This window comes from Streptomyces composti (genome assembly GCF_012034205.1).
Lineage (GTDB): Bacteria > Actinomycetota > Actinomycetes > Streptomycetales > Streptomycetaceae > Streptomyces > Streptomyces composti.
Genome location: NZ_JAATEM010000040.1, coordinates 1 through 53224, shown reverse-complemented (window position 1 = coordinate 53224; position 53224 = coordinate 1). Strand labels below are relative to the sequence as shown.

General features: G+C 70.5%; 65 protein-coding genes (1 of these 65 cut by a window edge). 18 read left to right on the top strand and 47 right to left on the bottom strand.

Going from position 1 to position 53224, the window contains the following annotated elements:
* Both HCJ93_RS26690 and mobF read right to left on the bottom strand, forming a co-directional pair.
* Nucleotides 1–257, bottom strand: partial view of a hypothetical protein gene (locus HCJ93_RS26690; protein WP_167998380.1) — the 5' portion only. Its footprint begins 67 nt before the window's first position; 257 of the gene's 324 nt are visible here — the first part of the coding sequence; the start codon lies at nt 255–257; the stop codon falls past the left edge of the window.
* Complete coding sequence (gene mobF, locus HCJ93_RS26685) at nt 254–2059, bottom strand: MobF family relaxase (protein ID WP_240967892.1); 1806 nt, start codon at nt 2057–2059, stop codon at nt 254–256. The genes HCJ93_RS26690 and mobF overlap by 4 nt, the downstream gene beginning before the upstream one ends.
* Nucleotides 2060–2218: 159 nt before the next feature.
* Between mobF and HCJ93_RS26680 the strand changes: the two genes are divergently transcribed.
* The gene (locus HCJ93_RS26680) at nt 2219–2413 is read left to right on the top strand and encodes a hypothetical protein (RefSeq protein ID WP_167998379.1); all 195 of its coding nucleotides are present in this window, start codon (nt 2219–2221) and stop codon (nt 2411–2413) included.
* 46 nt (nt 2414–2459) lie between these two features.
* Here HCJ93_RS26680 and HCJ93_RS26675 read toward each other — a convergent pair whose 3' ends face one another.
* The 21 genes from HCJ93_RS26675 to HCJ93_RS26575 form a co-directional block, all read right to left on the bottom strand.
* The gene (locus HCJ93_RS26675; RefSeq protein ID WP_167998378.1) at nt 2460–5282 is read right to left on the bottom strand and encodes a P-loop NTPase fold protein; all 2823 of its coding nucleotides are present in this window, start codon (nt 5280–5282) and stop codon (nt 2460–2462) included.
* Nucleotides 5283–5482: 200 nt separating this feature from the next.
* On the bottom strand, nt 5483–6418 hold the full coding sequence (locus HCJ93_RS26670) for a ParB/RepB/Spo0J family partition protein (protein WP_167998377.1): 936 nt from the start codon (nt 6416–6418) through the stop codon (nt 5483–5485).
* The gene (locus HCJ93_RS26665; protein ID WP_167998376.1) at nt 6415–7620 is read right to left on the bottom strand and encodes a ParA family protein; all 1206 of its coding nucleotides are present in this window, start codon (nt 7618–7620) and stop codon (nt 6415–6417) included. Before HCJ93_RS26665 ends, HCJ93_RS26670 begins: the two co-directional genes overlap by 4 nt.
* A 306-nt stretch (nt 7621–7926) precedes the next feature.
* Nucleotides 7927–8640: a hypothetical protein gene (locus HCJ93_RS26660; protein ID WP_167998375.1), complete on the bottom strand. Its 714-nt coding sequence runs from the start codon at nt 8638–8640 to the stop codon at nt 7927–7929.
* A 107-nt stretch (nt 8641–8747) separates the two neighbouring features.
* Nucleotides 8748–8987 (bottom strand): hypothetical protein, encoded by a 240-nt coding sequence (locus HCJ93_RS26655; protein ID WP_167998374.1) that lies wholly within the window; start codon nt 8985–8987, stop codon nt 8748–8750.
* Between the two features lie 74 nt (nt 8988–9061).
* Nucleotides 9062–9235, bottom strand: coding sequence for a DUF8839 family protein (locus tag HCJ93_RS26650; RefSeq protein ID WP_167998373.1), 174 nt, complete (start codon nt 9233–9235; stop codon nt 9062–9064).
* A gap of 29 nt (nt 9236–9264) precedes the next feature.
* Nucleotides 9265–10008 carry a hypothetical protein gene (locus HCJ93_RS26645; RefSeq protein WP_206317992.1) on the bottom strand — a complete coding sequence of 248 codons (744 nt, stop codon included), beginning with the start codon at nt 10006–10008 and terminating at the stop codon, nt 9265–9267.
* Nucleotides 10008–10904, bottom strand: coding sequence for an Lsr2 family DNA-binding protein (locus tag HCJ93_RS26640; protein ID WP_167998372.1), 897 nt, complete (start codon nt 10902–10904; stop codon nt 10008–10010). The genes HCJ93_RS26645 and HCJ93_RS26640 overlap by 1 nt, the downstream gene beginning before the upstream one ends.
* Before the next feature lie 13 nt (nt 10905–10917).
* Entirely contained in the window at nt 10918–11091 is a 174-nt protein-coding gene (locus HCJ93_RS26635; RefSeq protein WP_167998371.1) for a hypothetical protein, read from the bottom strand.
* A gap of 21 nt (nt 11092–11112) precedes the next feature.
* Nucleotides 11113–11391 carry a hypothetical protein gene (locus HCJ93_RS26630; RefSeq protein WP_167998370.1) on the bottom strand — a complete coding sequence of 93 codons (279 nt, stop codon included), beginning with the start codon at nt 11389–11391 and terminating at the stop codon, nt 11113–11115.
* The gene (locus HCJ93_RS26625) at nt 11388–11831 is read right to left on the bottom strand and encodes an ASCH domain-containing protein (protein WP_167998369.1); all 444 of its coding nucleotides are present in this window, start codon (nt 11829–11831) and stop codon (nt 11388–11390) included. Before HCJ93_RS26625 ends, HCJ93_RS26630 begins: the two co-directional genes overlap by 4 nt.
* Nucleotides 11832–12029: 198 nt before the next feature.
* Nucleotides 12030–12332 carry a hypothetical protein gene (locus HCJ93_RS26620; RefSeq protein WP_167998368.1) on the bottom strand — a complete coding sequence of 101 codons (303 nt, stop codon included), beginning with the start codon at nt 12330–12332 and terminating at the stop codon, nt 12030–12032.
* 96 nt (nt 12333–12428) lie between these two features.
* A complete protein-coding gene (locus HCJ93_RS26615) occupies nt 12429–13274 on the bottom strand; it encodes a hypothetical protein (RefSeq protein WP_167998367.1) in 846 nt (281 codons plus the stop codon).
* 91 nt (nt 13275–13365) lie between these two features.
* Nucleotides 13366–14340, bottom strand: a complete 975-nt coding sequence (locus HCJ93_RS26610; protein WP_167998366.1) for an ATP-binding protein — start codon at nt 14338–14340, stop codon at nt 13366–13368.
* A 95-nt stretch (nt 14341–14435) separates the two neighbouring features.
* The gene (locus tag HCJ93_RS26605) at nt 14436–14603 is read right to left on the bottom strand and encodes a pRL2-8 (protein WP_167998365.1); all 168 of its coding nucleotides are present in this window, start codon (nt 14601–14603) and stop codon (nt 14436–14438) included.
* Nucleotide 14604: 1 nt separating this feature from the next.
* A complete protein-coding gene (locus tag HCJ93_RS26600; protein ID WP_309141513.1) occupies nt 14605–14943 on the bottom strand; it encodes a hypothetical protein in 339 nt (112 codons plus the stop codon).
* Between the two features lie 8 nt (nt 14944–14951).
* Complete coding sequence (locus HCJ93_RS26595; RefSeq protein WP_167998364.1) at nt 14952–15416, bottom strand: Pycsar system effector family protein; 465 nt, start codon at nt 15414–15416, stop codon at nt 14952–14954.
* Nucleotides 15417–15498: 82 nt separating this feature from the next.
* Entirely contained in the window at nt 15499–15786 is a 288-nt protein-coding gene (locus HCJ93_RS26590; protein ID WP_309141512.1) for a hypothetical protein, read from the bottom strand.
* A gap of 1 nt (nt 15787) precedes the next feature.
* The gene (locus HCJ93_RS26585; RefSeq protein WP_167998363.1) at nt 15788–16345 is read right to left on the bottom strand and encodes a hypothetical protein; all 558 of its coding nucleotides are present in this window, start codon (nt 16343–16345) and stop codon (nt 15788–15790) included.
* 31 nt (nt 16346–16376) lie between these two features.
* Nucleotides 16377–16796 (bottom strand): RRQRL motif-containing zinc-binding protein, encoded by a 420-nt coding sequence (locus tag HCJ93_RS26580; protein ID WP_309141511.1) that lies wholly within the window; start codon nt 16794–16796, stop codon nt 16377–16379.
* A gap of 296 nt (nt 16797–17092) precedes the next feature.
* Nucleotides 17093–17857 (bottom strand): hypothetical protein, encoded by a 765-nt coding sequence (locus HCJ93_RS26575; RefSeq protein WP_167998361.1) that lies wholly within the window; start codon nt 17855–17857, stop codon nt 17093–17095.
* A gap of 94 nt (nt 17858–17951) precedes the next feature.
* Here HCJ93_RS26575 and HCJ93_RS26570 point away from each other — a divergent pair, with 94 nt between their 5' ends.
* The gene (locus HCJ93_RS26570) at nt 17952–18170 is read left to right on the top strand and encodes a hypothetical protein (RefSeq protein WP_167998360.1); all 219 of its coding nucleotides are present in this window, start codon (nt 17952–17954) and stop codon (nt 18168–18170) included.
* 81 nt (nt 18171–18251) lie between these two features.
* Here the strand turns inward: HCJ93_RS26570 and HCJ93_RS26565 are convergent, their stop codons facing one another.
* From HCJ93_RS26565 to HCJ93_RS26485, 17 genes are all read right to left on the bottom strand, one after another.
* Nucleotides 18252–18749, bottom strand: a complete 498-nt coding sequence (locus HCJ93_RS26565) for a hypothetical protein (protein WP_167998359.1) — start codon at nt 18747–18749, stop codon at nt 18252–18254.
* Between the two features lie 84 nt (nt 18750–18833).
* Nucleotides 18834–19040, bottom strand: a complete 207-nt coding sequence (locus HCJ93_RS26560) for a hypothetical protein (RefSeq protein WP_167998358.1) — start codon at nt 19038–19040, stop codon at nt 18834–18836.
* Nucleotides 19041–19084: 44 nt separating this feature from the next.
* A complete protein-coding gene (locus HCJ93_RS26555) occupies nt 19085–19273 on the bottom strand; it encodes a hypothetical protein (RefSeq protein WP_167998357.1) in 189 nt (62 codons plus the stop codon).
* Nucleotides 19274–19317: 44 nt separating this feature from the next.
* Nucleotides 19318–21618, bottom strand: a complete 2301-nt coding sequence (locus HCJ93_RS26550) for a winged helix-turn-helix domain-containing protein (protein ID WP_167998356.1) — start codon at nt 21616–21618, stop codon at nt 19318–19320.
* Nucleotides 21619–21704: 86 nt separating this feature from the next.
* Nucleotides 21705–22133: a conjugal transfer protein TraB gene (locus tag HCJ93_RS26545; protein WP_167998355.1), complete on the bottom strand. Its 429-nt coding sequence runs from the start codon at nt 22131–22133 to the stop codon at nt 21705–21707.
* Between the two features lie 11 nt (nt 22134–22144).
* Nucleotides 22145–24628: a hypothetical protein gene (locus HCJ93_RS26540; RefSeq protein WP_167998354.1), complete on the bottom strand. Its 2484-nt coding sequence runs from the start codon at nt 24626–24628 to the stop codon at nt 22145–22147.
* A 123-nt stretch (nt 24629–24751) separates the two neighbouring features.
* Nucleotides 24752–24955 carry a hypothetical protein gene (locus tag HCJ93_RS26535; RefSeq protein ID WP_167998353.1) on the bottom strand — a complete coding sequence of 68 codons (204 nt, stop codon included), beginning with the start codon at nt 24953–24955 and terminating at the stop codon, nt 24752–24754.
* Nucleotides 24952–25500, bottom strand: a complete 549-nt coding sequence (locus tag HCJ93_RS26530) for a TraA-like protein (protein WP_167998352.1) — start codon at nt 25498–25500, stop codon at nt 24952–24954. The genes HCJ93_RS26535 and HCJ93_RS26530 overlap by 4 nt, the downstream gene beginning before the upstream one ends.
* Nucleotides 25501–25636: 136 nt before the next feature.
* Complete coding sequence (locus HCJ93_RS26525; protein ID WP_167998351.1) at nt 25637–25798, bottom strand: hypothetical protein; 162 nt, start codon at nt 25796–25798, stop codon at nt 25637–25639.
* Nucleotides 25799–25829: 31 nt separating this feature from the next.
* The gene (locus HCJ93_RS26520) at nt 25830–27698 is read right to left on the bottom strand and encodes a DUF2637 domain-containing protein (protein ID WP_167998350.1); all 1869 of its coding nucleotides are present in this window, start codon (nt 27696–27698) and stop codon (nt 25830–25832) included.
* A gap of 241 nt (nt 27699–27939) precedes the next feature.
* Complete coding sequence (locus HCJ93_RS26515) at nt 27940–28299, bottom strand: hypothetical protein (RefSeq protein ID WP_240967890.1); 360 nt, start codon at nt 28297–28299, stop codon at nt 27940–27942.
* 101 nt (nt 28300–28400) lie between these two features.
* Nucleotides 28401–28718 (bottom strand): WhiB family transcriptional regulator, encoded by a 318-nt coding sequence (locus HCJ93_RS26510; protein WP_167998349.1) that lies wholly within the window; start codon nt 28716–28718, stop codon nt 28401–28403.
* A 139-nt stretch (nt 28719–28857) separates the two neighbouring features.
* Nucleotides 28858–29037 carry a hypothetical protein gene (locus tag HCJ93_RS26505; protein ID WP_167998348.1) on the bottom strand — a complete coding sequence of 60 codons (180 nt, stop codon included), beginning with the start codon at nt 29035–29037 and terminating at the stop codon, nt 28858–28860.
* A gap of 295 nt (nt 29038–29332) precedes the next feature.
* Nucleotides 29333–29716, bottom strand: a complete 384-nt coding sequence (locus HCJ93_RS29735; protein WP_240967888.1) for a hypothetical protein — start codon at nt 29714–29716, stop codon at nt 29333–29335.
* A gap of 147 nt (nt 29717–29863) precedes the next feature.
* Nucleotides 29864–30277: a hypothetical protein gene (locus HCJ93_RS26495; protein ID WP_240967887.1), complete on the bottom strand. Its 414-nt coding sequence runs from the start codon at nt 30275–30277 to the stop codon at nt 29864–29866.
* A gap of 149 nt (nt 30278–30426) precedes the next feature.
* Nucleotides 30427–30585 carry a hypothetical protein gene (locus HCJ93_RS26490; protein ID WP_167998330.1) on the bottom strand — a complete coding sequence of 53 codons (159 nt, stop codon included), beginning with the start codon at nt 30583–30585 and terminating at the stop codon, nt 30427–30429.
* 121 nt (nt 30586–30706) lie between these two features.
* Nucleotides 30707–31309, bottom strand: a complete 603-nt coding sequence (locus HCJ93_RS26485; protein ID WP_167998347.1) for a hypothetical protein — start codon at nt 31307–31309, stop codon at nt 30707–30709.
* A 366-nt stretch (nt 31310–31675) separates the two neighbouring features.
* On the opposite strand from HCJ93_RS26485, the gene HCJ93_RS26480 reads away from it, so the two are divergent.
* From HCJ93_RS26480 to HCJ93_RS26450, 7 genes are all read left to right on the top strand, one after another.
* Nucleotides 31676–32431, top strand: coding sequence for a GntR family transcriptional regulator (locus tag HCJ93_RS26480; RefSeq protein WP_031066187.1), 756 nt, complete (start codon nt 31676–31678; stop codon nt 32429–32431).
* 207 nt (nt 32432–32638) lie between these two features.
* Nucleotides 32639–33808 (top strand): helix-turn-helix domain-containing protein, encoded by a 1170-nt coding sequence (locus HCJ93_RS26475; RefSeq protein WP_167998346.1) that lies wholly within the window; start codon nt 32639–32641, stop codon nt 33806–33808.
* Nucleotides 33805–34395 carry a cysteine hydrolase family protein gene (locus tag HCJ93_RS26470; RefSeq protein ID WP_167998345.1) on the top strand — a complete coding sequence of 197 codons (591 nt, stop codon included), beginning with the start codon at nt 33805–33807 and terminating at the stop codon, nt 34393–34395. The genes HCJ93_RS26475 and HCJ93_RS26470 overlap by 4 nt, the downstream gene beginning before the upstream one ends.
* Entirely contained in the window at nt 34392–35300 is a 909-nt protein-coding gene (locus tag HCJ93_RS26465; RefSeq protein WP_167998344.1) for an NAD(P)/FAD-dependent oxidoreductase, read from the top strand. Before HCJ93_RS26470 ends, HCJ93_RS26465 begins: the two co-directional genes overlap by 4 nt.
* Nucleotides 35301–35401: 101 nt before the next feature.
* Nucleotides 35402–35698 (top strand): helix-turn-helix transcriptional regulator, encoded by a 297-nt coding sequence (locus tag HCJ93_RS26460; RefSeq protein WP_167998343.1) that lies wholly within the window; start codon nt 35402–35404, stop codon nt 35696–35698.
* A 781-nt stretch (nt 35699–36479) separates the two neighbouring features.
* The gene (locus HCJ93_RS26455; protein ID WP_167998342.1) at nt 36480–37985 is read left to right on the top strand and encodes a serine/threonine-protein kinase; all 1506 of its coding nucleotides are present in this window, start codon (nt 36480–36482) and stop codon (nt 37983–37985) included.
* A 9-nt stretch (nt 37986–37994) separates the two neighbouring features.
* A complete protein-coding gene (locus HCJ93_RS26450; protein ID WP_167998341.1) occupies nt 37995–38873 on the top strand; it encodes a DciA family protein in 879 nt (292 codons plus the stop codon).
* Nucleotides 38874–38883: 10 nt separating this feature from the next.
* Here HCJ93_RS26450 and HCJ93_RS26445 read toward each other — a convergent pair whose 3' ends face one another.
* Together HCJ93_RS26445 and HCJ93_RS29730 are read right to left on the bottom strand one after the other, a co-directional pair.
* Nucleotides 38884–39555 (bottom strand): hypothetical protein, encoded by a 672-nt coding sequence (locus HCJ93_RS26445; protein WP_167998340.1) that lies wholly within the window; start codon nt 39553–39555, stop codon nt 38884–38886.
* Between the two features lie 208 nt (nt 39556–39763).
* A complete protein-coding gene (locus HCJ93_RS29730) occupies nt 39764–40282 on the bottom strand; it encodes a hypothetical protein (RefSeq protein ID WP_240967885.1) in 519 nt (172 codons plus the stop codon).
* A gap of 39 nt (nt 40283–40321) precedes the next feature.
* On the opposite strand from HCJ93_RS29730, the gene HCJ93_RS29725 reads away from it, so the two are divergent.
* The 3 genes from HCJ93_RS29725 (at nt 40322) to tpg (HCJ93_RS26430) (ending at nt 43846) form a co-directional block, all read left to right on the top strand.
* On the top strand, nt 40322–40744 hold the full coding sequence (locus HCJ93_RS29725) for a hypothetical protein (RefSeq protein WP_240967884.1): 423 nt from the start codon (nt 40322–40324) through the stop codon (nt 40742–40744).
* A gap of 183 nt (nt 40745–40927) precedes the next feature.
* Nucleotides 40928–43276 (top strand): telomere-associated protein Tap, encoded by a 2349-nt coding sequence (tap, locus tag HCJ93_RS26435; protein ID WP_167998339.1) that lies wholly within the window; start codon nt 40928–40930, stop codon nt 43274–43276.
* A gap of 12 nt (nt 43277–43288) precedes the next feature.
* Nucleotides 43289–43846, top strand: a complete 558-nt coding sequence (tpg, locus tag HCJ93_RS26430) for a telomere-protecting terminal protein Tpg (RefSeq protein ID WP_167998338.1) — start codon at nt 43289–43291, stop codon at nt 43844–43846.
* Nucleotides 43847–43970: 124 nt separating this feature from the next.
* On the opposite strand, the gene HCJ93_RS26425 is transcribed toward tpg (HCJ93_RS26430), so the two are convergent.
* Nucleotides 43971–45224: an endonuclease domain-containing protein gene (locus HCJ93_RS26425; protein ID WP_167998337.1), complete on the bottom strand. Its 1254-nt coding sequence runs from the start codon at nt 45222–45224 to the stop codon at nt 43971–43973.
* Between the two features lie 111 nt (nt 45225–45335).
* Here HCJ93_RS26425 and HCJ93_RS26420 point away from each other — a divergent pair, with 111 nt between their 5' ends.
* Nucleotides 45336–45896: a hypothetical protein gene (locus tag HCJ93_RS26420; protein ID WP_309141510.1), complete on the top strand. Its 561-nt coding sequence runs from the start codon at nt 45336–45338 to the stop codon at nt 45894–45896.
* 8 nt (nt 45897–45904) lie between these two features.
* On the opposite strand, the gene HCJ93_RS26415 is transcribed toward HCJ93_RS26420, so the two are convergent.
* Both HCJ93_RS26415 and HCJ93_RS26410 read right to left on the bottom strand, forming a co-directional pair.
* A complete protein-coding gene (locus HCJ93_RS26415; protein WP_309141509.1) occupies nt 45905–46387 on the bottom strand; it encodes a DUF6233 domain-containing protein in 483 nt (160 codons plus the stop codon).
* 37 nt (nt 46388–46424) lie between these two features.
* Complete coding sequence (locus HCJ93_RS26410; protein WP_167998336.1) at nt 46425–46784, bottom strand: DUF8825 domain-containing protein; 360 nt, start codon at nt 46782–46784, stop codon at nt 46425–46427.
* 99 nt (nt 46785–46883) lie between these two features.
* Between HCJ93_RS26410 and tpg (HCJ93_RS26405) the strand changes: the two genes are divergently transcribed.
* The 5 genes from tpg (HCJ93_RS26405) to HCJ93_RS26385 all read left to right on the top strand — a co-directional run bounded on the left by tpg (HCJ93_RS26405) (nt 46884) and on the right by HCJ93_RS26385 (nt 49811).
* A complete protein-coding gene (gene tpg / locus HCJ93_RS26405) occupies nt 46884–47477 on the top strand; it encodes a telomere-protecting terminal protein Tpg (protein ID WP_167998335.1) in 594 nt (197 codons plus the stop codon).
* A 104-nt stretch (nt 47478–47581) separates the two neighbouring features.
* The gene (locus HCJ93_RS26400) at nt 47582–48370 is read left to right on the top strand and encodes a hypothetical protein (protein WP_167998384.1); all 789 of its coding nucleotides are present in this window, start codon (nt 47582–47584) and stop codon (nt 48368–48370) included.
* Complete coding sequence (locus HCJ93_RS26395; RefSeq protein ID WP_167998334.1) at nt 48367–48630, top strand: hypothetical protein; 264 nt, start codon at nt 48367–48369, stop codon at nt 48628–48630. Before HCJ93_RS26400 ends, HCJ93_RS26395 begins: the two co-directional genes overlap by 4 nt.
* 675 nt (nt 48631–49305) lie before the next feature.
* On the top strand, nt 49306–49539 hold the full coding sequence (locus HCJ93_RS26390; protein WP_069776379.1) for a hypothetical protein: 234 nt from the start codon (nt 49306–49308) through the stop codon (nt 49537–49539).
* Nucleotides 49539–49811 carry a hypothetical protein gene (locus HCJ93_RS26385; protein ID WP_167998333.1) on the top strand — a complete coding sequence of 91 codons (273 nt, stop codon included), beginning with the start codon at nt 49539–49541 and terminating at the stop codon, nt 49809–49811. Before HCJ93_RS26390 ends, HCJ93_RS26385 begins: the two co-directional genes overlap by 1 nt.
* 1253 nt (nt 49812–51064) lie before the next feature.
* Here the strand turns inward: HCJ93_RS26385 and HCJ93_RS26380 are convergent.
* Both HCJ93_RS26380 and HCJ93_RS26375 read right to left on the bottom strand, forming a co-directional pair.
* A complete protein-coding gene (locus tag HCJ93_RS26380) occupies nt 51065–51511 on the bottom strand; it encodes a helix-turn-helix domain-containing protein (RefSeq protein WP_167998332.1) in 447 nt (148 codons plus the stop codon).
* Entirely contained in the window at nt 51508–52212 is a 705-nt protein-coding gene (locus HCJ93_RS26375) for a hypothetical protein (RefSeq protein WP_167998331.1), read from the bottom strand. The genes HCJ93_RS26380 and HCJ93_RS26375 overlap by 4 nt, the downstream gene beginning before the upstream one ends.
* Nucleotides 52213–53224 lie beyond the last annotated feature (1012 nt).

Here is a 53224-nt window from a genome sequence, read left to right as displayed (position 1 = left end):
TTGCCGATCCGGCCTTGCCGGGCGCGGGGCCGGCGGGACTGCCCGGCGGCGAGGCGGCGGCGTCCGGCGTCCTGGAGGCGCCGCCGTTGCTTGCGCAGCTCCCGCTTTTTCTCCGCCTTCGACTTCGGTTTCCGGGGCCGCTTCCAGATCGGCTCCCACGCCGGGGGCCCATCGAGGACGGCGGCCATCTTCTGAGAGGCTGCGCGGGCGCGAGCGAGGGCGTCCTCGAGGCTGGGCTGTTCTTCCGGGGTACTCACCCGACTCCTCCTGTGGTCCGGCCCGGTGCGTGCTGAGTGCCGGGCTGCTGAGTGTGCGACGGTGCCGCCGTCGGGGCGGGCTGCGGTCGGGGGCCGTGGGTGACGGCGCGCTCCCGCATACCGTCCTGGAGCTTGGCGACGGCGGCCTCGAGCGTCCGGCGGGTCTGCTCCATCGTGGCGATGTCGGTCTTCTGCTCCGGGACGTGGCCGGCCTTCCGGTCCGGGCGGACCAGCCGCGGGCGGGACTTCGGGGCGGCGGGCACGGCGACGGTGTGCGGCCGGGCCCGGGAGCCCAGGCGGTCCGCGCGGCGTACCGCTTGGACCCGGGCGGTCAGCGCGCCGGCGGCGAGGCGGGCCCGCTCGTACGGGGGCGCGGACCGGTTGCGGGTCAGTGGACGCAGCACGGCCTGGTCCTCGGTGTCGTACGGGTACAGGGCGCGCAGGTCGGCGGTCATCATCCGCCGGCTCGCCGGGCGGGTGTAGTCGTCGACGACCGTCTGCACGATCTGTTCGTCCAGGCCCGGCTGGTGGGGTCGGCCGCGCAGGACGTAGGAGAGGTGGCGGCGGGCTTCGGCGAGCAGGTGGTGGCGCTTGAAGGCGCCGCGCATCACGTACACCACGGCGACGACGTCGACGGCGGCCAGCGCGATGTCGACCACCGGCCGCACCCGCGCCCACACCGCCGCGGCCGCCGCCCGCGCCCGCTCCGCCAGCCGGTCGACGGTGTCGGCGCCGTAGGCCCGGATCGCTGAGGCCCGCCATCGCTTGCGCAGCTCGGTCAGCGACAGCAGCTCCGTGCGCTTGGGCGGGCGCGTCTGGTCGGCGGCCTGGCAGGCCAGCGCGTAGGAGGCCTGCTCCCCCGGCGGGTGCCCCTGCCGTTCCTCGTACTTGGCGGTGAGGACGGGCAGCGCATCCTCGATCTGCTGGCGGCGGGTCGACTGCCAGCCGATGAGCCGCTGGTCGATGCCCGCGATCTCCATGACTGGCCGACGGCCGGGCGTCACCACACGGGGCTCCCACGCCCACCCGAGCCGCGCGGACACCTCCTCCATGAAGTACAGGAGGTAGAGGGTGTCGGCCGCGACGATGTGGGTCATCAGCGAGTCCGCCGACAGGTTCCCCCACTTCCCGTCGTGCGGCCGCCGAGCGCGGATCGACACGACTGCGTGCGCGTGGAGCAGCGGCCTCGATTCCGTGGCCCTGGACTCGTAGTGCCGGAAGACCGCGACGATCAGCCCATCCTTGACCCGGGCCCGCTGCTTGCCGCCGGCCTTCCAGCGGATCTCCGCGACCGACTCCTCCAGCCACGCCAGGGTCTTGTCGCGGGCGATGTCGTCGCACAGCTCCAGCACCAGGCGGTGCCGGTCGTCCATCAGGGCCCACGCGAGGTGGGCCGTCGGCGGGGGCCGGAACGTCAGGTCGAAGGCGAGCCAGGGGGTGCGCTCCTTGGCCTTGTCGGTCTTCGGTGAGCGGTTGTGCTCGATGGGCCTGCCGAGCACGGTCGCCCGCCGGGCCTGCTCCGGGCTCTTGCCCTGCGCCAGGAGCTTGCGCTCGATCCGGTCGGCGTCCGGGTGCCGGCCCTCCCCCAGGAGGAGTTCGGCCTGCCGCTCGGTCACCACGTCCCCAGCCGTCAGGCCGAGCGCGGCCAGGCCCCGGCCCTTCCACACGCCGGGCGGGACACCGGCTTCGTCCTGGGCGGCGCGCAGCGGCGTGCCCGCAGGGCGGTGGCCGTCGCCGACCATCACGCCACGGAAGAGGTAGCGCCACCCGTTCCCCGGGCGAACTGGCGACATGCTGATCATCGGCCCATGGAACCCCGGCCCTGACCTGCGTAAAAGCGTGATCCGGGGTGCTTCCCGCCGGGCGGGAGGCCATCACCAAGTCTTTACCGGAGCGCCCGCCAGGCGGTCCGTCTGCTCAGCCCGAGACGGTAAGCCGCCGGTGTGTGCACTCTCCCGCCCATGACTATCACCAGGTACGGAGAGCCCTGTCCCCTCTGCCGCACGCCGCTACTCCTGGACGTGCTCCAGGTGCGCTCCGCGCAGTCCGACTTCCCCACCGCCGAGCGCGTCACCGGGCACCGATGCCCCAGCTGCCAGACGACGCGGCCCGAGCAGTGGACGGAGGCGATGCGGAGCCTCTACGGCGACGCGTGACGGTGCCGTGCGAATACTGCGCGCGCAGCGTCGAACGTATCCGAGCTCATTCGATGACCGGGCGTCTGTGGCGGGGGCAATCCACGGCTTGTGGCGGAACGCGACCGCCGGGGGTCGGTCCGAGGGGCAACGACCATGCCTTGCGGACGGTGTCGATCAGAGGTCGGGCGCTGTAGGGCGATATGCCGAGTTCCTGACGTGCGTCGGCCAGTCGTTCAGGGTCGCCGTCCGGGCCCTGCTCAGCCGCCAGTTGTGTGCGGCGCTCAAGTCCTTCGGTGCTGAAGATGTCGAGCAGGGTGAGCGAGAAGTAGGCGTACGTGGAGGCCTCATCGATGAGCTGGCGTGCCTCACTGCTGAGGTCCGGATCGGCTGGCACATGCGGTGGGTCGCCGGCGTCCACGGGGCGTGATCGGGGGCCTTCGCTGTAGAAGGCGAACTGCTCGAGAGTCTGCAGCATGTCGGCTTCTACGCACGGGCAGGGGTCGCGCAGATAGCCGCAGAGGGTGCGGAAGGAAGCGAGGACGCTGCTGGTGTCGTGGGTCCACTGCTGTTTACTCAGCAGGGTCCTGAAGCCAGCGAACGTTTCGGCGAGTTCTTCCAGGATGAGGTGGCGGGAGATGTGAGTGAGCTCGTACGACTGCGTCTTGTCCTGTATCTCGCGGAGCTGCAGCCCGTAGCGGAGCAGGTCGCGCAGGACGCCGCCCGACAGGGCGTGGGCGAGCATGACGTGCGGGCCTTTCAGCCTTTGGGAGCGCTTGGCGAGGATGGCGCGTGATTCTTTGAGGGTGCTGGGCTGAACGTGGATGACGTCGTCCAGGGAGCTGTCGGTGACGTCTCGGTGTGGCAGGCCCCGGCGGACAAAGGCGGCCCCTACGTCTTCGGCCACCGAGATCAGGTAGTGGACCAAGGGAACTCCGAGGATCGCCTTTATCTCTCGGAGGAACGCCAGGGCTTCGGTATCCGCACCAAGGCGGTCCACTTCGTCGATGGCGATCAAGACGGTCTTTCCGTCTCCGACTTTCTCAGCGGCGATGTACTTGAGCAGTTCGCGGAACTCTTCCACCAGTTCCGGGTAGTTCGGGGGGACTGTGGAGACGGACGTGGTGTGGTTGGTGCCCAGGCTCAGGATCTGGGCAGCGCCGCCGGTGGTCAGGCCGTGGGTGGCCTGCTGGATCGTCTGGAGGCGGTAGAGGTGGGTGCGGCACCGGGTGACCAGTTCGGGTTCTTCCGGCTGCGGGTGCCAGTCTCCTGCCTTCGACACCAGAACTCCGGCGATGATGCCTGCGAGCCGCAGCGGGTTCTCGGGGTCCGCCAGAAGGGTGTGCGTCTGCGGGTTGTCGATGAGATATAGCAGCAGGTACGTCCCTGCAGCGGCGGCCAAGGGGCGGAAGATTTTCTCCAGGGAGACGTGCCACCTCCCGAGGGGGAACTCGACACCGGAATCGCGAGCCAGGCGCAAGAGCCACCACACGGCCATCAGCGCCCCGGTGTAGGCGACGGTCTGGTACAGGGCCTCGGGCTGGGTGCGGTGGAGGTGCAGGGCCTGCTGGCGGATCTGTTCGTCCAGGAGCACTGTGGCGGCGGATGCCCAGGCTAGGAGCAGCCCGATGCGCCTGATGCCACGCATCCACAGCCGTCCCAGCATGCGCGGCAGCCAGGCAGCGTGCCGCGCCTGCCACCAGGCGATCCCGCCGAAGGTGATGGTTACGCTCGCGACGACTGCGTGGCCCTGCCAGATCGCGATTACGTCGTCGCGGATCGCATCGGTGTGCGTGCGCACGAAGTCGGAGACGGACGTGGCGTACTGCTCATACAGGGAGCGCACCGAGGCAGACAGGCCCAGCACCAGCAGGGCGGCGGCGGGCACCGCGAAGGAACTCCACCGTCCCAGCCGCTTGGCCTGGAACCTCACACGCCGCAACAGCTTGCGCACGGGTGACAACTGCGCGAACTCGGGCGGGTCATACCCCTGGTCGCGCATGTACTTCTCGCACAGCTGCACGGACAGCGACAGCAGGAAGTCGTGCGGGGTATAGGTGGCCGGCGCCTGGACGATCACACCGAAGCCGGCCTTCTTGACGCACTGCTCCAGCAGCGTCGTCTTACCCGCACCCCGCGGACCGCAGACCGCGATGGTGCCGTCCTCGAGATGCGTGAGTTTGCGCTCCAGTTGCCGCCGGGCCCCGTTCTCAACGACGTAGCCCGGTGCTCGGGGCGCGCGCAGGCCCCACTCGTAGTCATCCGGGATGAAGAGGGAGTCGGGGTCGTCACCCAGCAGGTGGCGGACCAGATCGGCAACCACCGGGCCGGTGCCTCGTTCCTGCAGGTCTTCACCCCAGCGGGCGGCGCACACCCCTACCTCGAAGCGCTGTACCAGCCAGGCGACGCCCAGCGCGGCAGCGACCAGGCACTGTCTGAGGTTGAACCACGCCGTCGAGCCGCGCCAGAACAGCGTGAACATCACGGCTGCAGCTGCCAGAACCGCTATGAGCAGAGCGAACGGTCCGCCGAAGATCAGCACTGCCAGGGCCCCGAGCACGATCAGGGAACAGACCACCCGCCAGTTCCACTGCGTCTCGCGCGCTGCCCTCTCGTGCTCGTCCTGGATTTCATCCAGTTTCTCGACCGCTTCGTCAAAGGGGAGAGACGGGCAGCGGATGGTGGCGTAGCGGTGGTAGGTGACCGTCCTCATCCGCTCCAGAACAGCGTCCCGGGTCACACCTTCCCGTTTGTCGAGAAGCCGCGCCGTCTCGGGATCGTCAAGCGCGGCCAGCACGCACCGGTGGTAGATGCCGTCCTTGTCACTCCCGCTCAGGAAGTCGAGCGCCCTCGCCCCCCATAACTCCACCCAGGCCTGTAGCCGCAGCATCCGCCCACCCTTCCCCCGAGTGCAGAACCTGCGGATGCTAACCCCGAGGCCAGCACGGCGGAGAGCGTTCTCCCGAAGGTGGCGCAGTTTGTGCGTACTGAGCGAAGGGGGGGTGCTTACGACGTAAGCACCCCCCTTCGGTTCTGGGTGTCGGGCCGCCGGCCCATCGCGGGTGCTTACGGCGTAAGCACCCGCGAGGATCACCCCTTGAGCAGCTCGATCAGTTTCTCCACCTGCTGCGGCGTCAGGCGGCTGCGGAGATCTTGCGCCAGGGCCTGCAGTTCGCTGTCTGAATCGACCGTGGCTTGTGCGGGCTGCTCCTTTGCCGTTTCAGCGGTCTGCCGAGCTGGGCCGTTTGTGCGGGGCGGCGGGGGGAGCTCGGTCTTCTTCGTCCGCTCCCGCTTCTTGGCAGCGCGCTGGTTCATCGCCTCTTCGGCGGCGCTGTGCTGCTGCTGTTCAGGCAGTTGTCCGACTGTGCGGGCAACATCCAGGGGAATCGTCTTCTCGGAGACGGCCTGCTTGAGCTCGGGGGTCAGGTTGAGAAGGGCAAGTCTCTGGGTGACCCATCCGCTGGACTTGCCGAGCGATCGGGCGACCGCCCGCTGAGAGCCGTGCACTTCGACCAGGCGCTGCAAGGCTCGTGCTTCGTCGAGGGGCTCGAGGTCCTCGTGTTGGACGGCCGCGGTGAGCGCGGTCTCCAGAAGGGTGTCGGCGTCTCCGGCGAGGGAGTCGTCGATGTGGACTGGGACGTCATCAAGGCCTGCGAGCTTGGCGCCGGCGAGGCGACGGTTGCCGTCGACTACGACGTAGTGCGCCGTCGTGAGGTCGGAGGCGTGCTCGGGATGGGCTGCAAGGAAGGCGTCCCGGGTGACGACGGTGAGGGGCTGGATGATGCCTTTGCCTGTGAGGCTGTCCGCCATTTCCTCTATGGCTGCGAGGGTGGCCCGCGGGTTGTACGGGTTGGGGGCCAGCTGGTCGACGGGAACACGCGGGGTTTCGTTGTGGGCTGCGGTAGGGCCTGCAGGCGGCGCCGGGGCTTGGCCAGCGAAGGCGGCGAAGCTGGCGGCGCGGCTGCTCATGGGCTGGGCTACGGCGTCGAAGGTGGCAGATCCGCCGAGAGCGTCGGCTTTGCTCATGTCAGTCTCCGGGCGATCTCGCGCATGTGGTGGGCCTGGTCGGAGTCGGGGGCGTAGGCGAGCAGTGCTCTCTGGAGCCGCACGGCTTCGCGTTGTTCCTTCAGGTCGCCGATGACTGCGAGGACAGGGGGTGTGCCGAGGCTCTTCCACTTGTCCAGGGAGGAGGTAGCGATGAAGCCGCGGCGCGAGTCGTACTTGTTGACCACGAGACCGAGCTGATCGACCTCGATGTCGTAATCGCCGGTGAGGGATACGACTTGGCTGATGAGCATGCCGTAGGCCTGGGCGGAGGTGTCCTCGGCTTCGACAGGGATGACCAGACCGGAGGAGCCGGGCTTTTCACCGTCGCGGCGTCGGCCGTAGTAGATGGCGGCGTCCATGGCCAGTCCGAGGCTGGGCGGCGAGTCGATGACGATGGCGTCGAAGTGCTCTTCCAGTGGTGCCAAAGCCCGTTCGAGCGCTGCATGCCGGGGGCCGCGGAACATGGTGAGGCCGGAGTCGAGCAGGAAGGCGTCGAATGCTGCGGGCAGGATGCGCAGCCGGTCGCCGAAACGTGCTTCGTCTATGACGACGGTGAGGTCGATCAGAGGCGTACGTGCCTGTTCCCTGTTGAGCATGTGGGTGATGAGGCTTTCCGCACCGGCGGGAATGGCCTTGAGACCCAGTTGATGGGAGAGGTGCCCTTGGGGGTCGTAGTCGACCATGAGGACGCGAAGTCCGAGCCGTGCGGCGGCTTGGGCGAGCTCAGCGGCATCGTTCGTCTTGCCCGGCAGCGCGTGGGGGTCTTCCGCGAGCGCCTGGGCGAGGCCGGCGGCGACGGCGGTCTTCCCGACCCCGCCTTTCTGGTTGCAGACGATGATGCGCCGCGTCGGCGCGGTCTCGTCGTCTGCAGGGTTCTGCTCAAGCCATAGAGCAACGGCTTGGGCGAGGCCTTGGATGTAGGAGACGCCGCGGGTGACGCAGTCCCCCTTGAAGGCGTCGTAGAGGCCTTCTGGTAGCCAGGTTCCGAACGACTCGGCTCCTGACGTGTCGACTGCGGGGAGCGGCTCCTGATGGGCGCGCCATGCCTGGATGCCGTCGGTGACGGCGTCCTGGAGGTCGGTACTGAGCTGCGCTGCCCGGACTTTGAGGGCTTGTCGGAGGGAGGCGGGCAGCTTTGATACGAGCTTCTCCCGCTCACCTCCTGATGTTGGAGATGCCATGCGCGGCAGCATACTGCCGCCGGTGATTGAAATATGTCAGGCAGATCACGTCTTTCACTCGTCTTGACGTTAGTTCCTGCATGTTGGGGTGCTTACGGCGTAAGCACCCCAACATGCAGGGGCGACTCGGAGTCACCGCCGAAGACCCCTAAAAACCACAAAAGGCCCGTACCCTTGCGCGTTCCGCGGGAGGTACGGGCCTTCGTCGTGCTCAGTCGTATGCGTCAGGGTGCCCTGTTGGCGGGTTCAACGGAGGGTTGGGGCGCCGGGGCGGCCGGACCGGGGAGTCGACGCCCGCCCCGGGCGTCATGCGGTGGCGGGGATGCTGGTGTCGGCGGCTGCCGTCTGGGCTGCGCTGGCTTCGCGTTCGGCGTGGCGCTGCTGGAGTTGGTCGATGGCGGTGTGGTCGGTCAGGGCCGTGGTGATCAGGTCGCGCTGGTACTCCATGCCAGCGAGGACACCTGCGTGGTAGCGGCACTGGTCCTGGGCCTCGAGGCAGGCCGGGCAGTCTTCCCAAGACACGTCGTACGGCGCGGTCTCCGGCCCCGGCCGCTCCGGGTCCGGCCGGCGGCCGACGGGAGAGTCGGGGCTGGGGGTGAACAGGTCCTCCTGCCAAGTGGGCGGCAGTTCACGCAGGTAGCCGGCCAAGGCGGCCGCGATCGGCTTGTAGTGCTCGAACAGCGACGCCCAGATCCTGCGTGCCTCAGTGTCCGGGTCGAACCGCGGGGGCAGCTCATGGGCCTCACGGGCGTAGGCGCGTGCCTTCTCGCGGCGCTCTTCCCAGTGGCTGGTGTCGATGCCGGCCTCCACGGCCGCGCCCAGGATCTGGGTGTCGTGGAGGAACTCCGGCGCTAACAGCGACGCGGCGAGGGTTTCGGCTGCGGCGGGGTCGCGGCGGGCGAGCGCGCCCACCGCCTGGTCGGTGAGGAAAGCCCAGCGGCGAGCCCAGAAGTCCGCGTTGCTGTACGCGGTGGCGAGCATCCGGGTGCGCAGGCGGGTGAGGTGAGTGGTGCCGGTCATGAAGAGGGGTGCTCCTTTGTGCGGTTGGTGTCGGCGGGGCGGCCGGAGTCGGTGTCGACGGCCGCCCCGCAGGCATGAGGGGCGTCCCGGCCGGGCCGGGCACGGGGTCAGCGCGTGGCGAGGGCGGCGCGGTGCTCCTGGCGGTGCTCGGTGGCCGCGGGCTCGGCGAGCTGCTTGACGTGGTGGGGCGTGCCGACGTCGCCGTGCTCGGAGCAGACGACGGCGTACGCGGTGCGGCCGGTGCAGCCGGAGGCGGGGTCGCGCGGCTTGCCCGAGGGCTTCACCTTGTGGTCGCAGGTGGTGTTGTCGGCGTGCCGGGGTTCCACGTGGATGGTGATGCTGGCCATGGCTCTCCTGTGGGGACGCAGGGAGCGCCGTGCCCTGCTGGTGGGGCGGGGCACGGCGCTCGGGGTTGAGGTGGTTAGGGGGCGTCGGTGACCACGAGGAACTGGTCCGTTGCCAGGTCCATCACGACCTGGGCGTCCGTGCCCTGGGCGCGCTGGGCGGCGGCGTATTCTTCCGCCGGCCAGGAGCCGCGGGGGCCTCCGGCGGGGAACCGCTCGAGGACGGTGCGCTGGGGCTTGGTGGGCTTCAAGGTCGCTTCCCTTCGGATGTGGCTGGCGGTCACGGGTCGGTGTCCTCGGGCGCGGGGACATCGCCGAACATGTCGTCCATCGCGCGGGTGACGGCGGGCCGGTGCTCGGGCCGGGTCGCGTTGAGGACCGCGTTGGTGAGGCCGATCAGGTCGATGTCCTCGAACAGCTCGGTCAGGTCCGCGATGGTCTCCGGGTCCAGGACGACGCCGTCGGGGCGTTCGCTGTCCAGGTAGCAGCTCATGGCGTCGATGTAGTCGGCGAGCCGGTGGGCTATGTCCGGGGTGATGTCGAAGCTGTGGCAGTGCTCCAGGCCCGAACCGAGGGCCTCGGTCGGGCTGATGTGGATGCGGATGCTCTGCCCGGGGCCGGGGGCGGCCTGTCCGAAGCCGGTGAGGGCTTCGGCGAGAGCCGCGATGGCACTGTTGCGGTCCGCGTCTGTTGCGGTCGCGGTGTCTGCGTCATCCCCATCCGCGTCCAGCAGCGGCGCTTCCCAGAGCACTTCAAGGCTTTCGGCGTGCAGCCGGATGACCCCGTCGGCGGTGTCCGGGAGCGTGAGGTGGCCGATGACGCGTAGCAGGTCGCCGGGCTGCCGCTCGGTGAGCATGGCGTGTGCGATTTCCGGCTCCATGGTGGTGCAGGGAATGACCGCTTCTTCCATCAGGTGGTCGGTACCGGCGGAGCAGTTCAGCCGCCAGGAGACGGTGCCTTCACGGTCGCCGGGTTCGGGTTCGGCGGCCAGGTAGCCGTCCAGCGCGAGCGGTATGGCGTCCATCAGCTCGCCTCCGCCAGAGCGTTGGTGCGGTGGGCGGCGTCGTAGGCGTCCAGGACGGCCTTGGCCGGGTTGCCCTTGTCAGCGACCTGGTAGCCGTTGGCGCGCGCCCACGTGCGGATCGCGGCCAGCTCCTCCTTGCTGCGCTTGCCGGTCTGGCCCGCTGGGGCCGGGGCGGGAGCCAGGGGCGTGACGTCCTGGGCGGCCGTAGCGGGACGGCCGCCGGCCTTCACCGCACGCAGCTGCGCCTGCGCGGCCTCGAGTTCGGCCTTGGCCTTCGCGACGCGCTGCTCTGCCTCCCGCTGGGCGGCGTCGGTGGCGCGGCGCTCGGTCAGCTCGGTGAGATCACTGCGAACGCGGGCGGCCCGGTTGCGGATGCTGGCGGCGGGATGGCTCTCCGCCCACGCGAGCAGGGCCTCGATCCCGTCGGCGTCCATCGTGCTGTCGGGCGCCGCGGCGGCCGTCTCCGGGGTGCCGGTGTTGTCCTCCGTGTCCGCGTCGGTGGCGGGCAGTCCGGCGTTCTGGGCGGCTTCGGCGATTTTGGCGTGCTGGAGGGCGTCGGCGAGTTCGTCCTCCGACAGACCGAGCGTGCTGCGAACATGTTCGGGGCTGTCGCCGTTGTTCAGCATGGAGACGGCGGTGGCGGTGAAGGCGTTGACGGTTTCGGCGGGCATCGTCTCTCCGGTCGTCGGGGTGTCGGGGGTGGTGAAGTGGGGGAGCAGAGTGACGAGGTCGTCCTCGTTGCAGGGCAGACCGAGCGCGCCCAGCAGGTCGGCGAGGTCGTCCTTGTCGCGGGCGTGGTGGGCGACCACCAGGGCCGCGGCAGCGTTCTGGGCGCTGTCCAGTGCGGTGAGTTCGAGGTCCTCGGCTGCGAGGGCCTCTTTCATGTCGGTGAACATGACCGGCGCCCTCCTACGCGGCCCTGGTGCGGGGCTTGCGCTGCGCGATGTCCAGCAGCTCGCGGTTGCGCTTCTGCTGGGCGGGCGTGAGCGGCCGGGCCTTCGCGCCGTGGCGGTGCCACAGCGGATGAGCGGGCGGCTCGGGGTAGGCGAGGGCGTGGTCGACGTCGCGATTGGTGCTGCTCAAGGGGGCCTCCAGGTGGAGGGGTCAGGCGTGGTCGTCGTCGCGCCGGCGTTTGGACTGGACGTCGGAGGCGAACCTGCCGAGGCGGGCCTCAACGGGGTTCGCGGCGATCCAGTCCTCAGCGCACGCCTTGTGCACGGGCTCCCCGTAGTGGGAGCGCATGGGCGTGGGCTTGTCGCACAGCACGCAGGGGCGGTCCTGCCAGCGGTCGAAGTGCTGACTGTCGCGCCATTCGAGGAGAGCGCCGGGAGTCGGGACCAGGCCCGGCTCGAACAGGGGCCGCTTGCCTCGCGGGCGGGTCACGGCCGGAAGTCGGGCAGCTGCTGGAACACCTGCGTCAGCAGGTCCGGCTTCGGCTTCCAGGCCGGAAGCGCGCCCGTGGCGGGCACGGGCAGGGCGAGCTCCTGGACGTCGGCGAGGACCAGGTGGTGCGCGCCGCGCTCCGCCCAGGGGCTGGTGCACTTCTCGGGGCCCTGGTCCAGGTGACAGCCGGTGAGGCGGGCGACGCCGATGACCGCACCGAGGTGCAGTTCGCGGCCGCGGATCGCGGTGGCGACCAGCGGGTCGCGCAGCACGGCGGGCTCCGGCTTCTTCTTTCCGGCGTGGATGAGGACGCAGCCTTGCCACGGCCAGTGCACGGGCCTGTTCTCCGGGTTCTTCCCGGCGAGGATGCAGGTCGCCCAGGGCTGGCGGATCGTGATGCCGCGGATCCAGTCGCCTTCGGGCAGGGTGGCCAGGCTCATGCGGCTCGCCCCCACACCGCCGTGCCCGGGCGGCCAGCCCGCCAGCCGTTGGTCAAAAGGAGGGTGCGCTGGCCGATCCGGCCCTGAACGCGTAGGACGAAGTCCATACTGAGGATCTCCCTCTCGTCTTGTGCGGGATGGGATGGGCCCGGGACGGACGGTTGGTTTGGACGCCTTGTCGTCCGTCCCGGGGCGTAGCTACAGCGCGAAGTCGCTGCGGCTGGTCCAGCTGACGGGGTTGTGCCAGAGGCCGGCCTTCGCGGCGGGCCACTCCATCTGCCAGCCGGGCCGAAGCCCGCGCGCCGTCCAGCTGTCCGGCTGCCTGCTGGGGATCTCGAGTCCGGCCCTGTGCGCGGCGAGGGCGGCGTCGTACACCTCATGCGCGCGGCGCAGGGCCGCGGCCGGCGAGTCGGCGACGCCGGTGAAGACGTGCACGCCGTGCCGGTCCGGGTCGGTGCTGTCGTGTATGGGGACGTCGACCTCGTACATCCGCAGGCGCATGACGTCCAGCTCCTCTCGTCTACTCGGTGGTGAGGGACCACCGCGACCGCCCCGGCCTCCGTCGAACAGGGAGACCGGGGCGGCACGGAGCGTCCGTCAGGCGCGGTAGACGGGCGGGCGGACTCCGGCACGGAGCTCGCGGATGATCGAGCAGGGGCCCTTGGTGGCGCAGTACGCGTCGTCGGTTTCCGGAAGGGCGTTGCCCGTGGTGCCCCACATTTCGCGGGCGACCGCGTTCACGACGCGCAGCATCTCGCCGTTGTTGGGGCGGCAGGCGCTGTTGGTGTCGCCGACGCCGTGCCGGTGGGCGCTGATGATGTGCTGGCGGGCCTGGCGGGCGGCCCAGCGGCGGCTGTCGGGGCCGGTGTTCTCGTGGACGTGCCCGCAGTCGTGGAACGTGTCCATGTGGCAGCCGGTGCAGTGGTAGGTGACCAGCTGCTCCGACTTGCCGCCGGGACTCCACGTGCCTTCGAACTCGAAGACGATGACCTCAGCGCCCGGGATCTCGGTGTGCGCGAAGGCGGTGACCAGGCCGACGCCGTCCGCGATCGCGCCGCGCTGTGCCTGGTTCCAGAAGACGCGGGGGATGAAGTCGTCCCAGCCCTTGCCGTGGGGCCACTGGGCGTACAGGACGCCCTGCGAGGCGTCGAAGGTCGCCTTGCCGTCGACGTTCTCGCGCTTGTACTGCTCGATCTGCTCGATCGATCCAAAGTACGTCGCGCTGAACTCCTCGGACTCCAGGAAGATCAGCCCGTACCCCTCGGGGCGGGTGTTGTGGCCGTTGTCCCGCAGCATCTCGACCATGTCCTCGTAGCCGGGGTTTCCGGGGGCGATGGTGCCGACGAGGGGCAGCCGGTAGTAGTCGCAGCTCGTGACGTGGGCCGGGTTGGTCTCGCTGACGTTGTGCGGGGCGCCGTACGTGTTCGTGATCGTGATGCTCATGCGTGGGTGTCCTTCCCGGGTAACTGCGGGCGCCCGGTGCGGCCGGGTCGCGGCGGGTTCTGGTTGTTCGGCGAAGCGTCGGCGGCACGACTCACGCGCGGACCGCGTCCGCGTACTGCGCTTGAAGGTCCGCGCGGCCCTCGGGGTCGTCGTCCTGGTCGTCGGCCTCCTGGTCGACGTCGTCGGGGCCGCCGTGGACGGTGCAGACGATGTCCTCGCTGTCGTCCAGGTCGCCGTTCAGCGCCCGGTACAGGCCGGTGACGCTGTCGGCGGGCGCCCAGGCGTAGCCGGTGCACTCGTCGTCGTACGGGCACGGCACCATGACGTCGAACCCGATGTCGCCCTCGCCGTCGACGTCTGTGCGCAGGGCGAGCGTGAGGTACTGCTGACCGAGGCGGATCTCCGCAACGCGGTCGCCGCCGGCGACGTTCGAGCCGGGCTTCCACTGCCACAACGGCAGGATCTCCGGGCCGAAGGTGCGGCGTACGAGCAGCAGATCACCGAGGCCGTCACTGTCGTCCAGCCCGAGGTCGGCTTGCCGGGTCCCGCTCAGGCGCTCCAGGTACGGCAGCAGCCGGTAGAGGCTGTCGGAGAAGACGACCTCGAGGAAGCCCTCAGCCTTGAGGGTCCGGTGCGAGTTGACCATGTCCTTGCGCTGCTGGATGACCGTGTCCTCCGGCACCGCACGGTTGGCCGGCCGCGAGCCCTGCCGCTCCACGCACGTCGTGCCGGGCGTGGCGACCATGACCGCGATGGGGAGCATGTTGTGCCGCTTGGCGGTGGCGACCAGCGGCTCCCTGGCTTCCCTGGTGACGTTGGTTGCGTCGACGACCGTGAACAGGCGCCTGCGCATCCGGGCCTCCATGAGCAGGTGCAGGGCGGCGACCGCGTCTCCGGTCGCGTCCTGGTCGCCCGCGTCGTCACTGACCACCTCACGCAGCGCGTCCAGGGACAGGACCTGAGAGGCGGGCCAGGTGCTCGCGAGTGTGGACTTCCCGGCGCCGGCGGGGCCGATGAGGACCACCAGGCTGTGCTCGGGCATCTGCGGGTAGATCAGCGCGGTCATGTGGATTCTCCTTGCGGTTTGAGGGGCGCGGGCAGCCCAGATGAGGGCTGCCCGGCGTTGTCGGTGAGCAGGTCGGCGGCTTCGCTCAGCGGGCGTCAGCGGACGATCATGTGATCGGGGTGGCCGTTGACCATGTGGTCCACGCACTGCGGGCAGTCCTCACGCGGACCGAGCCCGGCGTGCGCCTCACGGCTGGCGTACGCGTGGTACCAGCACTGCTTGCACTGCCCCCGGGGCGGGTTCATTGCCTTCGTGCTCGCCATCTCAGGTGTCTCCTTGTGGGTGGAGGGCTCGGGCAGCCCAGATGAGGCGTTGCCCGGCGTTGTCGGTGATCAGGTCGGCGGCTTCGTGCAGGGGGCAGGAAGCGTCACCGTCGCGGTCGGGCTCGATCTGCTCGGCTCGCTTCGCGGCGGTGGTGACCAGCTGCGCCAGGGCCGGGATGAAGCCGCCGGGCGGGTCGGTGTCCTCGATGAGCTCGCGCAGGATCGCGGCAAGTTCCGCCTGGTCGACGTCGTCGGCGCTGAGGTCGTCCTCGATCTGCTGGAGAGCCAGTGAGGCGATGCCGACCGAGGCGCGGACGCGCTCCAGGCGCGTGCGGGTCACGGCCGCCGTCACAGCGCGAGTCCGGCGGCGGCCAGCGCGAGCAGGACCAGGGCGGCGAGCGACAGGTCGACCGCGCGCCGCAGGTGGGTGAACTTCCGTACGGCGAGGGTGGATAGGACCCGGATGCGGGCGGCTCGGGTGTCGCCGTCCATGCAGCCGCGGATCTCGTCTTCGTCCAGGCGTGCCCAGTACGGGAAGGACGCCTTGTCGTCGCCGCGCAGTCGGGGCCTCACGACCAGAAGCAGCAGCACGGCGGCCGCGCCCAGGGCGAGGACGGCGAGGGCGCCGAAGACCTTCGTCGCGGTCGGCAGGTTCTTGTCGGCGACGGACGCGAGGCCAGCGAGCACAGCGCCGTTGAAGGCAAGCAGTAAGGAGGACTTGCTGTCCGTGCGTCCGATCTCGTTGACGACGGATGAGCAGGCGCTGTCCAGGTTCTTGTCGACGGTAGAGGCGGGGACCGTGACGGTCGTCATGAGCGGGGTTCTCCTTGCTGAACATGAAGGGGCGGCCCGCGCGATGTGTGGGCCGCCCGGGGTGACTTCGGTGCATCGGAGATCAGAAAGGCGGTTCGTCCGGCCAGCGGTCACGGACGGGCAGGAGTCGGAGGGTCCGCACGGGGCGGTCCCAGCACCAGCACATCTCGCCGCCCGGGCAGGGGCCCTCGGACCACCAGCCGCCCTCTCCCTTGCAGTCCGGGCAGCCCGGACGGGGCTTGGGGGAGAGCCGGATGGCGTGCCGGGATGCGGTCAGCTCCCAGGCGCCGGCCTTGAGTGCGACGGCGACCGCCGTGACCGTGAGCGGTACGGCGGCCGCGAGCAGCAGGGCGGTTCGGGCGCGCACCACGTCACTTCCGGGGCGGGTGCGGCTGGACCAGGAACTCGGTCCCGGTGCCGCTTGAGTTGGGCTGGGACGTGAGGAAGTGCGGCTCGCTCTGGGTGAGCTGGACCATCGTCTGCTTGATGAAGTCGTCGTCGCGCTGGAGGTCGACGCGGTCCGCGTGGAAGTCGGTGAGGTGGACGTAGTGGCGGCTGGTGGTGCGGTGCGGGCGCAGGCTCCACAGCCGGGAGCGCACCATCTGAGCGGCCTCGGTGTCGTCGGGTGCGGCCGGGACGCCGCAGTTCATCGCACGGCAGCTGGCCGCATGAGCGTTGGCGAGGTCGGCGGCGGCCTTCTCCGTCAGCCGCGACAGCCGGTCGCTGCTGGCGGCGCGGTAGGTGCAGCCGAGGCAGGCAGTGGCGAAGTACGCACTGTGGCGGTCGTTGTCGGCGGTGTAGACGAGGACGACTGCGCCTTCGGCCGGGCCGACGATGTTGCGGTAGCGCTGGACGACGATCGTGCCCGGCGGCGTCCAGGTCGCCGGGTCCTGTACGGCGGGGCGGCGGGTGAACAGACTCAGTGCCATGAGGTGGCTTCTCCTTCGGGAGGGTCGTTGATCAGGCGGCCAGCCGGTGGCCGGCCGGGGCCGGGGAGGCCATGTAGGTGTCGGGGCTGGGCTCATAGCCCTTGTGGCACGGGTCGCAGCAGCCCTGGGTGCGCAGCGGGAGGCAGAAGTAGTACCGGCGCTTGCACCGGGGACAGGTGGACCTCGCCGCCATCGCCCGGTCCAGCGCCCATTCCTGCGCGAGCGTCGGTGTCCGCTTCGGCCGGGCCAGTTCCACGCTGTAGAGCCAGGCCCGGGTGGGATGGATGCACGCCTGGTCGGGCCGGTAGGCGCACGCCTTGCAGCGCAGCACCGCCACCGGCCCGTGCCCGCCGGGGCTGAGGTTCAGCGCCCGTAACTGCCTGCGCGTGACCAGGCCCTCGGGAACGGCGCTGCGGTCGTACTCCGGCAAGGTCGCGGTGCTGCGCGGCACCCGCTTCACCTCGCGGCGGCGCCTCTTCCGGGGGCGGGGCATCACCTGCTCCAGGCGCCGGGCAGCTGCTGGGGGCGGTGCGGGTAGCGGGGGCCGGGTCGCTGCGGGCGGGGCCGGCCGATCCGGCGGCGCGGGCGGGGGATGAGCACGAGCGGTTCCTCCAGATGTCGGTGGACAGCAAGCAGCGCGCCCGCCAGTGGTTCGTCGGCGGGCGCGCTGCGAGGCGGCCGGTCGGCCTGTCCAGCCCTCGCCCACCCGCGTCGGGGTGGGCGAGGACCAGGCGGAGCGACCGGAAGTCAGTCCCGGAACGGGCAGCTGCTGTGCGGGTGCTGCTCAGCGGCCGGGGCCGGGGGCTGCACCGGGACGTGGATCTCGGGCTTGACGGTGACCTTCGCCGGGCGCCCGACGACGCGGCGGCGCAGGGTCAGGCCGCGCATCGCGAACGCGGACAGGAACGTCCAGGCGAGGACGGTCAGCGCGGCGGTGACGGGGCGGCTGGTGTCCGGGGTGGCCGTCCAGACCATCCACACGGTGGCCGCGCCGTGCCCGGCCCACATCGCGCGCACACCGTTGTTCCGCGACAGGAAGCCGAGGACCAGGCCGACGATGCCGGTGAGCAGCCACAGCGTGTAGACGGTGGAGGCCGCGACGGGAAGGCCGACGGCGTGCTGCGCGATGTATGTGCGCACCGGCTGGTCGACGACGGCGAACACGCCGCTGGAGGTGTCGACACCGACCTGCACCTTCGGCACGGCGGTGAGCAGCTGGCGGAGCGTCTGGAGGATGACTTCGCCAGCGGCCTGGGCCATCAGCAAGACGAAGGAGAGGCCGGCCACCGTGAGGACCGCACGGATCCAGGGGGCCATGTACCGCAGGCCGTCCTCGGGGGCGCTGAGGATGTCCTCCCACATCGCGTTCAGGACGCCGCCCTCTTCCCACGCCTGGTTCCACCACGTGCGCAGCGCGGCGAACCGCGGCTCCTTGGGCGGCGCCTTCGGGAAGGGCACGGGCAGGTAGGTGAGCTCCTGGCGGTTCTTGCCGGTGTTGTCGTTGGGCTGCACGGGGCAACTCCTTGTTGTCGATGCGGTGTTCACGGAGCGTGCGAGTGGGCCAAGCTGTGAGCGACGGGGCCTGGAGAGAAGGGAGGCGGCTGCGATGGGGTGGTTCACCCGCGATGAGCCGGAGGAAGTCGTCTTCGATGAGGTCGTGGACACGGACGGGCAGATCTGGCCCGCGTTTACGGACGACGACGGCGTGCTGTGGATCGACGTGGACTACGACGTCGAGGTGGTCATCAACGGCGCGATCGTGGACGGGCAGATCCGAGGTGCCGAGGTCGATGAGCACGGCCGCATCTGGATCGACTACGAGTGACCGCCAGGCCGGACGGCCTGTCCCGCACCCGAAGCCCCGGCCCGAGGGCGAGGAATCGGATACGAGGCAGGGCGCCCGGAGTCAGCGGACGTCGTTGCGGGTGCGGGAGAACATCCCGCGCTGGTTGCTGGTGTTGTTGATCTGCGTGTTCTGGACGACCGGGCCCTCGTACACGTTCTTGGTGACGGCGTTGCGGGCCTTGTTGATCGCGCCGCCGATCGCGGTGGCGACCATGGCGACGCCCGCGAAGGGGAGGGTCACCATCAGCACGCCGTAGAGCGTGACGGAGGCCAGGCCCTGGAGCACGAGCCAGGCTCCGCAGCCGATGCCGGTGATGCCGGCGCCGACGCCGATGGAGGCCACGGCGATCCCGGCCGCCCAGGCGGGCACGATCCGCTTGTCGTCCTGATGGACGGGCGGGGTGTCGCCGTACGCGGGCAGCGGGGTGTCGTCGCGGAACGACGTCGGGATGTGCCGCACGGGCGTCTCGGGCCGGTACGCCTCTTGGATGATCCGCTTGGCTTCGGCAGCGGCTTCGGACTCGGACAGCGGGGGGCGGGTGGTGTTCTCGAACTCCACGGTGTTCTCCGTTCGGGCAGATGCGGGAGCGCCCTCCCCGCCGTGGTGGCGGGGAGGGCGCAAGGGGCGGGGGGCGGAGGCCGGTTACTGCGGCGGGCGGGTGGCTTCCTCGAGGGCCTCAACGGTCGGGTACTGCCAGAACGGCAGCGGCCGGCGGGACTCGAAGGAGACCCGGACGCCGTTGCGGCGGCCGATGAGCAGCAGCTCGTGCACCAGGGCGCGGGCCTCGGGGCTGGCCGCGAGAACGTCGGCGGCGTCGTCGACCACGAGGGCCAGGGGGCGCTGGGTCATCGTCAGGTTCTCCGTTTCGCTGGGCGGGTTGGAGCCAGGGGTGGTCACAGGGAGCTGATCCATCCCGTGAGGGAGGAAACAGCGCCGGTGATCGTCGGAGCGATGCCGGTGTTGGCGAGGAAGAAGCCGAACAGCAGCACAGCGATGCCCGGCATGATCCGCTGGTAGCCGGTTCGCACGAGGATGACGACGATGATGCCGAGCAGCAGCACCAGGGAGATCGACAGGGCCACAGGTATCGGTGTCCTTCGGTGAGCGTGATGGATGGGTGGGTGGGTCAGGCGTCGGTGCGCTGCCAGACGCCGCGCTTGATCGTCTTGGCCAGGCCCTTCGCCTTGAGCTGGGAGCAGGCGTTGCTGACGCTGGAGGGCTGGAAGCCGGGCAGCGCCTCGCGCAGCTCCTTGAGGCTCTTGGGTCCGTCGGCGAGCAGCTCGTAGATCTGGTCCTGGAGGCCGGGCTCCTCGCCGGGATCGGCGCTGTCGCCGAACGGGATGCCGAACGGCGCCTCGGTCGCGGCGGCCGGGGCGGGCGCCTCACCGCCGCTGCCGGGAGCGCCGTCCGGGGCCGACGGTGCGGCCATCGGCTCACCGTCGGGGGTGCGGGCCATCGCCTGGGCGAGGGTGTCGCAGTCGGCGTACGGGTTGGTGTGCCGCACGGCGTAGAGGGCGGCGCCGGCCTCCGCGGCTTTGGCCTCGCCCGCGGTGAGGCCGGTGGGCGGGTCCTCGCCGTACAGGGCGATCAGGTCGGGATAGACGCCGTCCTTCTTCTCCGCGAAGAACGTGCGCATGAACTTCGCCCGCCCGTCGAGGAACATGTACGCCATGCCCGCGGTGGACTCGCCGTCCTCGTCGTCCTTGCCGGAGAACAGCGCCTCGATCTGCCCGTTCTCGTAGATCCGGGCGGGGATGTTCTCCATCTGGAAACCGGCCGGGGCGATGCCGTCCAGGCCCATCTCCTTGGTGGAGGAGGAGGCGGTGCGCATGAGGAACAGCGCGCCAACCTTGCCCTGCTGGCGGATCGCGTCGTCGTCGCCCAGGTCTTTGAGGTGCAGGGACTGGACGGCGAGCCGGATGCCGATGCCGACCTTGCGGCCCGTCTTCTGGATGTCGGCGATGAGGTAGGCGGTGGCCTTGCGCATCGCTTCGTCCGGGTGGGACAGCAGGCGGTTGATCTCATCCAGCGTGATGTTGAGCAGCGGCCACGGCCGGTTCAGGGCGAAGTCGCCGCGCTTCATCTCGTTGGAGATCCGCTCGCGGTACTTCATGACCGCGTGCGCGGCCGTGAGCATCAGCAGCGTCTCCACCGGGCCCTTGGCGAACCAGTCGACCCGGCCCTCCGCCTCCGGCAGGGACATGCCGCCCTGGACGTCGCCGACCCAGGAGACGACGCCGGAGCGCTTCTCCGCGGCGAGGATCAGGTTCTGCAGCACACTCTTGCCCGCGCCGGTGACGCCGGCGGTGATGCCGCGCAGCGCGCCCTGGCCCGGGTCCCACAGCCGCATCCGGGCGGGCTTGCCGTCGTGGCAGACGCCGATGGTGATGCGGCCCTTGGCGTCCATCACCAGGTCGTCGACGGTGGCCTTGCGGACCTTCATCAGCGGGTTCGTCTTGTAGACGGAGACGACGCCCTGCCGGATGCCGTCGGTCTCGATGACCAGCCGGGATGGGTCGTCGATGCCGAAGGCGGAGCAGATCGCCGTGTGCGGCAGGCGGATCTCCTTGCCCGGCGGGGAGGCGACCAGCAGCACGATGCGGTGGTCCTCGATCCGGTAGTCGAGCAGGTCGACGCCCGGGGCGGCGCCGCCGGGCGCGGACACGGCCGACTCCCACAGGCCGCGCAGGCCTTCGGCGGTGGCCTCGGTGTCCTCGGTGGTGGGGCGGGCGATCAGCCGCATCCGGCCGGGACCGGAGCCCTGGATCGGGCGGATCTTCACGGTGCCGACCGGGAAGTCGAACGCGGCGGCGAGCTGTACTTCGGTGAAGGTGGGCACCGCCTTCCCGGCCTGGGCGACGACGACGGCCTCGAAGTCGGGCCGGTCGGCTCGGTACGGGGTGATGGACACCAGCCGGGTGGCGTCGCCGGTGGCCTGCTGCCACTTCGCTGCGAGGAACTCGGTGTAGGTCAGCGGCTCACCGGGACCGGCGCCGTGCGGCGCCTGGTGCTCGGTGAGCTCCAGGACCAGGCCGGCGCTGCGGGTGAGCGGCGCCATCCAGCCCATCAGGGACGCCCACGCGGCCGGGGCGACGACCTCCCACCAGTTGAAGCCGGGGGTGATCAGGTTCGCCACGTAGGTGCCGGCGGCCGTCAGGAACGGGATCGCCCGCTGCGCCCGAGTGAGGAGGCTCAGGCCCTGGTCGGGGTCCTTGGTCTTGGCGTACAGCCAGGCGAGCGTGCCCAGGCCGAGCCCGCCGGAGGCGAGGTAGGACCAGGCGCTGTCGTCCAGCTGCGGGCCGATGGCCATCCCGGCCGCCGCGAGGGCGTAGGAAGTGCGTTCGGCCAGGACGCGCCGGTAGATGACGTGGCCCGGGACGCGCTTGAGGGTGTCGGCGGCCGGCGCCGCCTGGTCGATGGTGCTCAACACAGCCTCCGTTCAGGGACAGGGAGCAGCGGGGGCCCGAGCCCGGTGTGCGGGCCCGGGCCCCTGCTGCTGCGGAGTGGGGTTGGTCAGCGGCGGCCGGTACGCCGGTAGAAGCCGGGCTTGGCCTGGCGCACGCCGGAGCCGTTGGAGGCTTCGTAGCCGGGGCGGTACTCCCTCTCGTGGGCCTGGTTGAAGCCGCGGGCGTCGGTGTCGACGGCGTCGGCGGCGTTCACCATTTCCCCGGACGCCTCCGCGACAGCGGTGAGGGCGGCGGAGGTGTCCTCGATCATCGAGGTGAACCGGGGTTCGACTTCGGCCTGGCCGCACATCTCCGACAGCCGCATGGCCGCGGTGGCGTTGGCCTGCATGTGGGAGCGGAGCAGGTGCATGCCCTCCTTGAGGAAGAGGGCGGAGGCCGCGAGCTGGGCAGTCCGGCCGGCCAGGGCGAGGAAGCCGTTGCCGGTGCTGGCGCCGCCGGTGTTCATGCCCGGGATGGCGGGGAGGTTGTCGCTCACGTGATCTCCTCTCAGTTCTCGTTGTGGATGCGGGCGGCGGGCACGGCCAGGCCCGCGTCCTCGGTGGCCTGCTGCAGGGGCCGGTAGGCGTCGAACATCGCGTTCTCCGCGCTCTCGGAGAGCTCCGCCGCCGCCAGGGACTTGGTGGACATCTCGTCGGCCTTGCGGGCCAGCAGCTCCATGGACTCCGCGAGCTTGGCCATCGCCGCGCCGGTCATGCGGCCGATGACGTTGTGCGTGGAGCGCAGGTCGGCGGCGAGGTCGTCCAGCTCGTGCCGGATCTGCCGCGCCTTCTCGGAGAGCTTGCGGCAGGTCTCGTGCGCCTTGAACGACTGCTCGGTGAGCTCCTCCAGGACGTCGAGCGTGTCGTCGAGGGTGACCTCGGTCTCGTGCTGGGCGTCCATGTCCGCGATGCTGCCGCTGCCCCACTTCGTCAGCCAGGCGTCACTCACGCTGTTCTCCTTCGTGCTCGTGCTCGAGGTGCCGGCGGGAAGACCTGCGCCGGACATGGCCGGGCCGGACCCGGGGGAGTCGGCCCGCTCGACCGTGACCGGACCAGCCGGAGCGGACACCGCCGTCGCCATGCCCATCGCCTCGAACGGCGACAGGCGCGGCGTACCGGTGCCGGGCACTGTGCCGCCGCCCGGCGGGGCCGGAGCGGTGGTGACCCCGGCGACCGAAGCGGCCGGGCCCGGTGCGGACGCCGGCGGCAGGGGCGGTGTGGCCGTACCGGTCGGCGGTGCCGGGCGGGGCCCAGGAACTGTGGTGGTACGCATCCGGGCGCGCTTGCGGGCCCGGTCCTTGGCCGTGGACCAGGGCGTGCGGCGGACCGGTGCCTTCGCGGCCGGACCGACCGGCGCCTTCACGGCGGGACCGGCGGGCTTGGTCGTCTTGGTCTTCGGCCCGGTCTTCTTCGGCTTCTTGACCTTGACCTTGGTGATGACGGGAGCGCTCATCTTCTTGCGGCGGCGCTTGAGCCGCTTACTCGCGGTCTCGTGCACGGCCTCGCCGAAGGTGGTCCGGCCCCGTGCGGCGGCCTTACGGGCCGCGTCCATCTTCTTGCCGTACTCGCGGTCGAAGCGGCGGCACTTGCGGCAGCGGCAGCCATACGTGTCCGACGCCGCCATCGTGCCGTGCGCGATCCCCGGCGTGAGCTTGACCTTCTTGCCCTTGCGGGACTTCCCGCCCGGCGCCGTGGGCACCGGAGCCGGGATCGTCCCGCCCTTGCCGGGGCGGGTCTTGCTCTTCTTCCCGCCGCGCTTGCTGCCAGGCGCCGTGGTGCCCGCGCCGCTGCTGCCCTTCCCCTTCGGCATGGTCTTCGGACCGGTGCCGGAGGTGGTGGTGCCGGGCTTCTTGCGCAGGATCCCGGACGGGCCGGTCGTACCGCGCGGCGACTTCTTCGTGCCGCTCTTGGGGCCAGTCCCCGTTCCCTTGCCGGTCCCCGTCCCGGAACCCGGTCCGCGCTTCTTGCTCAGACCGCCGGACGAACCGCCGGCCCCGGACCCGGTGCTGCCGGGCCCGCGCTTGCGGTTGGTGGTGGAACCACCGCCGGAGGAGCCGGAGCCGCCGCCGCTGCCGGGGCCGCGGTGCTTCCTTCCGCCTCCGCCGCCGCTGTTGCCCGGTCCCTTGCCACCGCCGGAGCCGCCCGAGCCGCCGGACGATCCGGGACCGCGGTTCTTCTTCAGGTTCACGCCGCCGCCCTGCGAGGTGCGCTTGAGCGGGGTGATCCCGGAGCTGTTCTTGTTGGGCGAGCGAGTGCGACCGCCGCCACCTGAGCCGGAGCCCGGACCGCGTCCGCGACCGCCACCACCACCGCCGGAGCCGCTGGGCGACCTGGTCGTCGACCCGCCGCGCCCCCGGCCACCCGAGCCGCTGTACGGCCCGCTGCCGCCTCGTCCGGACCTGCCCGGACCCGAGCCGCCGGAGCGGCCTCCCAGGCCGCCAGGACCACGCTGGAGCGTCTTGCGGCCGTACTCGTGGCTGGGCTGCACCTGCTTCTTCGAACCGCCCCCGCCGGAGCCGTCCTTGGCGGTGCTCGCGGTCTTCGCGACCGCTTCGCGCTGCTCCCGGTTCGCCCGGCCCGCCGCGACAGCGGAGTGGATGCCGCGCATGGCTGCCAGGGACACCGCGAGGATCGCCGCCAGGGACAGCGACCCCAGGCGCGGCGCGGCGGGCTGCGCCCCCTCCGAACGGAAGGTCGCCGGAACCGTCGTGCTCGCCGTCGCGAGCGCAGCAGCGGGGGCTGCGGCGGGCTCCGAGTCGGCGGCGAACGGGGTCCCGAGACCGGGCTCGGGCAGGGTCGCGATGACACCCATCGGATCGGTTCGCGTCGCGGGTGCAAACGCTTCGGGCGTGGCCGGGGAGGCGTCTGCGGGAGCGGCGAACGGTACGTCGTCCGGGACCGAAGCAGGGGGTTCCGCGGGGGGTTCGGCCGGGGCGGTGTACCCCACGCGGGGGAAGTGGATCAGGTTGTTCGGGCCGTCATCGTCGGCCATGACGTCTCCCTCTCGAACTTGACAGACGGTCACCGCCTGGGGCACCCTCGCGCGCGCACGACACGCGCGCGCCTTGGGGTGCTCCAGGCGGCGAGGAGGAGGCGGTGATGAAGAAGAACTTCGTCACCCTCCGTGGTTCTTGTAGAAGTCGTGCAGCGTCTTGGTGAGCGCCGCCCACAGGTTCGGCTTGCCGTCGCGTTCGGCCTGGCGGGCCAGGGTCCGGCACGCGTCGTACCAGACCCCGGCCCGCTCCTGGTCGCTCTGGGCCTCCGCGACCCGCGCGTTCCAGAACTTCGCGCGGTTTTGCACCTGCCGAGGCGTCGTCACTGCCCTTCTCCCCTCGGGAAGTAGTCGTTGATCGTGCTGGTCGGCCGCTCACCACCGGCCGCCATCGGCCACTGGTTCCAGGGGTTGTCCGGGGTCACGAACTCCGCCGGCCGCGCCTGCGGGACCGCGCCCGGGGCCTGCTCGGTGGGGGTATTGAGCGCGGTCACCGTCTTGTCCAGGGACTTGGCGACGGCAGCGCCCAGGGCGGCCTGCCTGCCCTGCTTGCGCTGCAGCTTCCGGGCCTCCGCCGCCGCCCTGCGCTGGGGGAGCTCCAGGACCTCGTTCTTGTAGGTCGCGTACAGGGCCTCCGCCTTGCTCGCGGCCTCGCCGGACGCCTTCTGCATGGCCTTGAGCTGCCGCGACACCTTCCAGGCACGGATCTTCTTGGCCATCCAGCGGTCGCCCTCGATCGGCGTCTGTTCCAGGCGCCGGCGCACGATGTCCGCGATCTGCCCGTACTGCTGGGCGTCACGGACGTGCTGGTCGCGGACGGTGGCGGTGAAGGCCCGCAGACCCTCATCCGTGAACAGGGCGTTGATATCCATCAGGTGGGTTCTCCTTCTCGGGGCGGGGGCGATCTGGGAGGCTTTGTGGTGGCGTTTCGGCGCCTTCACCGCGCTCCCGAGGCGCTGGCTTCGTCTCGGGGGCCGGTGGAACCGTCGAAACCGCAGTTCGTGCAGGTCAGCGCCGCTTGCGCGGCAGCAGGCGAGGGTGGCACCACCAGCAGTCGGGGCCGTGGTCGTACGGACTGCGGGAGTGGACGATCAGGAACGGCGTGGCCAGCACGGTGGCCAGGGCCACCAGGGCGAAGACCACGCCGACCGCGTACATCGGGGTGCTCATCTCGAACTCCTCACTTCGGTGAATACGCAGGTCACTGCTGGGGTCGGTAGCCGTCGGCGAGGAGCGCGACGGCCTCCTGGCGGTACTCGGAGGCGGTGCCGGGCGAGGTGACCGCCAGCTCGCGCTGGATGTCGGCCAGCGGCAGCTGGTCGGCGTCGCCGCCGACGGCGAGGATCATCCGGGCGACCTTGCGGACCGCGCGCTCGCGCGGCTTGAGCTTCGCGGCGTCCTCGGCTTCGACCGCGCGCCGCTCGATTTCGGCAGCGGCGCGCCGCGTTTCGGCAGCGGCCCGCTCGGCTTCGGCGGCCTCCTTCTTGGCGCGCGCGATGTCGGCGAGAGCGGCCTCCCGGCGGCGGTCCTCCTCCGCCTTCTTGCGGTCCGCTTCGGCAGCAGCGCGCCGCGCTTCGGCAGCGGCCTTCTCCGTTTCGGCAGCACGCCGGTCGGCTTCGGCAGCGGCCTGGCGGGCTTCGGCGATGGTCTGGGTCTCGATCGCCTGTGCCTCCGCCGCGGCGACCTTGTCGGCCTCCGCCGCTTCCTTCCGCTTCTGGGCCGCCTGGCGCTCCAGCTCGGCTGCCTCCAGGTCCGCCGCGGCCGCCGCCCGGCGTGCCTGCGCGATCCGCTCGGTCTCGATCGCGCCGGCCTCCGCGGCCGCGACCTTGTCGGCCTCGGCCGCCGCCTTGCGCTGCTCAGCGGCCTTCCGCTCGAGCTCGGCCTTCTCCAGGTCGGCGGCGGCCGCCGCCTTGCGCTCCTGGGCCTCCTTGCGCTCCGCCTCGGCCTCACGGGCGCGGGCTTCGGCGATCACAGCGCTGTCGAGGGCCTGCTGCTCCAGCTCAGCGGCCCGCTCTGCGGCGCTGACCTGGGCACGAGCGTGAGCGCGGGCCTGACCGGTCTGGCCTTCGATCTCCGCCTGGACCAGCTCCACCCTGCCCTTGGCGCGCAGCCGCTCGGCTTCGGACTCCGCCTTGGCGACCTCGCTGCGCGTCTCCGCGTCCAGGCGCCGGCGCTCGGCCTCCTCCGCACGCTCCTGAGCTGCTTGCTCCTGCTCGTCGGGCATGGCCAGGGCCTGGTCGACGGTGTAGCCGTAGGGGGCCATCTTCATCGGCAGCAGCTCGTCCTCGCTGGCCTTGGTGATGTCACCGTCGTACTTGCGCTTGAGCCACTGCTCGTACGCGATGAGCTGCTGGTCGCGGCGGATCATCTCCGGGTAGGAGGTGACGCCCCACAGCCGCATCCGGCGGAAGATCCGGGCGGTTGCGACGGGGGCGAGCACCCAGCGCATCCACGGGATGGAGTCCCGTTCGGCCTGCTCAGGGCGAACAACGCGGTCGATGGCATCACGGCCCAGCTCCACCACGGTGATGAAGAGCACCGGCACGACGCCGTGGGCGCCGGCCGCGACGTAGTCGAGCAGCTTCCAGGAGCCCTCCGGGGCGCCGGACGCGGCGTTAAGAACGACGGTCGCGCCGGTCAGCAGCCACACCGGGTAGCGGATCCAGCTGATGGGGCGCTTGAGCCAGGCCATCAGCAGGTCGACCGCGATCATCACCATGATGCCGACGTCGACGCCGACCGCGAACAACTGGCCCTTGCCCAGCGATCCGAAGCGGAGCTCCTTGAAGGCGAAGGCCGCGACGTGTTCGAAGGACAGGTACAGGCCGATGCCGGCGAGGGCGAGCGCGGCGATGACGATCGCTCCGGTCGTCCACTTCTGGGTGCCGGTCAGCTTCGCCGGGGAGGGCTTCGTTCCGGTTCCGCTTTCCGTCTCCGAAACGAACGCCGTCGTCTCCGAAACGGTGCCGGGCGTCTGCGAAACCGGCGTGGGCGTTCCCGAAACGGCGGCCGGTGCTTCCGTCTCGGGGTCGGGGTCAGCCGCGGTGTGCGGCCAGTCGGTGATCGTCATGGGGGGCCTCCGGAGGGGGTCGTTCAGGGTGTGCGCGAAACAGCGGCGGCTGCTCCCGAAACGCGACGGCGCGTTCCCGAAGCCGTGGTCGGTGCAGTCGGTTGATCGCGAAACTGGCACCGGTTCTGCCCGCTCCGGGCGCACGGAAAGGTCGGCGGCACAGGGGTGGGCGGCCGGTATCGCGAAGCGTCACGGGGGCGGGCTCGAAACTGGGTGCGGCTCCCGCCGGGCGGGCGCGAAGTCAGCTCTCGGGGAACTGCGCGCCGTGCCGGCGAAGGTCGGCGGTGGTGATGCCGAAGTGGCGGCACCGGTCGATCAGCGGCTGGATCCTGGCGGCGTCGGCGCGCGCCTCGGGCGAGCCGACGCCGTACAGCCGCTGCGTGGCGAACAGCTCGTTGAGCGCGGCCGCGGTGCGGGCGGCATGCCGCTCGAAGCGGCCCTCGCCCACCCACTCCTCCGCGATGACGTGGAGGGTGGTGCGCCAGCTGCCGTCGTAGTCCTCGGGGTCGATCGGCGGGATGTCGCTGCCGAAGATCGCGAAGGCGGCGGCCTGGGCGGCGGCTTCCGTGCCGGGCTGGAGCGGGGTCATCGTCGTGGCCATAGGGTCCTCCCTTGGCTGTCGGTCCGGGCTGTCCGGCTCCCCTTCACCGCCCGTCCCGGCCGCCGTGGTGCAGCGGTCGGTGCAGGCGGATCAGGCAGCCGTCAGACCGGATCGGCGGCCTTGGAGCGGGTGCGGGCGGCGCGGCGCTTGATGCGGCGGCGGTCGTCCTCGCTCATGCCGCCCCACACGCCGTGGGCCTCGCCCATCTCCAGCGCCCAGGAGGCGCAGCGCTCCAGCACAGGGCACCTGCGGCACACCGACTTGGCCTCCTCGATCTGCAGGAGCGCCGGGCCGGTGTTGCCGATGGGGAAGAACAGCTCGGGGTCCTCCCGCGTGCAGGCGCCGTCCTCGCGCCAGTTGGTGTTGACGGGCAGGTCGGCGTCGGGGGCGTAGCTGGTGCGTACGATGGAGCGGTTCATTCAGGGCCTCCCAGAAGGTCCGTACGACAGCCTCGGGGCCGCAATCCCCGGGGCTGTTCACGTGGTGGCGGCCGGATGGCCGGAGCAGGGGTGAGCTCCCGACGCTCTCCGCAGAGGGGGCGATTTGAGCGGGGATGGCTCAGCGGGTGCGCTTGGTGCGCTGGCGGTCGAGGTAGGCGTCTTGCAGCCGCTCGAACGCCGACCACAGCCGCTCGCCGTCGGAGCAGCGGGCGGTGCCGGTGCAGTGGGGGCAGCTGGTGGTGTGCGCCTGGTGGGCGCGGGCGGCTGCCTGGTAGCGCTGGTACAGGTCGTCAGGCACGCGTTGTCCGTCTCTCGTGGTGCCGGCGGGTGGGGTGGAGGTCGGCCACGCGGTATCCCGCCTCCCATGCCGCTGCGGCAGTCACGGCAGCGGCAGACAGGAGCAGACGGGCGAGGGGATGGCCGGGGCCGAGAGCGAGGGCGGCCCGGGCAGCGCGGTGCTGCGCCGCTCGGGCCGCGTGTATGAGGTGAGGCATCCGGTCCGTTTCGTCAGCGGGGCCGCTGCTGCGACTGCTTGTTGACCTCGCGGACCTTCTCGGAGAGCTTCTTCTGCTCTTCTTCGGTGAGGCGGGTGATCATGCGGTCACCGCCTTACGCCCGTCCCCGACCGTGGTGCTCGGCGCGGGTGCCACACCGGGCGGGCAGTCGCTGCCCGTGCAGCTCCACCGCCCGCACAGCGGACAGGCGTCATCGGCCATCGCCGGCCGGTGCAGAGTGAGCACAGGCTGCCGCTCGTAGCCGGGCATCATCTCCTGCAGCGTGCGCCGCGCCCGGCGCTCGGCCGGGACGCGGGCATCGGTCTCGCGGACCATGCGGGCCAGGAGGTCACCGAGCTGGCGGTGGGCCGCCGTGGCGCAGGGGCCGGTGTGGAAGGTGCCGCACTGGTCGCAGGCGTATTCCGGGTTGGCCGCGGTCTCTGTCGTGCGGGCCGCAGGTCGTGTCATGATCGCTGTGGTCAAGGGGATCTCCTGTTCAGGTCCGTTGACCGGACAGCCCCGGAGCTCTGACCTTCCGGGGCTGTCACCGTGGCTGGCCGGACGGCCAGCCACGGCCCCGCTCCCACCTCTAACGCTCTGGTGAGGTGGGAGGGGGACCGTGGCGAGCCGTCAGACCGCAGGCGCGTATGCGGTCCTGGCGGGGCGGATCAGGTAGTCCGACGTCGTCCACACCGAGCCGATGGCGAACGGCTGGCCGTCCGGGCGCAGGGTGTCGCGGACGACGACCGCCCACCGGGCACTGTCGCGGCGCAGCAGCTGCGCGGCGTCGGCGGGGTCGGTGACCAGAGCCAGGACCTCGAAACGCCCGTCCACGTTCTGGTAGATCGCGCCAGGGAGGCGGGGGCCGATCTCCTTCTCCACACGTGCCAGGTCGGCGGCGCTGCTGCCCGCTGTCATGTGCCGCTGCGGATGTGGACGTCCCGTGCCCGCGCCGCCCTGGCGGCCGTCCCGCTCGTGCGGGGTCGGACGTATCGGCAGCGGCGGGCGGGTCTCCGCACGCGCTGGGAGTGTCATGCTGGTCATGTAGGTCGAGTCCTTCCATCAGAGTGACCTGCGGCAAGACGAACCCCCAGGGGGCCAATCCCTGGGGGTTCGTCGCGTGAGTGCGTCCTGCGCACTCCACCGGCCACCACCCCGGAGAGCGTGGTGGCCGACGGGCAGCGCAGGCTGCATCAGGCACCGAAGCGGCGTGCCTGCTCGTTCAGGTTGTGGATACGGTCGGCGATCTCACGGCGCTGCGACCGGGACAGACCCTCTTGCGTCAGCTGTCGCTGGGCGGCAGCCAGCTGGTCAGCGATGCGCTGCTGCGGGGTCCGGGGATCGGTCGGCACGGGCATGAAGTCCTCCCAAGAAGTCAGGCCAGCAGGGGAAAGGGCGCTACGAGCGCTCACGGCCCCGGCCATCCCGCAGAGGGGTGGCCGGGACCGTGATCGTTCGTCCGGAGCGGGTCAGCTAGCGGCCCTCGGGGTGCAGCGTCGTGAGCGGCACCTGCGGCGCACCCAGCGGCGCTTCACCGGCGGGCAGCTGCGCGCGGCGGGTGTCGGCGTCGCGGACCGCGGACTCGGTCGCTGCCCACTGTTCCTTGCGCAGCAGCCACAGGGGCCGGCCATCGCCGGGCTCGTCGGCCGCCGGCATCTGCTTCTGCGCGGCGATCTGGCTGACGGCCGGGGCGACCGCGACCTTGGGCTTGCGCCGCACGGTGGTCCGGCGGCGGTGCACGGTCTCCGAGTTGCCGTCCGTCAGGTGCTCCTCCCACTTCCGGACCGTGACGTCGACGAGGAGGAGGCGGTTGCTGCCCAGACGGCACCGGACGGCCGCGTCCTTGCCCGCGCGGCCGGTGTCGTGCGGCACGACCTTGGGCTTCTTGGTCTGAAGGCCGGTGATCGGCACCCACGTCTCGCAGTCGGGGCAGACCAGCGACGCGCAGGCGGGACGCAGGTCGTACTGGTGGGGCCGGAGGGTGGAGAGAGCCAGCGCCGGGCGGGCGTTGACGGTGCGGGAGCGGGTCCGGCTGCGGCGGGGACGAGCGGTGCGCTCAAGGGTTGAAGCAGACATCTGAACTCCTCACGGACAGAACAGAGTGGCGGGGACGCGGGTCGCGATGCTCTCTCCGCCCTCCGGGCCGCACGGCACAAGGCCGGCGTCCCGCAGGACAGACAGCGCACAGCGCTGCGACGTGCACACAGTTCGTCGCGGCCGTCAGGCTCCGGGGGAGTTCGGTGGTGCTCTCAACCCCGGCCGCCCTGGAGGGCGGACGACTACCTGGACAACTTCGATATCGAAGTTGCAGTACGATGGTGCGCGACCTCGCTATCGATGTCAAGTACTTCGATAGAGAAATTCCCTCGCTATGTAAGTCGCGAGCCGTAGCTGACGTTGAGCATCGAAGCCCTTAGGATCGCTAGCGAAGTTAGGAGACACATGGCAGGCGGAAAGGGCTCTGAGCAGCCCAGATACCTCCAGATCGCTGACGAGCTGAAGGCTGCGATCGAGCGTGGGGACTACCGACCCGGTGATCGACTGCCCGGGGAGAACGCCCTTGCGCCGCAGTACGGCGTCGCCGTGATGACGGCTCGGCGAGCACTGCGCGCGCTCACCAACGAAGGACTCGCGGAGTCCCGGAAGGGCGCGGGGGTGTTCGTTCAGGCTTTCCGCCCCATCCGGCGGCGCGGCATTCAGCGTCTGGCACAGGACCAGTGGGGCGCGGGGAAGTCGATCTGGTCGGCTGACGAAGACCGGCCCCTGACAGTCGACCAGGTGTCCGTGCAGGAGGTCGTTCCGCCAACACACATTGCCGAGATGCTTGCCCTGGACGCTGGCGAGACCGCCTGTGCCAGGTCCAGGCGCTTCGTCCTGGATGGCCGGCCGGTCATGCTCGCCACCTCGTACCTGCCCTACGCTCTGGTGGAAGGTTCGGCGATCACCCAGGCTGACACCGGGCCGGGAGGAACCTACGCTCGCCTCGCTGACCTTGGGCATGGACCGGTTCGCTTCCGGGAGGAGATCCGCGGACGGCTGCCCACTGCTGAGGAAGCGGCCATGCTGGGCATGTCCCCTGAGCGCCCTGTTCTGAAGATGTGCCGGACAGCCTTCGACGCCCATCAGCGAGTTGTTGAGGTCAATGAGATGACCCTCGACTCCGCCTCGTACGTCCTGGACTACGAGTTCGATGCCTGACGGCACGCAGGACTCGACGCGGGCGCGGCACTGGGGTGTGCCCGGACTCGCCATGGTTCCTCCGGCCGGAGTTGCGGGTGTGGATCAACAAGAAACAGCATCCGCACCTGGGACCTTGAGCGAGATGTCCGGCCGTGGAAGTGGTGTAGCAACAGCGTGGCAATTGGGCCGTTGATACCTGGAAGGTGACCGCCAAGGGGGTGTGTAGTGATCGCTGTGGACAGGTGGACAGGTGAGGAGGCGCTGCTGTTGCGGTCGGTGATGCGAGCGTCTGTGCGCGAGTTCGCCGGTCGCCTCGGCATCAGTCCTCGAACCGTCTCGAACTGGCAGCGGAACAAGACGAGCGTCTGCCGTCCCCAGATGGCGCAGATCCTGGACACGGCGCTCCTCCAGTGCACCCCGGCTGAGCAGGAGGCGTTCAGCCTCCGTCTGGCAGCGCTGCGTGGAACGGCAGCCCCCCTCAACGCAGAGTCGGCAGCGCGTCCGGCACCGTGCACGGTCGTCTCCCACAAGTTCTTGCCGGTGTACCTCGGTGAGTGCAGTGCGCCCCTCTACGCTGCGGGTTCGCCAAGCGAGCCTGGACCCGGCGGCTTGGAGCAGCGAGTCCTGCCGGCTGACCACCACTCCGCGCAGTCGTCGACGGTGCACATATACGCCTGCGGTGTCGCGGTGGTGCATCTCGAGGAGCACCACCGCCTCGAGTCGTTGACCGAGTTGGCGTTGTGGCGTTACCGCACCTACCTGAAGGAGCCGGGCTGGGTAGGGGAGTGGATGGCCCACCTGCTGGCCCGCCACAGCGACGACAAGGACCAGCCTGCCCAGTCGCTCGTTCCGCAGTACGTGCTTTCGGCCTACGAGCTCCGCACGCATTCCTGGTCAAATGCTGGCCTGGATACGGCTCTCCAGCTGCTCGCTACGCCATCGGTGCTGGTCAATCGGCAGAATCCAGCAGATGTGGTACCGCTCGGGCCGGGGGTAGAGGAAGCCAAGTTCCGTGAGGGCTGGGCTCACCCGGAGGCCGTGACATTCGACGGTGGAGTCTCCCGCGGCGTCGTCGGCTGGTCGGGGGTTGCCTATCACCCGCAGTCGGACGAGCGGGCTTTGACCATGAGCCAGATCGTGGCCCTTGAGCTCGACGTACAGGCCCTCTGGGCCCTCTCGTCGCACATCCTGCACATAATCGAAGACGGCCAGGACCCAGTGATGCCGACGGCCTACGGGTGGCGCTTTCTGCGCAGCGCATACTTCCGGCTCACTACCGCACGCCCCACTGAGACCGCCCAACACCGGGTGATGCGCGAGGCCATCCTGGCCACCAGCGAACTTCCTGATCGGCTGCGCGCCGCCCAGGACGCTCTCCGAGAGAGCAATCCGTGACGGCCATGTGGAAGGCGGAGTGGGTGGACCCTCGATCGACAGCGCTGCTGGTCATCGATGTGCAGCAGGGCTTTGTCAACCAGCACAGCCGTGGAGTCATCCCTGCGGTTATTCGGCTGGTGGAGGGCTGGCAAGCAGCTGGCGCTCCCGTTGTACTGTCGCGGTTCCACAACGAGCCTGGATCGCCGTACGAGACGATCACGGGATGGACGCGATTGCGTACTCCCGAGGAACAAGCCCTCGTTGCTGACCTGGCCCCCTTCGCTGCCACCGCCGCCGCGGTCATCGACAAGCCCCAGGCGTCAGTGTTCACCCCCGAGGGCGCCCGGACCATCCACGAGGCGGGCTGGACCGATCTGGTGCTGTGCGGCATCGACACGGATGCGTGCGTATACGACTCCGCTGTTGCCGCCTATCAGGCCGGATACCGGCCATGGATTGTCACCGACGCTTGTGCCTCTACCGGCGGCGCTCGCTACCACGACGCCGCTCTCCTACTCGCCGCCCGGAACATCGGCGCTGAGCAACTGGTCACGAGCGAGGTTGTCTTGTCCCGAATCAGCGGAACGCAGGGAGCCCACGCATGAGCACACCGCACGAGACAGATGTCCTGGTGATCGGTGCCGGCCCGTCAGGCGTGGCGGCCGCGGTGATGGCGGCCAGCCTGAACCTTCGAACGGTGGTCGTGGAGGCTGACTCAGTAGGAGGCAAGCTGCATGTCATCGGGGCACTGGAGAACGTCCCCGGCAACTGGTCGAGCGGCCCGCAACTTGCTGAAGCCCTTGCCGCCGACCTGGACCGCCTACAGCGGGCTGGCCGATGCTCCGTCGTGCAGGGCCGTGCGGTCAGCGTCACCGGCTACGACGACCGGGCGGAGCTCGTACTCGAGGACGGACGCGCGCTGAGTGCACAACTGATCGTGGTCGCCACCGGCGTGGCCGCCCTGGCTCCGCCCGACGCCGACTGGATCAGCGCTTCCACAGGTGTGTCGGTGCCTCCGCTGTGGCGCACCGAGCCTGCAGACCTAACGGGCCGGACCTATGTTCTCGGAGGAGACCGTCCCCTCGGGACATGGCTCCGCACTCACCCGCACTCCTCAACGATGCTTCATGTCCTTTGTCCGCCGGCGGATGACTACAAGATCGCAGAGGTCGCGGGGGTCGAGCGCGTGCGCATCGTGCCCGTCTCTCACGTTGTCCTGTCGCAGATGGCCCACGGAGACGAGTGGAGCTTGCAGGTCAAGGACCGACAGGGGGAGCGCAAGTCCTACGTCGCCAAGACGGTGTTGAACAACCTCGGTAACACGCCAGCAGGTTTGGACGGCCTCGCCTCGAGCGAGGACGGCTACTGCCCTCCCGACAAACAGCACCCGCGGATCCGGGTCGCCGGCGACTTGAGGTCGGCCCAGTTCCAACGCGTCACGACGGCGCAGGGCTCTGGGGCGGAAGCTGTGCTCGCGTCCTACTACGCCTCAGTCCTAAAGCCATGCTGAAGCTTGACGCCCACCGCCCTATCGGCGTATCACTGCACGCTAGCCAAGATCGATCCCGTGGTGTATCTTTCACGGATCCAGTGATCATGAGAGGTTGGGGCATGTCCGACGCGGATCCCATGCAGCGGGTCAACGCTCTCCTTGACGACGTCCTACCGTCGCCGCACGTGCGTCAGAAGCTGCGCCTCGCTGCGGGACTCACCCAGCAGGAAGTCGCGGACGCTGTGGGCGTGAAACGCCTGGCCGTAGCCCGCTGGGAGCTAGGCCAGACCCACCCCCGGCGACCCCATCGCGCGGTCTACATCCACTTGCTCAAAGGGCTCGCGGAGCGCTTCCCCGACGTTGCTGAGCTGGATGCAGGCAGCACGACGCCGACCTCCGAAAGGGGGTCGGGATGACCTAGGTCATCGGCCGCGCGTGCGAATGAGGTGGACTGCAATCCACTGTGGCCCGCGCGGCCCGTCTCGCCGACCATCAGGTCGGCCGCCCAGTCCCCGGTTGGCGCCGGTTCTGGGCTCCAGCTCATCGAGCTGGGTCTTCATTCCTCGTAACACCCCGCCTTGGCAGGCGGTTTGTTCCACCCGGTCCGCTTTGGCAAGCGGGCTACCCCGGCTCTCCAGGAGCCCCTTTGGCAGGGGGCCTCTGTTGAGCCACCAGCGTCACCCCGGGTTCCGACGGCTTTGGCAGGCCGTTCGGTGCTCGGGGCTCCGTCCGTACAGAACGCTCGACCGTGGTCGGGTCCCTTGGCGGGGGCCTGGTCGCGGTCGGGGCGATCTATATGAAGGTTGGTGTCCCCGCCATAGTGCACGAGATCGGTGTCCCCTGTCAGCTCGACTGTGCCCGATTCACACCGGTTCGAGCCTCCCGCGCTTCCCGCGTGACGGGATTCGCACGCCCTGTTTGCCCTGCTCAGGGCATTAGTCACGAAGATTCTTCGGAGTGGAGTGTCACACCGTCCCCGGTCCCCGACGCCTTCACCGAGAGGGGGTCCCCTGTCCACCTGGCGGCGCCAGCCGCCGCGGTGCTCCGGGGCTGCGTCCCGTGGGGCGGGACGCGATCCGAAGTTGTTGCCCGCCAGGCCGGAGAGATCAGGGGTCTCACCGCTGCTCGGCAGCCATCCACAGGCAACCTGCGCATGGCTGCCGAGATGATCTCTTACTCGCTCCTCCAGGCGGGCCGATGAGCGTCGTGGCGGCACCGGCCGCCGTGACGCTGCCCGCTCCGCGTCCGTCGGTCGACGACGACGTCTCCGTGCTGCCTGGCCTGTACGTGCCGGAGGCGAGCCAGTGGCTGTCGACGTCGTCGGGACGGATCGCGTCGGACGGCTACTCCTGGATGCAGGCGGTCCATTGGGTCGCCGGGTCCGGGCTCTACAAGCCGCGGCGGCACCGGTCGCACGGCCCGCGTTCCTTCGGGACGACGACCGTGCGCGTCGCCCAGGAGCTCGCGGAGCTGTTCCCGTGCCGTCCGGGGATCGAGTACCTGGTGCGGCGCACCGGCCTGTCCGAGCGGTCGGTGGAGTACCACCTGGGCATGCTGCGGGAGGCCGGGCTGCTCGCGTGGATCGTCAAGGGGACGCGGGTGTCCGGCGGCCCGGCGCAGGCCAGCGAGTTCGCGCGGATGATCCCGGTGGAGTTCGATGTCGCGCTCGGCATCCGTACGGTGCAGCGGGACGAGGACGCTCCGGCGTACACGCGGGCGGCGTCCGGGATCGCGGAGTCCGGCCGGGAGCTGATGGCGAAACTGGCGAAGAAGGCGTCGCGGAAGGTGCGCAAGCCGCGCTCGAAGACGTCGTCGAAGGCCCCGGCGAGGGGTGCCCGGAAGGGTGCCGAGCAGGGGGTTGTGACGGCTGTTTCGGATGAGGCCCGTTGCACCCCAATGCAGGTCGGTACCTCAACTGTTTCTTCTGCGGGTGGTACTTCCTTCCCCCCTGAGAGCAAGCTCGCAAGCGGGGATGCCAAGTCCCCCACCCCGAAGAAGTCGAAGGCGAAGGCCGGCGGCCGCCGGAAGCTGAACGTCGTCGGGCGCCGCTTCCAGCTGGCCCGTGAGCTCACCCAGGAGCTGGACTGGCTGCGCGGCTGCTCGGTGGCCCGGATCGCCTGGGTGGCCCGGGGCGTGGCTGATGCCGGATGGACCGTGACCGACGTGAAGGGCTGGCTGCACCTGCGCGGCGAGGCGGCCCGGGTCCGCCGTGGCTCGGGTCTGCTTGCCGTGCTGCTGGCCGGTGCGGAGACGGTCCTGGACACCCCGGCCAAGCGGGCCGACGCCGTCGAGCAGTGGCGCGGTGCCCAGGAAGCCGCCCGCCGCCACCGCATCCAGCAGGTCCGCGCCCGCACCGAGCGCTACGAGGGCGACTGGGACGCCCCGACCAGCCGCGCCGTCCAGCGGCAGGTCAACGAGGCGTTCGCCGCCTCGTTCCGGCCCAAGCCCCGGGCTGCCGCGCCCGACACGGAGGCCCTGCCCGAGGTGTCCGGCGTGGGCGGCCTCGAGGACGACGTGGTGGCCGAGGCCCGTGCGGAGGCCCGGCAGCGGCTGATGGTCGGCGACACCTCGCTGATCACCGTGGCGGTCGACGCCATGGGCCGCGAGACCGCGGAGCAGCTCTACGGCGCCGACCTGGTGCGCCGCGCTCTGCAGCTGGCGAGCGGCGCCCGCAGCTCGCTGATGACGTACGGACGCCGGTAGGAGGCCGAGATGACCGAGACGATCACCCCCATCGAGCAGCCCGCCGCCGACGGCCCGGAGCTGTCCGGCGTCGACCTCGCCCGGGTTGCGCTGCACGCCGCTCGCGAGGCCGCCAGGAAGCGCGGCGAGAGCGAGGCCCGCGCCCCGCGCCGCCGCCGGACCCGGGTCGTGCAGCGCGACGGCCGGGAGCCGGCCGGGGTCGCCGCAGTACTCCAGGGCCTGATGGCCGACCGGGCCTGGGACGTCCCGGCCGCCGGCGGCACCGTCCTGGACCGCTGGCCCGATATCGCGGCCGCCATCGCCCCGCAGCTTCCCGACCACGTCCAGGCCGTCGCCTTCCACCCGGAGACCGGCCAGCTGGACCTGCGCCCCGACTCCCCGGCCTACGCCACCCAGCTCCGCCTGATCAGCGCCCGGATCGTCGCTGCGGCCAACGAGTCGGCCGGCACCGACGCCGTGCGCAGTGTCCGGGTCCTGGCCGTCGGCGCCGCCCCGGGCTCCCGGCCCGCCGCACCGACTCCGGTCACCGCACCGGACGCTCCTCCGGCCCCGGTGAAGACGCGCGAGATGGCCTCGCCGGGCTTCCACCAGGCCCTCGCCGCGCACCAGGCCGTCGCGCCTCCCAGCCGTATCGACCCCTCGATCGCGGAGGCGGTGGAGCGGCAGACCGCGGCGATGCGGGCGCTCAGCCTCCGGGCCTTCCCGGAGCCGGAGCCGGTGGCCGATGACCAGCCGGCCCCGATCGAGCAGGCCCGCATCGAGCGCCGCCGCCAGGCCGACGTCTCCCACGCCGCAGCCCTGCGCCGGGCCCGTGCGGAGCGCGCGGCGAGGGAGGCCGGGATGGCGGCCGCGGTCCCGCAGCCGACGACGCTGGGCAGGACCGCGTGAGCTCGAGGCGTCAGGGGCGGCGGGCGAGGACGTCGTCGATGCGGGAGGCGTCGGCGACCCACGTTGCGGCGGCTGGCGCTATGAAGCCGAGCACGGTCTGGATGTCGTCCCGGCGGGCTTCGAGGGCCAGGTGCCAGATCCCCTCGTGGTAAGCGATGCGGTTGCGGAACTTGTGCAGCCGTTTGACCGGGTCTTCCACCGTGGTCAGGGCACGGTTGGGGGCGTAGGGGAAGGCGCCCGCGAGGTCGGGCCACAGGTTGGTCTTGTACTGGCGGGCCAGCAGGAAGCGCCAGAAGCCGAAGCTCAGCTCTGCGATGACCTTCCCGCGCGGCGTGGTCGCAGCACCGCCCCGCCCAGCGCGCTCTTGGGCCTGGGCGATGTCGCCGCGGGCCTTGCCGCTGAGGGGGACCTGCCTGTCGATGTACCACTCGGTGGTCCGGCCCCGGCGCTGCTGGCGGGCAACGAGCCGTGCGTCCAGCGCGTTGCGCAGCATGATCTCCAGGTGCCCGAGCGGTTCGAAGAACGCCGCGGCGAGGTCGCTGTTCCACTGGTACAGCGCGAGCGCGGCGGTGGAGTCACCGGCGCAGGCGGTCAGGTAGGGGTTCAGCCGGTCGGGGCTGATCAGCTCGATGACGGCCTTGTCGTCGGGCGGCTCGATGCTGGTGGGCGGCGTGCTGTGCATGGTGGGGCAATCGTAGGTACACTGGGCGACGAAGACCCTGGAATCGTCCCTGGTAGCCCTCGAAAGAAGGCAGGCCATACCCCCAGGGTTCAGACGTCAGTCGAGGGCCGCACGGTTTGACCGTGCGGCCCTCGCGCTTTCCAGCCCGTGACGACGGCCGCCCGGACCGACCTGGGCGGCCGTCGTCTGCTTCTCGGTGAGATGCCGGTCAGTCGCCGGCCTCGTGGGGGAGACCGTCGTCCAGGACGATGCGGATGGTCTCGCCTTGTCCGGTGACGTCGGTGAGTTCGGCCGCGATGCGGTTGTAGGTGGTCATGGCCAGTGCCCAGTCGCCCTGCAGCGGGGTGGCGGTGGAGCGGGTGTTCCACAGCTCGATGAGCAGGGCGATGAGGGAGCGTCCGGACAGGACGGTCTGGACGCGGCCCTCCTTGATGTCCTCTACCGAGGGCGGGGTGCGGAAGTGGCTGTGGTCGACGGCCAGGGCGGCGAGCCACTCCCAGGTGTCGCGGTGCGCGATCAGTTCGGCGGAGGCCACACCGGCGGCCTTCAGCAGCAGGACGCCGTGGGCGACCCGCGGATCCTCCGCGTCGGCGGCCTGCGGCGTGGCGGCAGAGGGCTGGTCGGCGGAGGTGCCGGTGCCCTGGTAGGCGGCCTCGATGGCGCGCTTCAGCGCGAGGTCCTGGTCCTCGCTGGACTCGGGCTGCGGCCGGTGCCCGGTGTTCTCCATGGTTCCCCCCTGGGAGTTGGTGTCGGTTGAGACGGACGGATGACCTTCGGCGCCGGCGGTCGAGCCGTGGCCGGCCTCGGGTTCGGGCGGCTGCGCAGTCCCCTCGGGATGGGTCTGCGTGCCCTGGCCGGACGTGTCACCTGCCCCTTCGGGCGGCGCGAAGGGACGCAGAACGTCGACAAGGTCCAGGAGTTGCCGGAGCTCCCCTCGCGTCTCGTTCAGGTCGCTGATCATCCGGTCCTGCCGGCGGCGGACCTCCCGGTTCTCCTCACGCAATCCGGTGACGCCCGCCTGGAGCTGTTCCAGGATCTTCAGGCGGCTCTGCGTGACGTCACCGTGCAGTGCGGTCAGCCCGACCGTCGGGTCATCGAGGCGATCGAGACGTGCGAGTTGTTGTCGTATCGCCTCCAGTTCCTTCATGGCGTCGCCGAACGCGTCTTTCCACCCCACGTGACCCCCTGATTACTCCGAGCATGCGACCGCCCATATCTCCCCACCGGGGCCTGGGGTGACGCGACGGTTTCCAGCCCTTCCCTGGCCAGGACCATCCTCACCCCTTCCGCACGCCGTTCGTACGCCATTCGTACGGAGGATGTGCGCCATGCGTACGGTTCTTGGGGTAGGATGTCGGTCAGGAGGTGTTCCATGTCCGAGTTGTTCGACGCGGTCGACGCACTGGTCGCGTCCCGCTCGCCGCTGCCGCCAGCGGAGGAGCGCAAGCGGTTGCGGGTCGCGCACGGCCTGACGCTGGATGAAGTCGCCGCTGCGCTGAAGGTGCGCCGGGCCACGGTGTCCGGCTGGGAGTCGGTCAAGAAGCCGACCGAGCCGCGCGGCCCGGAGCGTGAGGCGTACGCCCGGCTGCTGCGGCAGCTCGCGGAGCTCTACCCGGCACCTGCAACGCCGCAAGAGCCGGCTGCCCCGGTGCCCGCCACGTTCACCGGCGCGCCCGACCCGGCAGGCGAAATGCCAGAGGTTCCGGACGCTGCGATCGAAGAGATCGTCAACTCCCTCTATCCCACTCCCGGCGCGCCCCGCCGGGCGGGGCGCGCCGACCCGGCGGGAGCGCGGACTCTGTCCACAGGGGAGGGGTCCGAGGCTGCGGCCATGACTGCAACCGAGAACATCCAGACCCCTGCCCCTGTCACCGCTGCTCCGGCGGCCGCGCCACGTCCGGCGCGCACCACCAGGCCGTCGTCGACGTCGCGCCGCCCGGGTGCCAAGAAGGCGGCTCCGGCCGGATCCCCGGCGGGCGGCGCCGACCCGCGGTTCGAGAACGGGCCTCTGGCGGTCGTCGACGTCGAGGACGGGCAGGTGCTGGCGTACTGCACCGGCGGCCTGGTCCTGGACGTGCCCGCCAAGTCCCTGCCGTCCCTGGTGGAGTGGACGCTCAAGGAGGCGAAGCTCGGGCAGCCGAAGCTGTCCGGGCCGGGCAAGGACGCCGACCCGCTGCTCGTGCTCACCGAGGCCGCCCTTGAGCGCTACGGCCTGCCCGTCACCCTCACTGACGAGGAGAAGCACGCTGGGCGGATCCCGGAGGGCCACAAGGTCGTCAAGCAGTTGGCCCGCGCGGAGTGGAAGCTGACGAAGAGGGGTTTCGGCCCGTGGGCGAGGATCTATCGCCCCGCCACCGGCTCGGAGCGGGCCTGCGTCCAGCTCTGCATCCCCTCCTGGAACGCGCTCGACTCCCGGCACTGGGGCGAGGCCGGGCAGCTGCCGCCGGCGGAGCTCGCCCGCGTCCTGGGCGTGTACGCCTCGCGGGTGATGACGCCGCGCGGCTCCACGGCCGTGACCGGCCTGGAGCTGATGACCGCGCTGCACCCGCCGACGCGCGCCTCCGAGCCGGACGCGACGGGGAAGCGGCACTCCGAGCACAACCCCGGCTCGCTGGGCAAGGACGCCATCGACCCGATGAACTGGCCGCCGTGCGAGGTCCCCGACGGTCACCCGGTCCTCAAGGACCTGCCCCGTTTCCACGTGCGCGGCCCCGGCGAGAAGCTGTTCGAGGAGGCGTACGACTGGGCGCGGCCGATGACGGATGCCGAGTGCACCCTGCGGCACCTGGTCGGCATCGACGTGAACATGGCCTTCGCCGCCGGCGCGAACGGTCTGAACGTCGGTCTCGGTGAGGCGACGCACGTCAAGGCCCCCGCGTTCGACCCGAAGCTGCCCGGCTCGTGGCTGGTGGACCTGTCCCACGTCGACCTGTCGCGGGTGAAGGTCGGCAAGGAGTGGGTGGAGCTGGACGGCTCGCTGCTGCCCTCTCCGTTCACGCCGAAGGGTGAGCGCCCGGAAGGGCCGGCCTGGTACGCGACGCCCACCGTCGCGTACGCGGCGGAGCTCGGCTACGAGGTGCGGCCGATCGAGGCGTGGGTCCGGTACGACAACGGCCGCTACCTGGACGGCTGGTACAACCGGCTCCGTGACGCCTACCTCGCCACGATGGCCGACCTCGGCGTCCACGCGGACATGGAGCCGGCCGACTTCCTCGCCGCGATGGACGGCTACAAGGACCGCGACCCGGACCTGGCGATCGTCGTCTCGGCGATCAAGGCGACGGTCAAGGGCGGCCTGGGCAAGCTCCGCGAGCGCCCGCGCGGCGAGGGCTGGCGGCCGGGCGAGCCGTGGCGCGCCCTGTCCCGCCCGACGTGGCGGCCGGACATCCGCGCGGCGGTCATCTCCCGCACCCGGATCAACCTGCACCGCAAGATCGTCAAGCACGCCGCGTTCACCGGCCAGTACCCCGTCGCGATCCTGTCCGACTGCGTCGTCTACGCCGCCGACGGCACGTCGCCGCTGGACTTCCTGCCCTACCGGGACGGCAAGCCGCTGCCCGGCGGCTTCAAGCTCGGCATCAACCCCGGCCTGGTCAAGCACGAGGGCACCCAGACCGTCCTGTGGGGCGAGGAAGTCCGCGAGCGGTTCAACGCGCCGGAGCTCAACCTCGCCCGGTACATCAAGGACGGCACCGTCACCGACGTCGACAACGGAGAGTAGGAGAGGGCGACGATGAGCCTGTTCGGGGACGGCCTGGAAGCCGCGGTGCAGAAGGCGTTCACCCGCCCCGCACCCAAGAGCGCGGGTGCGCAGATGCGGTACCTGGTCAAGCAGCTCAAGGGCACGAAGGCGGTCGCCCAGATGCTGCGCATCTCCCAGCGCACCGTCGAGCGGTACGTGAAGGACCAGATCAAAAAGCCCCGCCCCGACCTCGCCGCGCGCCTGGAGCGCGAGGTGAAGAAGCGGTGGCAGCCGCAGATCCGCGCCAAGGCCCGGCAGAGGGCGGCGACCACCGGCGGCATCGTCGTCGACACCCGCGCCCGGATCGGCTACACCGCGCCGATCGGCTCCACCGACGAAGACCGCCTCCGCCACCTCACGGTGGCACTGCCGCCCCGCTACGCCGCCCGGCTCTTCGAGGCCCAGGAGCAGGGCGCCACCGAGCAGCAGCTGCGGGAGATCGCAGCCGAAGGGCTCAAGGAGGTGTACTTCCAGGACAACGGCCGCCGCGCCGGCCAGCTCGAGGAGGTCCGGTTCACGGACATCGAGCACCTCGAGTTCGACCTGTAGAAGGCCGCGCCCCGAACAGCCCGCGAGCCCCGGACCGAGTTGGTCTGGGGCTCGCTCGCGTATCCGCGGGGGGTCGGATGGTGATGCACGCGATGCCGTGTTCAACGACGCTGCCGGGTGCCGGTCACCCCGTGCCCGTGGCCGGACCGGGAGAAGGCTGGCCTTCCCGTGCGGCGAGGGCCGCGTCGACGAAGGCCCGCACGAGCGCGGCCATCTCGGGCGCTGTCACGTCTTTTGTCCACCGGCTGGCGTGCCATCCGCTGCATTCCAGCTCGAACCGGCGCACACCGTGGTCGTGCTCCACCTCACGGGTGTACGGCTCGCGCGGGCAGCGCCCGTGACGCTCGGTCTGCTCCAGGTGCGCGCGGACGACGGCGGTGTGGAATCGGCGCGGCAAGGTCCGCTGTTCGAGGCAGCCGCGGCATTCCAGGAGATGCAGCGCCGCACCTTCGAGGCGGAGGAAGAGGTAGGGGAGCCCTGTTCCTTCGCGGGTGTTGCAGCTGCCGCACAGCGGGCCGCGGACGTATCCGTGCTCGTGGCAGTGGTCCCACGCCGCGGCCGGGCTCTGTTTGCACAGCCGGCACAGGTAGTCGTCTGCCCGGGTGCCGCGCCGGCGGTGAGCGTCGTAGAGCACGCCCCGCAGGTGGCCGGTGTACAGCTGGCTGGACTCCCCGGCACACGGTGGGCACAGAGTGACGTACCCGGTGCGGGTGTTCTTCCTCCAGTCTCCCGAGTACGGTCCCTGGGCTCCGCAGCGGCACAGCCGGGCCTGGTCGACCAGTTCGCCCTCCCGCTGCTCCCAGCGGTCCAGGAGCTCGGTGTAGGCCCGCGGCAGGAGCCAGGTCTCACCGTTCCAGGCCAGCAGCTGGAGGGGCCGGGTGCCGGCGATGTTCTGCAGGTGCCGGGCCTGGCTGCTGTAGGCGACGAACTCCTCCCACGTCAGGCCTCCGGGCAGCCCGTTGTCACCGATGGCCCTCCAGTCACCCCACTCCTCATATGGACGGTTTTCCTGCACCAGCTTGAAGCGGGCCCGCTCGACCATCCACGACATCAGCGTGCGCCGCCAGTCGGGCCGGTGCCACTCCTCCGGGTCGCGCTCCGGGATGTCGCGGTACGCGGGCAGCTGCACGTCGACGACGTCGCCCAGGTCCACGTGCAGGTCCGCCAGCGCCTGGCCGGCGGCACGGACGTCCCGCTCGTCGTACATCCAGCGCGCCTTGTGCTTATAGCAGCGCACCGCTATGTCACCGAAGAAGACGTGGCCGTGCTGCCGCAGGCGTGGCATGTGAAGGAGCACGTCGGGATCCAGCGGGACCGCGGCGGTGTGCGTCAGGTCCGCGAAGAGGGAGCGCGCTCGCTCCCGGGTGACGAGAGGCATGACCGGATGGTGGCAGCGGCCACTGACAACTCGCCCTGCGCTGCGCGTTCCTGCGGGGCCGATGCGAGTGAAGCCGTCCGGCGGCTGCTCCAGCGCGCCTACGATGCAGTCGTGCGGAACACGAAGGCGTTCAAGGAAGCCGTTGCCCAGACGCTGACGGAGCTGGCCCACCGAGGGGTGACGCTCGCGCCGGCGACGGTTGAGGACGTGATCGAGAAGAACATCAGCACCGTGGCCGAACGGCTCGGGATCCAGACGCGCTCCGCCTGGCGGTACTTCGACGCCGCCGCCCTCGCCGACCGCCTCGCGCAGAGCCAGTCCTCCTACGAGGAGAGCAGCAGCGAGAAGGGCGTCGGGCAGGCCCCGATGCCGCCGATCGACAACCCCGAGCTCGCCCTGGTCCTCGCCGGGGTGCCGGACTCCCTGGCCCAGACAGGTGGCGACCTGTACGCGGTCATCATCAACGTCGCCGTCAACGCCTGGATGGCTGGCCACATCCACGGCGAAGACGGCTGCACCGGCTGCGACGGCAGCCGCGGCCCGGCCGGACACGACTGGGAAGCCAGGATGCGCACCATCACCGAGCTGCAGCCCAACATCACCAAGTGGTTCGACCGCGACGTGTGGACCCGCGCTGTCAACGACGCCGGTTACACCGTCGCCCGCCGCTGACCTGCCGCTCAGGTCTCTTCGAAACCGCGGTCGAAGCCCTGAAGAACGGGATCCAGCTCTGCGGCGGCGCCGCACAGCGAGCACAGCCGCACTCCCGGCTGCTCGGCTGCGTCCAAGGCCCGCTCCAGCGTCAGCACCGGCGCCCCGGCCGGCGCCTCGTCGCAGTCAACGGCGTGCACAACACCGCCCCGGCCGGACCCACGGCCGCCGGCCTTCGCCATTACCCAGCCGGACGGACGCCGTGGCCCGAGGATCTCGCGTTCTGCCGGCGGCGGGGACAGCCGGGTGGTGGGGACGTCCTCGTAGGAGACGCCGGGCACGGGCTTCACGTGGTCGGGGGCCTTGACCCACACCACGTACCAGGCGGGCTCCACCCGGCCTTCAGGCGTGTTCTGCCATGCCGGGACGGCCACCTTGTACAGCCAGGTGTCCGGGACCTGCTGGCGCTCCTGGAGGCGGCCGGTGACCTCCTGGCCATCGGGAAGGACCACGGTGATGGGCGGGGCTCGTGCGGCGTGTCCGCCACGGTTACGCCGCCTCCTGGCCCTCGCCGTCCTCGCGTTCGAGGGCGTGCTTGAGCTGGGACCGGGCATCGGGCCGCGCGGGTGCGTCGACCTCGCTCCAGAACGGGTGTGTGAGGATCACGGAAGTCAGGTCGCGTTCCTTCTCCCGCAGCGCGGCGACTTCCTTCTTCTCCTGCTCCGACCAGCCTGGCGAGTCCGGGTACGCGCGGGACGTGGCGAGCCAGTAGCCGTCGGGGCGTTCCCACGCCTCCATGGGTTCCACCGAGTACGGCAGCGTCTTGACCAGGGCTTTGAGGCTGGCGCGCACCTCATTCAGGGCCTGCTGCGCCTTGAGGAGATCGTCGGGATAGGCGTACGTCGTCACGGCCCAACAGTAGTTCGACCCTTCGACAGCGCCGTCCGTACGACGCGGGGGTGCGCTCGCCGTCATCTGTCCACAGGTGACCTGACGGACGCTTCTCCCATGGATGATCAGCACGACTCGCAGCAGCCGACGCCGCGTCGCGGGAAGGTCCTGGACGCCCTCGTACGGGCGGAGCGGAAGGTGTTCACCCGGCCCGCGCCGAAATCCGCGAAGGCTCAGGTGAAATTCCTCCTCACGCGGGCGAAGGGGTCGACCAAGGCCCTGGCGGAGCGCCTGGGCGTCTCGCGGCGCACGGTGGAGCGCTACCGCGCCGGGAAGCTGACGACCCCGCAGAAGCGCCTCCAGGCCGCCCTGGTGGAGGAGACCGAATCCGAGTGGCAACCGCAGGTCAGGGCACAGGCGCGCGAACGGGCGTCCACCTCCAGCGGGATGATGGTGGAGGTGACCGCGTACTTCGGATTCACGTGCACGGGCAGCTCGGACGACGGCCGGATACGCACCATCACCACCCCGATCTCACCCACCTACGCGAAGCAGATCCTGGAGCTACAGGAGGCCGGAGCGACGGAGGAGGACCTGCATCCGATCGTCGCGGAGGCCATCACCGAGTCGTATTTCACGGAATGGGGCACCCGAGCCGATGGCCTGCGCGCGGATTTTACGCACGTGCAGGCCATCGAGTTCCTATTCTGACGCGGTCGAATTACGGGCCTGCTATAAAGCAATCCGGCGGGTCGCCGTACAGCGCTCTGGCGGCGGCCCGCTCCCGAATCCACACCACGAATGCGAGGCCGATGATGACCACGCCCTGGCCGCCCCGGCGCACCGGCCGCAGTCCGCTCGCCCCGCGCGTCGCCGCGCCCCGCGAGCCGGTCGACCCGGCCCGCATCGGCCGCCGCGTCGTCCGGCGCCGGGCGAAGGGCGTGGACGCCGTCACCGTGGCGGCGGCCCTCGAGGACGCCCGGTTCGACGCACGGCAGAACGCGCGGCACGAGGACCTGGCCGACGACGTCCGCGGCCCGGCGGAGCTCGCGGAGTGGGAGCGCATCGACCAGCTGCTCGCCGCCGCGCCGCCGGGCACCGTCTACGACCCGGACACCGACGACGTCGTCCAGGCCGAGCTCGCCGCCGAAGCCGCGGCCGCCGCCGCGCGGGAGGCCGAGCTGCGCGAAGCCGCCCGGATCGCCGCCCGCGCCGATGAGCTCCAGGCGCTGCGCGAACTCGGGACGCTGGAGCAGGCCGAGCCCCGCGAGGGCGACGAAGCCGCCCGTGACGAGCTCACCCGCCGCGCCGGGGCGTACGTCCAGGCCGACGTCGACGCCTGGCTCGCCCGCGCCCTGGCCGCGCACCGCGGGCACTACGCCGACCCGGCCGCCCGCGAGGCCGCCGCCGGCCTCCTGCCGCAGCCCGTCCTCGCGCACGCCGCGCTGCTGTCCGCGCTCGCCCGCCTGGTTCCGGCCGCCGCGCCCGGCGAGCTGGCGCTCGCGGCCCGGCTCGCCACCGCCGAACCCGAGGCCACCGCCGACCTCGCCGCGCTCCTGAACGCCGCCACCGAGCCGGCCGGCACCGACGGGGGCCCGGCATGACCCACGACCAGGAGCCCGAGGTGGTCGCCGTCAGGCGCGAGTCCAGCCCCATCGGCCGCCGCTTCGAGGAGCTGCTCGCCGACGGCACCGTCTACGCGTGGACCGAGCCGCCGGTCGGCGAGACGTACTACCCCGGCGAGGACGACCCCAACTTCAACCCGATCTGCCACTGCCCGCGGACACCCCGCGCGTTCTGCATGGAGTGCGCCGGCTGCGCCGACTGCGAGCAGTGCCGCTGCCCCCGCCCGGCCCTCCTGTGATCTCACCCTCTGCAACCTCCCAGGCTCCCAGATCCCCCTGTGAGACCTGTGACAGGTCTGGGAGCCTGGGAGCCGGAAATGCCCGATATGCCTGTGATGCCTGAGAGGTTGGGAGGCCGTTTTCCCTGGCAGACGCGTTCCTGGGAGATGACCTGTGACCCTGTGACGTACCTGGGAGGTGCAGCCCGTGACGATCACGGAAGGTGACTGTCACGCTGTCACGCCCAGGGGGTGTCACGCACGCCGTCCGGCTGTCACGGCGGGGTGTCACGCGGCCGGTTCGGCCCGGAAACACGGGCCCGGACCCCGATCCGGGCCTCTTGCCTGATCAGCATGACACGGCTCGGGTCCGGTTACCGTCCGCTCCTGAACAGTCCGGACGACCTGTGTCATCAACTCCCTGTTTTCCCAGGTGGACACGCCTGCCTGTGTCACTGATCAGCTGATCTGTGTCATCGCCAACCGGGACCCAGGTGGATCTAGCAGCCGCCCCAGAACCTGGGTCCCTGGGTCCCGAGACCGGTGTTTCCCTGGTAGACGCGAACGGGGATCGTAGCTGGGTCCACCTGGGTCCCACCCGCTCGCACAGGCCGGTTCGTCCGGAGTGGTCCCCAGCACCCGGGGCGGCCGATACCGTGGTGAGACACGCCCGTTCCGCGCCCCACGGAGCCCTCGATGAGCGAACAGCCGGCACCCGCCGACCACGCCCGGCAGCAGCTGGAGCCCGCGGCCGCCGACGCGGTCCGCGCATACGCGGCCAAGACCCGCGAGAACGCCGACCAGCTCGCCGCCGTCCTGGAGGACATCGCCACCAACGGCCTGCCGTCGGTGGAGGACTGCACGCCATGGGAGGAGCTGCGCGAGGCCCACCTTGCCCGGCTCGCCTCGCAGCGCCCGGCCGTGGCCTGATGGCCCCGCAGCACGGCCCGCGCCGCGCCCGGATCGCCTTCTCCGACTCCGCCGCCAAGCAGCTGGAGAACATCACCAGCGAGGCGGAGATCCACGCCTTGGACCGCGCCCTGGTCGTCGTCTCCGTCGACCCCGACGTCGGCGAGCCGATCCCCGGCGACACCGCCGGCCCCCAGCTGCGCCAGTACACCGACGACGTCGAACAGGTCCGCGTCCTGTACTTCGTCACCGCGCTGCGCACCGTCGTGGTCGTCGCCTACATCGAGGTCTAGCCCGACCAGGCCGGTGCGACGCACCGGCCTTGCACCCTTGCACCCATCACCGCGGGTCAGTCGCCCTGGAGCTCGCAACCGACGGCCTGGCCCCCGCAACACCCACTGCAACATCCAGGTGCAACAAAGGCCGCGTTGCAGCACTGACCTGCGGCAACACGCACCCACAGCCAGGCCCGGGGCGTGTTGCACCCCGCGTTGCAGGCCCGTGCCCGCGCCCCGGCCCGGAGCAACCAGCACGGCCTTGCACCCCAATAGGGGTTAGTACAGGTAGTACCTATGTGCGGGTTGTTCTTCCTTCCCCCTGAGAGCAACAGCTCGCGCGCGGGCACCCGCCATCTGTCTCTCACCTGAGCCGACGCCCCTGGTCGCCGTGCCGCGCGCATGATCCTTCCCGGCGCTGTGCGGCCGTCTGCGGCGTTCTGACGCCCTTGCGGCTCCCGAGCGGCGATCAAGGGCCTCCCAGGCGCTCACAGCGGCGTACAGCGCCTCGCGCGCCCTTTGGTGTCGTCGCCCCAAGGGGAGCCGGTCCCGGCAGGCCACCGCCAAGTCCTCGTCTCCACAGGTCTCCCCATCCGTTCCCGGACCGAGCTGTGCTCTCAGGGGGAAGGAAGAACAACCCGCACATAGGTACTACCTGTACTAACCCCTATTGGGGTGCAAGACGTCTCCCAGCGCAGCATTCGCACGACGGCTCAGGGGCCCCGGTGCAACCGTTGCTACGCGCACGCCTGCAACAGGCAGCAGCACGCCTTGCACCTTCGGCGGCCTGCACGGTGCAGCAACCGCTGCTGCACCGGCTGCTGCTCCTGGTGGTGAAGGGTGCAAGGCCGTCTGCTGCATCCCGCAGCGCGGGCCGGCGTGCAGCAGCGTCCCGCCAGGCGGCACATGGGTGCTGCTCGTGTAGCAGGCGGGCTCCGGCATGCAGCAGCTGCCCGTTGTTCGAAGGCGTGCTGCTCGCAGCAGGCGCCTGCTGCCCGGCAACGGCAGGGGGTGCTGCGCCTGCTGCATAACACCGCAGGTCTGCGGTGTTGCACGCGCGATGTATGCACGGCTGCTGCATGCAGCAACCCGCGATCGAACCGCCGCGTTGTTCTGGAGAACTAGAACAAACCGGTTTACCTGGTGCTACCGATAGTCAGCGTCGTGAGCCGTTGAACTGCGGTTTTTTTCTGGAGGTGAAAGATCGCGCCCCACGCGGACGGCGCTGCACCGGTGGGTGCAGCGCCGTCCTGTCGGAGTGGATGGTCGGGTCAGGACACGGCTTTGAGGTTCTGGCGTCGCTTGGTGTCCTCACGGCGTCGGCGCTTCTCGGCGAGCTGGTCCTGGTAGGCGGCGACGGCCATGCGGTAGCGCTCCACGAATCCGGGCGAGTTCAGGCGCTCGTTCTTCGGCATCGCCTTGACGGCTGCGACGGCGTCCTCGGGGGAGAGGTAGGCGGCGAGCATGGGGTTGATCTGGTAGACGCCGGCCCGCTTCTTCTTCACCAGCTGCGCCAGGTCCAGGTCACGGAGCGCCGCGTTGACGGCGGCCCGGCTCAGGCCGAGCATCTGCGCGAGGGTGACCTGGTCGACCTCGATCCGCCCGCCCGGCTCGCTGTGGGCGCGCATCTTCAGCAGCACGCGGTAGGCCGCGGGCAGCAGGTCCAGGTCGGCGACGATGCCTTCCGCGTTGACTGCGGCGAAATGCAGACCGCTCACTGTTCGGCCTCCTTCTGCTTCTGCTGTACCCGCGTCCGGCGGCGCTCAGCACGCATCTTCGCCCGTTCCTCGCGCAGCCGCTCGATCTCCTGGCGCATCCGCTCCAGCGAGGGGAAGCGCACCAGGTCGGGCAAGCTCTCGTCCGACCGGATCTTGGCAATGGTCTCGTGCTGGTCGACCCGGATGTACTGCGCGTCCATGGTCTCCGTGCCCGGGATGAACTCAGCGACCCGATAGGAGTACGGCGGGTTGAACTGGTAGACGCCGCGCTTCACTCGGAACACGATCCCGTGGGACATGACCTCCTGCAGCGCCTCGTTCACCTTGGTGCGCGCGACGTCCAGGACGTGCGCCATCTCATCCTGGGTCAGAGGGATCCGCCCGCCGGCCTTCTGGCAGGCGATCATCAGCAGGATCAGCCGCAGCGGCAACGCCTCGCGGAAGAACTGCGCGATGACGAGGAAGAACTCCAGGCTGTCCATGGAGAAGGCGTTCGGCTCGTCCGGCGGCCCGTAGAACTCCAGCGGCTTGCGCTCGCTGTCCAGCGTGAGCTTGCGGCCGGGGTAGGCGCGGGCGACGTCGTCCAGGTCCTTGACGGGCCGTAGCGGCCGATCCCAGGCGTCGGCCGGATCATCCAGCGGCAGCTTCGGCTGCGGCGCCCCCGGGGCGCTCGTACGGCGACGCTGCGGCTCTGTCGACACGAGGCTGCTCTCCCAGCTGTTGATCTACGGACGCGCAGCAGTATGTCACCTGCGCTTGACACTGATGTCGCTTCGACACGACATGCCGCACGAGTTGTGTCCCCCCAGGGGGGACAGATCTCCCCCCTCCCCGCCCGACGGTCCCCACGCGCGACACATTCGCCTTCTGATGTCACCTCTACTTGACACGTGGCGCGAAAACGTGTCGCCTCCAGTTGACATTGAGGTGTCGATCTGCCCCCTCAGTCGGTACACATCGGCCGCGTTATGTCCCCTGAGCCGGTACGGATCTCGCGATCGGCAACGCTCTGACCTGCGGTTTTTTGATCTCCGTATATATCAGTGGCTGAGGTCTGCGTCCGACGGACCGTCGGACCCCATCGTGGCTCAGGCGGCTTCGCGTGCGGGTCAGCGGCCCAGTACCGGTCGTGGACGGCACCAACGGCTCTGAGTCTCGGGTGGTGTCGACCGTGACGAACAAGCACCAGAAGACGGGGGCGGCCTTCGTTATGGGTTCCGCCGCCCGGCCCTGGGGGCCGGGCGGCTCCGGTACCTCCGTAGGTCGGAATTCGAACTTTCCCATATCCGAGGTACCGTTCTGTGGCTCAGGTTCGCAGCTTCCCAAGTCGTAATTCCTCACCCAATGGGCGGGTCAAATAGGGCTGGTGACGAGCTATCAAAAGCCGCGCCCTACCCGGGTGGTTGGGGGGGTGTCTCGTGTTTCCGCCAACGGTACATGCTGCATCAACCTGATGCACGCGGTACACTGGAACCCGACACGAACGAGCGACCCCCCTCCCCTCGTAGCCAGCCCGGCCCGCGCCAGCGGGCCCCAACGGTTCTGGAGGCGCAGCCGGAAGGACCGTCAGGCGGGGGAGCGCAGCGGACCCGCCGGGAGCGCCCCGCGCTCCCCCAACTCCCGTACTGGAGGCCCGACTAGCTGCACCGTCAGGAGTCGAGCGGCCCGGCCGCGCATCGCGCGGCCAGCCGGGCGCGCAGCGGCCGGCCCCAC

What these genes read in the sequence shown, in the direction of transcription:
- mobF (WP_240967892.1), bottom strand. Translation starts at nt 2,059, where the DNA reads ATGATCAGCATGTCGCCAGTTCGCCCGGGGAACGGGTGGCGCTACCTC.
- HCJ93_RS26680 (WP_167998379.1), top strand. Translation starts at nt 2,219, where the DNA reads ATGACTATCACCAGGTACGGAGAGCCCTGTCCCCTCTGCCGCACGCCG.
- HCJ93_RS26675 (WP_167998378.1), bottom strand. Translation starts at nt 5,282, where the DNA reads ATGCTGCGGCTACAGGCCTGGGTGGAGTTATGGGGGGCGAGGGCGCTC.
- HCJ93_RS26670 (WP_167998377.1), bottom strand. Translation starts at nt 6,418, where the DNA reads ATGAGCAAAGCCGACGCTCTCGGCGGATCTGCCACCTTCGACGCCGTA.
- HCJ93_RS26665 (WP_167998376.1), bottom strand. Translation starts at nt 7,620, where the DNA reads ATGGCATCTCCAACATCAGGAGGTGAGCGGGAGAAGCTCGTATCAAAG.
- HCJ93_RS26660 (WP_167998375.1), bottom strand. Translation starts at nt 8,640, where the DNA reads ATGACCGGCACCACTCACCTCACCCGCCTGCGCACCCGGATGCTCGCC.
- HCJ93_RS26655 (WP_167998374.1), bottom strand. Translation starts at nt 8,987, where the DNA reads ATGGCCAGCATCACCATCCACGTGGAACCCCGGCACGCCGACAACACC.
- HCJ93_RS26645 (WP_206317992.1), bottom strand. Translation starts at nt 10,008, where the DNA reads ATGGACGCCATACCGCTCGCGCTGGACGGCTACCTGGCCGCCGAACCC.
- HCJ93_RS26640 (WP_167998372.1), bottom strand. Translation starts at nt 10,904, where the DNA reads ATGTTCACCGACATGAAAGAGGCCCTCGCAGCCGAGGACCTCGAACTC.
- HCJ93_RS26625 (WP_167998369.1), bottom strand. Translation starts at nt 11,831, where the DNA reads ATGAGCCTGGCCACCCTGCCCGAAGGCGACTGGATCCGCGGCATCACG.
- HCJ93_RS26620 (WP_167998368.1), bottom strand. Translation starts at nt 12,332, where the DNA reads ATGCGCCTGCGGATGTACGAGGTCGACGTCCCCATACACGACAGCACC.
- HCJ93_RS26615 (WP_167998367.1), bottom strand. Translation starts at nt 13,274, where the DNA reads ATGAGCATCACGATCACGAACACGTACGGCGCCCCGCACAACGTCAGC.
- HCJ93_RS26610 (WP_167998366.1), bottom strand. Translation starts at nt 14,340, where the DNA reads ATGACCGCGCTGATCTACCCGCAGATGCCCGAGCACAGCCTGGTGGTC.
- HCJ93_RS26605 (WP_167998365.1), bottom strand. Translation starts at nt 14,603, where the DNA reads ATGGCGAGCACGAAGGCAATGAACCCGCCCCGGGGGCAGTGCAAGCAG.
- HCJ93_RS26595 (WP_167998364.1), bottom strand. Translation starts at nt 15,416, where the DNA reads ATGACGACCGTCACGGTCCCCGCCTCTACCGTCGACAAGAACCTGGAC.
- HCJ93_RS26585 (WP_167998363.1), bottom strand. Translation starts at nt 16,345, where the DNA reads ATGGCACTGAGTCTGTTCACCCGCCGCCCCGCCGTACAGGACCCGGCG.
- HCJ93_RS26570 (WP_167998360.1), top strand. Translation starts at nt 17,952, where the DNA reads ATGGGGTGGTTCACCCGCGATGAGCCGGAGGAAGTCGTCTTCGATGAG.
- HCJ93_RS26560 (WP_167998358.1), bottom strand. Translation starts at nt 19,040, where the DNA reads ATGACCCAGCGCCCCCTGGCCCTCGTGGTCGACGACGCCGCCGACGTT.
- HCJ93_RS26540 (WP_167998354.1), bottom strand. Translation starts at nt 24,628, where the DNA reads ATGGCCGACGATGACGGCCCGAACAACCTGATCCACTTCCCCCGCGTG.
- HCJ93_RS26530 (WP_167998352.1), bottom strand. Translation starts at nt 25,500, where the DNA reads ATGGATATCAACGCCCTGTTCACGGATGAGGGTCTGCGGGCCTTCACC.
- HCJ93_RS26525 (WP_167998351.1), bottom strand. Translation starts at nt 25,798, where the DNA reads ATGAGCACCCCGATGTACGCGGTCGGCGTGGTCTTCGCCCTGGTGGCC.
- HCJ93_RS26520 (WP_167998350.1), bottom strand. Translation starts at nt 27,698, where the DNA reads ATGACGATCACCGACTGGCCGCACACCGCGGCTGACCCCGACCCCGAG.
- HCJ93_RS26515 (WP_240967890.1), bottom strand. Translation starts at nt 28,299, where the DNA reads ATGGCCACGACGATGACCCCGCTCCAGCCCGGCACGGAAGCCGCCGCC.
- HCJ93_RS26510 (WP_167998349.1), bottom strand. Translation starts at nt 28,718, where the DNA reads ATGAACCGCTCCATCGTACGCACCAGCTACGCCCCCGACGCCGACCTG.
- HCJ93_RS26495 (WP_240967887.1), bottom strand. Translation starts at nt 30,277, where the DNA reads ATGACCAGCATGACACTCCCAGCGCGTGCGGAGACCCGCCCGCCGCTG.
- HCJ93_RS26485 (WP_167998347.1), bottom strand. Translation starts at nt 31,309, where the DNA reads ATGTCTGCTTCAACCCTTGAGCGCACCGCTCGTCCCCGCCGCAGCCGG.
- HCJ93_RS26480 (WP_031066187.1), top strand. Translation starts at nt 31,676, where the DNA reads ATGGCAGGCGGAAAGGGCTCTGAGCAGCCCAGATACCTCCAGATCGCT.
- HCJ93_RS26465 (WP_167998344.1), top strand. Translation starts at nt 34,392, where the DNA reads ATGAGCACACCGCACGAGACAGATGTCCTGGTGATCGGTGCCGGCCCG.
- HCJ93_RS26460 (WP_167998343.1), top strand. Translation starts at nt 35,402, where the DNA reads ATGTCCGACGCGGATCCCATGCAGCGGGTCAACGCTCTCCTTGACGAC.
- HCJ93_RS26455 (WP_167998342.1), top strand. Translation starts at nt 36,480, where the DNA reads ATGAGCGTCGTGGCGGCACCGGCCGCCGTGACGCTGCCCGCTCCGCGT.
- HCJ93_RS26450 (WP_167998341.1), top strand. Translation starts at nt 37,995, where the DNA reads ATGACCGAGACGATCACCCCCATCGAGCAGCCCGCCGCCGACGGCCCG.
- HCJ93_RS26445 (WP_167998340.1), bottom strand. Translation starts at nt 39,555, where the DNA reads ATGCACAGCACGCCGCCCACCAGCATCGAGCCGCCCGACGACAAGGCC.
- HCJ93_RS29730 (WP_240967885.1), bottom strand. Translation starts at nt 40,282, where the DNA reads ATGGAGAACACCGGGCACCGGCCGCAGCCCGAGTCCAGCGAGGACCAG.
- HCJ93_RS29725 (WP_240967884.1), top strand. Translation starts at nt 40,322, where the DNA reads ATGACCTTCGGCGCCGGCGGTCGAGCCGTGGCCGGCCTCGGGTTCGGG.
- tap (WP_167998339.1), top strand. Translation starts at nt 40,928, where the DNA reads ATGTCCGAGTTGTTCGACGCGGTCGACGCACTGGTCGCGTCCCGCTCG.
- tpg (WP_167998338.1), top strand. Translation starts at nt 43,289, where the DNA reads ATGAGCCTGTTCGGGGACGGCCTGGAAGCCGCGGTGCAGAAGGCGTTC.
- HCJ93_RS26425 (WP_167998337.1), bottom strand. Translation starts at nt 45,224, where the DNA reads ATGCCTCTCGTCACCCGGGAGCGAGCGCGCTCCCTCTTCGCGGACCTG.
- tpg (WP_167998335.1), top strand. Translation starts at nt 46,884, where the DNA reads ATGGATGATCAGCACGACTCGCAGCAGCCGACGCCGCGTCGCGGGAAG.
- HCJ93_RS26400 (WP_167998384.1), top strand. Translation starts at nt 47,582, where the DNA reads ATGACCACGCCCTGGCCGCCCCGGCGCACCGGCCGCAGTCCGCTCGCC.
- HCJ93_RS26395 (WP_167998334.1), top strand. Translation starts at nt 48,367, where the DNA reads ATGACCCACGACCAGGAGCCCGAGGTGGTCGCCGTCAGGCGCGAGTCC.
- HCJ93_RS26390 (WP_069776379.1), top strand. Translation starts at nt 49,306, where the DNA reads ATGAGCGAACAGCCGGCACCCGCCGACCACGCCCGGCAGCAGCTGGAG.
- HCJ93_RS26385 (WP_167998333.1), top strand. Translation starts at nt 49,539, where the DNA reads ATGGCCCCGCAGCACGGCCCGCGCCGCGCCCGGATCGCCTTCTCCGAC.